This window comes from Microbacterium sp. M28, assembly GCF_025836995.1.
Classification (GTDB): Bacteria; Actinomycetota; Actinomycetes; order Actinomycetales; family Microbacteriaceae; genus Microbacterium.
Genome location: NZ_CP107546.1, coordinates 1,069,550 through 1,127,220, shown reverse-complemented (window position 1 = coordinate 1,127,220; position 57,671 = coordinate 1,069,550). Strand labels below are relative to the sequence as shown.

Here is a 57,671-nt window from a genome sequence, read left to right as displayed (position 1 = left end):
CAGGCGGGAATCCTTCTTGAACGCCCGGGTGAAATCCGACACCGCCGCGTTGAACCACACCCACGGCAGCAATGCGCTGATGAGGAAGATGATGTACGGCTCGTCCCCGACCGTGCGCTTCATGACCTGCGTGAAGACGAACCAGTAGATCAGGCTCATGATCAACGGATCCAGCACAGACCACAGGTAGCCGAGGAGGCTCGTCGAGTAGCGGACCTTGAGGTCTCTCGCGGACAGCAGCCACAACGAATGCAGGTATCGCCGGGGCGTCCCCGGCGCCCCGACAGCAGCGTGACTCACGGTATCGAGTCTACGAGAGCTGGTTGTTCCACATCGACAGCGCCGAGCCGATGGCCATGTGCATGTCGAGGTACTGGTAAGTGCCGAGGCGCCCTCCGAAATGGACATCCTTCTCGCCCTTGGCCAGGTCGCGGTACGCCAGCAGCCCTGCACGATCGTCGGCGGTGTTCACCGGGTAGTACGGTTCGTCGGCGCGCTCGGCGAACCGCGAGAACTCGCGCATGATCACGGTGCGGTCCTGGGCGAAGACGTCCTTGCGCTCAGGGTGGAAATGCTTGAACTCGTGGATACGCGTATACGGGACATCCATGTCCGGGTAATTCATGACGCTCGTACCCTGGAAGTCGCCGATATCGAGCACTTCCTGCTCGAAGTCCAGCGTGCGCCAGCTCAGTGCCCCCTCCGTGTAGTCGAAGTAGCGGTCCACCGGACCGGTGTAGACGACCGGAACCTGACCGACCATGGCCTTCTTGTTCAGCGGCTGCGACTCGTCGAAGAAGTCGACGTTCAGCTTCACCTCGATGTTGGGGTGATCGGCCATGCGCTCGAGCCACGCGGTGTAGCCGTCCGTGGGCAGGCCCTCCCACGTGTCGTTGAAGTACCGGTTGTCGTAGGTGTAGCGCACCGGGAGACGGCTGATGATGTCGCCGGACAGTTTGTGCGGGTCGGTCTGCCACTGCTTTGCGGTGTAGTCCCGGAAGAACGCCTCGAACAGCGGACGGCCGACGAGGGCGATGCCCTTCTCCTCGAAGTTCGTCGCCGTAGCGACGTCGAACTCGCCGGCCTGCTCCTTGACGAGGGCCCGCGCCTCGGCGGGCGAATACGCAGCCTGGAAGAACTGGTTGATCGTGCCCAGGTTCACCGGCATCGGGAACACGACGTTCTTGTGGTTCGTGTACACGCGGTGCACGTAGTTCGTGAACGTGGTGAACCGGTTGACGTACTCCCACACCGTCGCATTCGACGTGTGGAAGAGGTGGGCGCCGTAGCGGTGCACCTCGATGCCGGTCTCCGGCTCGGCTTCGCTGTACGCGTTGCCTCCGATGTGGTGGCGGCGGTCGATGACGGTGACCTTGCGGCCCGCATTCGCAGCGCGCTCAGCAATGGTGAGGCCGAAGAAACCCGACCCGACGACGAGGAGATCCATGATTCCATCGTATCCGTGCCCACCGTCCGAGCCTGAGCACGCGATCTGAGAGACTAGAGCCATGCCGATTCGACTCCGCGACGCCGCACATCGTCTCTGGAGTCGGAGTGCCGTCCGTTATCTGCTGGTCGGCGGATTCTGTTTCGTCGTCGATGTAGCGCTGCTGTGGATCGCGCACGAGTTGCTCGGCATCCCTCTGTCCATCGCGACGCCGGTGGCGTTCCTCGTGTCGTTCGCGGTCACGTACACGATGCAGCGTGTTGTCGCGTTCGCATCCGACTCGCACGTCGTCCCCAGCGTCGCCCGCTACACCGCACTGGTCGCTTTCAACACGGTGGCGACGACCGGTATCGTCTGGCTCGTCGATCAGAGTGGCGCCGGCTGGTTCGCAGGGAAAGTGCTCGCCGTCGTCGCGACGACGATCTGGAACTACTTCGCCTATCGTTACTGGGTGTTCGTCAGCCCTTCGACTCGGAGCACCGATGTATAAGAACGCCGTCATCGCGGCCGTCGTCCCTGCCTACAAGGAAGAGCGGATGATCGGGCGTGTCATCGAGACGATGCCCTCCTTCGTCGATCACATCGTGATCGTCGACGACTGCAGCCCGGACGAGACCAGTGCAGCCGTGAAAGCCGTCGACGATCCGCGGGTCACCTTGATCCGGCACGAGGTCAACCTGGGCGTCGGGGGCGCGATCATCACCGCACATCGTGCGGCGCTGGAGCTCGGTGCTGATGTGAACGTCGTGATGGCGGGCGACGCGCAGATGAATCCTGCATATCTGCCAGATCTGCTCGACAAAGTCACCGACGAGGGGTTCGGTTTCGCGAAGGCCAATCGGTTCTACGGTCCGGAGTCCTTCCGCGGCATGCCGGGCTATCGCGTCTTCGGCAATGTTGTGCTGTCATTCATGAACAAACTCGCGTCCGGCTACTGGAACCTGTTCGACCCTCAGAACGGCTACACCGCGGTGCGCACCGAAGAGCTGCGGCGCGTGGATCTGGACCGGATCGCCAAACGGTACAGCTTCGAGAATGATCTGCTCATCAAACTCAACATCCTTCAGGTTTCCGCCACCGATGTGCCCATCCCGGCTGTGTACGGCGACGAGGTCTCCAGCATCAAACTGCGGAAAGTGATCCCCGAGTTGCTGAACCGGCTCACGGTCGGGTACTGGAGTCGGATCTGGTATCGATACGTCCTGTGGTCGTTCTCGCCTATCGCGCTGTTGCTCTTCCTCGGGCTTTTCCTTTTCATCGTCGGCGTCGGGATAAGCATCTGGGTGATGATCCAGATCGCCGGATCCGTGGTCGCCACCGCCGCGACGGTGATGCTCGCCGCGCTACCTCTGATGATAGGTATCCAGATGCTGATCAGCGCGCTGCAGCTGGACATCCAGGCCACGCCGTCGACGCCGACGCACGGTCCTTTCGTCGCACCCGCCGAGCGACCGACCACCACCCGGTAGCGCGCCCCGCGCCACCCGCGAGGAAGCACCGGTCCTTCGACGCGCGGGCTCTTCGTAGGTCGTGCTGCGCCTCGCCCAGCCCGGCGCGCGAGGCGCTGCCGCGTATCAGACCTGTCCGGCGGTGCCGACGACGATGCGCGGTGTGCCTGCCCACAGCCCAGCATCAGTGGCCGCCCGGCCGTCGACGAGGAGCTTGACGCCAGGGATCTGGGACGGCGCGAGGGTCCGGTAGTCGGCGTGGTCGGTCTGCAGCACCGCGATGTCCGCCGGTTCTCCCAGCTCGTACGGCTCGAATCCGAGCGCGCGCAGTTCGTCGTCGGTGTACAGCGGATCGTGCACTCGCACCTCGGCCCCACGGGTCTTCAGCGCCTCAACGGTCGGGAAGACTCCCGAGAACGCGGTCTCCTTGACGCCGCCGCGGTACGCAGCGCCGAGCACCACCGCGGTGAGTCCGGCCAAGGATCCCAGCGTCGTCTCCGCGCGGGCCACCAGTCGCTCAGGCATCGACGCGTTCAGTTCGCGAGCAGTCCGCACGATATCCGCGTCGGGGTCGGTCGACAGGTACAGCCGCGGGTACACCGGGATGCAGTGCCCGCCCACCGCGATGCCCGGGCGGTGGATATGACTGTAAGGCTGCGAGTTGCAGGCCTCGATGACCTTGTAGACATCGATTCCGTGCGCTGCCGCGAACAGGCCGAACTGGTTCGCGAGGCCGATGTTCACATCGCGGTACGTCGTCTCTGCGAGCTTGGCCATTTCGGATGCCTCGGTGGTCCCGAGGTCCCACACGCCGTTCGGGCGTGGCAGGTCGGGGCGCTCGTCGAACTGCAGCACCGCCTCGTAGAACTCCCGCGCCCGCCGATTGCCCTCCTCCGAGAGCGCACCGATGAGTTTCGGGTACTTGCGAAGATCCGCGAACACCCGGCCTGTGAGCACGCGCTCGGGCGAGTACACGACATGGAAGTCGGCGCCCTGGGTGAGACCGGACCCTGCCTCCAGCATCGGGGTGAATCGCGTGCGGGTCGTGCCGACGGGCAGGGTGGTTTCGTAGGAGACCAGCGTGCCGGGCGTCAGATGCGCCGCGAGCGAGTTCGTGGCCGCGTCCATATAGCGGAAGTCGGGTTCACCCGTCTGCTCGTCGACGAACACCGGCGCGACCAGCACGACCGCGTCCGCGCCGGGAACCGCATCGGCATAATCGGTCGTCGCCCGCAGGCGCCCCGCGGGGATGAGTTCGGTCAGCTTCTCCTGCAGATGCGCCTCGCCGGGGAAGGGCTCCACACCCGCGTTGACGGCGTCGACCGTGCCCTGATTGACATCGACCCCGATGACGTCATGACCAGAATCGGCGAACTGGACGGCAAGGGGAAGCCCGATCTTTCCGAGGGCGACGACGACAATACGCATGCTGCAATCCTAACGTGGGCGCCGATGCTCGAGGGCGGCCGCGCCTGCCCTCAGCGCGACGTCTGCGTCAACTCGGAGATCACACGCGCCGCTGCGGCGCCGTCACCGTACGGCGCGTCATCGGTCTCCGCGGGCGCCGGGCGCCGTACCGCGTCAGCGATTTCCTCTGCAGTACGCGCGAGAACATTCCATCCGAGCTCAATCGTCTCGACCCACTCCGTCTCCGTGCGCACGGTCGTGCAGGGCACCCGGAGAAGGAAGGCTTCCTTCTGCAGTCCGCCGGAATCCGTGACGATGCCCGCACTCGTGAGCGCTGCGGCGATCAGATCCCTGTACGCCAAGGGTTCGTGCACGACCAGCGACCCCTGGTTCAATGCGATCCCGTGTTCCGCAGCCTTCGCGACCACCCGGGGGTGAGCAAGAAGCACGACTGGGCGGTCGAGTCCCGCAAGGCCCGCGACAACCGCTGCCAGCTGCTCGGGGTCGTCGGTGTTCTCCGCTCGATGAATCGTCGCAACGTAGTATTCGCCGGTCTGCAGCGAGAGCTCCGACACCAGCGCGGGAACCGTGCCGGTGAGAGTGTCCCGCACCTGGTAGAGCACGTCGGTCATCACATCGCCGACGAGCACGGTCCGTTCGGCAAGTCCCTCCGAGGCGAGGTGGTCGACCGCGACCTTCGTCGGCGCCAGCAGCAGATCAGCGGCGTGGTCGGTCATGACGCGGTTGTGCTCCTCCGGCATGCGACGGTTGAAGCTGCGCAGGCCGGCCTCCAGATGCGCCACGGGGATGTGCATCTTCACTGCGCTGAGCGCCGCGGCCACGGTCGAGTTGGTGTCGCCGTAGACGAGCACCCAGTCCGGCGTCGTTTCGGCGAAGACATCATCCAGCGCCGCCAGCATCGCACCGGTCTGCTTCCCGTGAGAACCGCTGCCCACGCCGAGGTGGAAGTCCGGCGCGCCGATTCCGAGTTCCTCGAAGAACACGTCCGACAGCAGAGGATCATAGTGCTGGCCCGTGTGTACGATGACGTGCTCGACGCCAGCGGCCAGCGCCGCGTGGTGAATCGGAGCGAGCTTGACGAACTGTGGGCGCGCGCCCACGACTGAGACAATCTTCACGAGTTCGGAGTCTATCGGGTGCGCCGTTCGATACCGCTGAGTGCGCTGGTGGGCGCCGCGGTATGGCGTGCTAACTTGTCACGAAATGGAAACCCGACTCACCAAAGCGCCTCGACTCAGCCGACTCGCCGCGCCGCTGCTCGGATGGGGGCTGGTGGCTCTGACATTCGTTGCCAGCTATGCCGCGTTCGTCCGCTACCAGGTCTTCTTCTCGCCCGATTCTCGGTACTACCTGGCGATGGCCTTCCGCTTCAGCGGCGATTCCGCCGAAGTGGCAAGGGAGCGGACAGTCGAGTTCGCAGCTCAGTACAACGTTCCCGTACCACCGTTGGATCTGCTTTTCGGTTGGGGACTCGTCCAGCCCAGGGTTGTTCTGCCCACCATCGCGGCGCCGTTCGTGAAGCTCTTCGGGCCGTTCGGACTCGCGCTGACCACCCTTCTGATCACGATCGCGTTGGTCGTGACCATGACCGTTCTGCTCACGCGCCGCTATGGCTGGCTCCCGGGCGTTGCCACGGTCGTACTCGTCAACGGGAGCTTCTACCTGATGAGCTTCTTCGGAAGCATGCTCACCGAGTCCCTCTCGGCGCTGTGGACGGCACTGGCGTTGATCGCGGCCTGGCGATGGGTCCGCAGTCGCAACGTCTGGTGGCTGGTGATGGCGGGGGGTGTGACCGTACTGAGTGCGTTCACGCGTCAGGCAACGCTGATCGTCGCGGGCGCGTTCATCGTCGCGTGGGTTCTCGGCTCGCTCGTGGAAAGACGCAACAGCGCGTGGATGTGGCCGGCGATCGTCGTCACGGTCGCTTCGCTCGGGTCGCAGTTCGCACAGATGCTGATCTTCCCCTCGTTCTCGCAGTTGGACCAGTTCTTGCGTCAAGCCGGGGCCGACAACCTGGGCGGGGCGTTGCTCGCTGTCCCCCGCATGGTCTGGAACATCCTGTACAACGATGTGCATTCGATGCTGCGCTATGACCGCATCCTGCTGTTCATCGTCGCGATCGCCGTGATCGGCATGGTGATCTGGTGGCGGCGTGTCGAGTCGCATCTGCTGCTCGGCGCGATTCTGGCCACCGGTCTCTACAACGTGACGAACGGTACGCCGACGCAGTTCCGCTATGCGACACCGGGCGTCATCTTCTTCATTGTCGTCGTGTGTCTCGCCTTCAACAGGCTCGCCGCGTATGCACGACAGCGCATGGCCACGACGGCCGCGGAGCTCGCCCTCTCGGATTCCGCTGCTGGTGCCGTGCCCGAACGCGAGCCGGTCCTCGCCGTCCTAGAAGAGACGCCGGAGATAAGGGATCCGGCGCGCGACGAGCGAGATCGCGAACGACGCGATTAGGAGCACCACGAGCATGAAGAAGGCGACGAGGAACGACGAGCTCTGAGCCTCGGCCAGCGCCGGCCAGAGGAGGCGCATCAGCAGCATCAGCACGAAGTGCACGAGGAAGACGCCGAACGACGCGTCACTCAGCGCGCGCACCACGGCGAGCACACGGTTGCTCGTACGCACACCAGAGAGCAACGACTGCACCGCCAGGAAGAGGCAGACGACGGCGATCGAGGTCAGCAACGTCGGGTACCCCAGCGGGATGAGAGCGCGGAGGAACGATCCAGGTGCCGCCAGTCCCGCCTCGAGAACGACCGCGGCGATCGCGGCGAGAGATCCGATCACCGCGATCGCGCGTCGTCCGCCACTCAGGACGACGCCGTGGAGCGCGATACCCGCGACGAAGAAGCCCACATACGGCACCCACTGAGTGAATGCGGTCAGAACCACACTGCGCGGGTGCCCGGCCCAGGTGAGCAGCGAGGCGCTGGTATAGGTGGCGATCGTGAGCGCCATGACAACCGCCGCCATCACCACCGCGCGTGAGCGTCCTCCCTGCGCGAGGAAGGGAGCCAGGACGGGCGCGACCGCGTACAACCCGACGATCAACCAGAGGAAATAAAGATGCGTGTAGGTCGTGCCATCGGCGAACAGCGCGATCACTCCCCCGACCGACAGCTGCTGTCCGGAGATCGCCATGCGCGCGACCAGGATGTAGAAGAGCTGCCAGAAGATGAATGCCGGGCCGAGCCGGAGAAGCCGTCGACGATAGAAGGCCGCTGGCCCTTCGGCATGAGCCCGCGGCGAGAGAAGGAGCGCCCCGCTCACCATCACGAACATCGGCACCACCCAGACGTTGCCCGCGTCGAAGATCAGCGCTCCCCACCAACCGAGCTCACCGCGCCGTGCCTCATTCGTCATCAAGCCGCCGAACACGTGGATCGACACCACACCGCACACGGCCACGACGCGTAGGACGTCCAGATAGAGATGGCGACCTGCGGCTGTCACCGTCGTCGACGGTGGCAAGGGGGAGGCATCAGGACGTCTCGAGGAGGCTGGCACCGCGCCAGTGTAGTTCAGCCTCGACGTCACTGCGCGCTTGATAGGCTGAGCCGATGCGCGTGCTTCTCGTCACCACGTGGTACCCGACCGCCCTGGCCCCCGGCTCCGGCGTGTTCGTGCGGAAGGACGCCGAGCTGCTCGCGACGCGGCATGATGTTCACGTCATCCACCTCGCGGCCCCGGACCTGCTCTCGGAAGCCGATGACCGCACTGAGCACGGCACGGTCCGCGTGACGCGGATCCCGATGCGGACGTCCAGACCTGGCGACTGGCTCAGAGCAGGGAGGCAGCTGAGCCTTCACCTGTCTCACGCCGACGTTCTGCATACTCAGGCGTTCAGCACCTTGCTGGCGCTCATCGGCAGACGGGTATCCCGACCGTGGGTGCACACGGAGCACTGGTCCGCATTGTCGAACCCCGAGACCGTCGCCGCCTCGGCGCGTCCACTGCTCGCGCTCTTCACCCGACTCCTGCGGCGCCCGGATGTCGTGACCGCAGTCTGCGAGTATCTCGCCGCGCCCGTGCGCCGTGTCCGGCGTGGCACGACGAGCATCGTGCCTTGCATTGTTCCGCCCGCGTCGACTGTCGTGCCGCCGCCCGGCGTTCCCGGCGCTCCCACGCTGGTCGCGGTCGGCGGCCTCCTCGACCGGAAGGACCCTCTCTGCGCGGTCGAAGCTCTCGCGCTCGTGCGCCGTAGTCACCCTGACGCGGTACTCCGCTGGGTCGGTGACGGTCCGCTGCGCGAACAGGTGCACGCGCGAGCCGCCGAGCTCGGCATGAGTGGCGCAGTGACGGTCACGGGGGTGCGCGACATGGCGGGCGTCATCGACGAACTGCAGCGCGGCGATGTGTTCCTTTTGCCGACCAAGGGGGAGAATTTCTGCGTGTCGGCTGCCGAGGCGATCGTGAACGGCCGGATCGCCGTGGTGGGCGCGAATGGCGGTCAGGCCGAGTACATCGACGACCGCAACGGTCGCCTCGTGCATGAGCAGGTCCCGCACGCTTACGCCCAGGCAGTGCTCGAGGTGCTCGGGCGCCCCCAGCTGCCTGCGGCTGACATCGCAGCGACGATCGGTGATCGGTTCGCGCCGGCGCAGGTGATGCGCGGATATGAAGCTGCCTACGCCGCGGCGTCGCGCGCGCGCGGCAGCATCATCCCCTGAGCCTCGCGAGAGTCGAGGCTGACAGGAAGCGCAGCGGCGCGTCAGTGCGCAGCAGATCCCGCGATCGCGATGGGATCAACGCCCCTGGCCGGAGGTACGAGCCTCGGCGCAGCGCCGCCATGCCGATTCTCTCCGGGTCGACCTCTGGCGCCAGCAGCGCGTCCAAGAAGGCGTCGTCGAGACGGGAGAGCGAACGACGCATCCCGGGAGCAGCCTCGGCCAGCCGCGCCGCGGCCTCTGCGACCGCGAGCGCGTCGGTGCCCTGCCATCCGGCCGCGGCTCCTCGACGTGCCGATCCCGAGAGGTGCACACGCAAGACCTTGGCTCCGATGCTGCTGCGCTCATCCTCGCCGATCCTCCGCCACACCGGTGCCTCCAGCAGCGGCCCGATGAACGCCAGTTCTTCCTCCAACGGCCGCGGCTTCGCCGTGGTCCGGTCGACGGCGTCCGATCCGACGTGATATGCCGCTCGCCAGGGAGCCCGAGCGACTCGCGCTCCGCTGAACCACAACGCGATGCTGGGTACGATGTCCTCGCCAACGGCGAGGCCGAGTGTGGGCGATGCGGCATCGGCCAAGCCGCTCGCGAGCAAACCCATCGTGGAGGTGCGATACGCGAGGCGGTCGCGTACCGGATCGAGCACCCAGCGCCATGCGCGACGCGGCGGAGTCGGATAGCCGCCGCGGACTGCATCCTCGGTCATCCGCGGAATGATGATGTCCGCCCGGTGGCGTCGCGCCGTCTCCAACCATGCATCGATCGCGCCAGGGGCGAGATGATCGTCAGAGTCGATCTTCGTGAAGTACGGTGCAGAGACTCTCCCGAGTCCCTCTCTCAGCGGGCCGGCGGGTGACCGCGTCCCGTCCCGGAACGCAATGACCTCGACGCGCTCATCCGCGATCCACTCCCCCAGCGCTTCGTGGATCCCCTCCACCGGCGTGTTGTGCGCGATGACGAGAATGCGCACCGGAGCCTTCGTATGCGGGAGCACCGACGCGACGAGCCGACGGACCGGACGCGTCGGGCTGTGCACGGGGACGAGGACGTCTACGAGCGGGGTCATTTCGCCGCGATCTTTCCGATCGCGTCGGACCAGGCTTGGGTCTGCGACTGCGCCGACAGCTCATGTGCTACCGCATGCGAGCGCTGCTTCCACTCCACGACTTCTTCGCGCGTCAGACCAGCCAGAACCGCGGCCAGCGCATCAGCGCCGAAGTCTTTCGCGATCGCGCCGAACCCGCGACTCTCGAGGAGGGCTACCATTTCCGGCGATGGTCCGATGACGACACCGAGGCGCGCTTGGACGTACTCGAAGAACTTGTTCGGAAGGGCCCAGGTGTTGTTGAAGTTCGTCGGTGCGAGCACGTGCAAGCCCACGTCGTACCTGTGCAAAGTCGGGATCAGCTCGGCGAACGGTACTGGCGCCAGCACTCGTACGCCTTCGACGTCTGCGGATCGATCCGTCAGTTCGGCGAGGTATCCGGCGTCATTCGGCGCAAGATACAGGTCGAGGGTCGGCCGTTGCGATTGCGGAAGTGCGGCGACCGCGTCGATGAGAACCTCGAGCCGCCGGTTGCGCAGCGCCGCACCGGCATGTACCAGGCGGATCGTATCTCCGACAGGCTGCGGCTCGAGCTCGACGAAGGGCGGCGCGTTCATGACGACGGCCGGCGTGAATCCGAAGTCCTTCGTGTATCGCCGCGCGATGGACGGACCGACGGTCGACGTCGATGCTGCCCTGCTCGCGAACGTGCGCAACTGCCAACGCATGAAAGGTGCCACGAACAAGCGGAACCTGAGCAGCTCGGTGTTCTGCAACGGAGCGAACTCGTGAAGGTCGGCGTGCAGACCACGCGTCGGTTGCAGCTCCAGTCCGATGCCGACGGCATCGAGGTCGTTCGCGAGGACGATATCGTACGCGCCGACCCGCACGTGATCACGCACCCAGGAGACGACGGGGTTGGTCCGGTATGCGCGGCGGAACTGACGCATGATCACCAGCGCGCGCGGATAGCGCCAATACACCCTGTCATCAGGGATCCTGTGATGTCCGACGACCCCGTCCGGCGCGGGGCCGTACCCGCAGGTCGTCACGTCGTAGTCCTCTCGCAGCAGATCGATCTGCTTCAGCACGCGTGGATCGGAGACGAGCGTCGAGAAGGACATCACCAGGATGGACTGCCTCGTCATCGTTTGCCCTCCGCCGCAGCCGCCAGGCGCCGGATGGCGTGCCCCCAGACAGGGAGCTGCGACTGCGCGGACAAGCTGACCGCATTCTCGTGGGCAGCCTGCTTCCACGCGAGCACCCTCTCTGGCGTGAGTGCGTCGACGACGGCTGAGAGGTGCTCCGCGGTGAACCCTTCGGTGACCGCTCCGAAACCGAGCTCTCGGACATAGCGCGCCATCTCCGGCGACGGACCGACGATCACGCCGAGTCGCGCCTGAGCGTACTCGAAGAGCTTGTTGGGCAACGCCGCGGCATTGTTGAAGTTCGTGGGCGGCAGCACATGGACTCCCACGTCGTACGCATTCAACGTACGGATCAGCTCAGCGTACGGAAGCGGGTCGTGCACCGTCACATTCGTCATCCGTGCTGCACGTTCGCGCAGTTCTGCGAGGAATGCCGGGTCGTTCGGTGTCAAGTAGAAATCGAGAGAAACGTCTGCGCTCGTCCGTTCCATGGCATCGAGGAGGATCTCGAGCCTACGATTGCGCAGACAGGCTCCACTGTGCACGATGCGAATGGGCTGATGCACAGGACCAGGTGTGAAGTCGGACAGCGGTGCAGCGTTCGTGACGAGCTCCGGACGAAAGCCGAACTTCTCTTCATAGGTGTCCACGATCGCGGGGCTCACGGTCGTCCACGACTGCGCCTTGGTCACGTAGCGACGCGCGACCCATTCCCAGAACGGCCGGATCCGGCGGTCCCACTCGGGAAACTCCTCTTTCAGCTTCGGGGTGTACTCGTGCAGATCCGCATGCACACCTCCGCGAGGTCGCAGCGACAGTGCCAGCGGCACAGCTTCCATCTCGTTCGCGAGGATGACATCGAAAGTGCCGATGGGCAACCGAGTGCGCGCCCACCGCACAGCCGAAAGGTTCCAGTAGGCGCGACGATAGAGGTGGAGGGTGATGAGGCGACCGTTGAGATCCTGGAAGTCCTCCGAGGCGGGAACCTCGATGTGTGCTGCCGCACCGTCCGGCGCCGCGCCATAGCCAAGGGTCGTCACTTCGTAGTCGTCTCGCAGCAATCCGATCTGCTTGAGGATTCGAGCATCCGAGCGCAGCGGGGAGAAGGAGATCAGCAGAAGTGAGGGACGTGTCGTCATGAGCGTTGTTCCGATCGTTCAGCGCGGTAGGCGATACCGGAGGTATCGGCGCAATGTCGATTCCCGGTGCAGCGTACCGGCGATAGTGGGAGCGAAAAGGCGATCGTCACGCGACCCCTGATCGACCAGTCGGCTCGCGTCCGCCAGATTGCCGTGACGAATCGCCTCGATGACGCGGGCATCGCTTCGGCTGAATGGCAGCTGCCAGCCGGTGGCCTTCTCGTCCAGCACGGCGATCAGCTGCGCGGCACTGCTCGCGTCCGCATCGTTGCGCACCGACGATTGCCTCACCGCCGCCAGCACGTGCACCCGGACGAGCTTGATCGCGATCGCACGACGCTCCGCACTCGAGCGTTCCTCGAACCATGCCGACTGCACGACCCTCAGGGAGGGCTCAAGCAGCTGAGCGATGGACCGTGCGATACCTGTCGTCCGGTCAGCCGCGTCGGCGTGCACGAGGTATGCGGGCGCGTCCGCTGCGAATTCGATCCGATCGGCTCCGAACCAGAGCCTCAGCCCGTAATCGAGATCCTCGCCAGAGCTCAGATCCTCGGTGTATCGCGCGCCGAGCGCGTCACCCAGATCCCGCCGGATCAGGCCGAACGGTGCCGTGCGATACGAGAGCCGATCGGACACCGGTGACAACCGCCCGCGCCGGAAGGGACGGGTCAGCGGCGCCTTCGTCACGGGTCCGCCTGCTGGACGCAGCGGCGCGATGACGATCTGCGCATCGCGGGCTCGGGCGACGGCCATCCATGCGTCCACAGCTCCGGGCTCGAACTCGTCGTCCGAGTCGAGACGGGACACGTAAGTGCCGGTCGCGGCCGAGATGCCCATGTTCACGGGAAGCGCCGGCGACGGGAACGGAGCGTCACAGGGCAGCAGACGAACTCGGTCTCCTCCGATACCGTCGAGCTCCGCCGCGATCGCCTCGACGGCGACACCGTGGCAGATGACGCTGGCCCGGACGTCCGTCCGTTCAAGCCCTCGGAACACGCTCGCGACTGCTCGGCGGACAGGACGTCCCACCGAATGCACCGGAATGATGACATCGACGTCCGGTACACCGGCCGTCACAGAAGTCCCGCCAACTGCGCCTGATGCGCGAACTCGGGCTCGGCAGCGATCACCTCGTCGAACCGCCCACGCGACTTGACCATTCCGTCACGCATGAACCAGACCTCGTCACTATCGCGAATCGTCGAGAGGCGATGCGCCACCGAAATCACGGTGATCTCTCCCTCGAGTTCGCGTATGGAGGCCGTCACGTCGGCCTCCGTGCGGGTATCCAGTGCACTCGTCGCCTCATCGAGCACGAGCACGAGCGGATCGGCATAGAGCGCTCTGGCGATACCGAGACGCTGACGCTGACCGCCGGACAACCGCATGCCACGGTCGCCGACCTTCTCGTAGATGCCTTCCGGTCGGCTCTCCACGACCTCCAGCAGATGCGCCCGACGCAATGCGTCGCGCACGCGCTGCTCGTCAGCATCCTCCCCCCACGACAGTGCGACGTTCTGTGCGATCGTGCCGTCGAACAACGCCACATCCTGAGGCACATAGCCGACTCGGGATCTCCAACTGGCGAGCACGTCCGTCAGAGCCTGATCACCGAGCGAGATCCTCCCGGTCGTCGGTTCCATGAGCCCGAGCAGCAGGTCGATCAAGGACGACTTGCCCGCTCCTGATGCGCCCACGATGCCGAGGGTAGATCCGATCGGAACGACGGCTGAGATTCCACGCAGCGCGGGCTCGGTGGCTCCCGGGTAGGTCAGGGAGACATTGTCCAGGATCAGTTCCCGTGGGTTGCCGACGATCGGCTCATGGCCGATGACCTCGGCACGGGCCACATAGCCCTCGGCGAGCTTGATGTCGTTTATCACCGACGTCACGTGCGGGATGTTCGCCGACATCTGGTTGACGAGCCCTTGGAAGCTGGTGAGCGAGGGGACCAGACGGAAGCCGGCCACCGCGAAGAGCGAGATCGCCGACACCGCATGCGCCGGTCCGCCGACGACGAGCGCCGCGCCCCCGACGAGAAGGAAGCCGCCGACCAGCGCCGCATCGAGCACGAACTTCGGCACCGCGGAGATGAAGCTCATGTTCGCGCGTGCGCGCGACGTCACCTTCCGGGTCTCGTGCACAACAGCGGCGACCTCACCGGCCTTGTTGCGCAACGTCACCTCTTTCAGAGCCGAGACCATGTCGGTCATGAGACTGGCGACGCGGAACGAGTAATCGCGATTGACCCGGCCAGCCGTCACCGTGCGCTGCGAGAGCACGAAGTAGAGCAGCACCGAGATCAGGCCCAGGTACGCGATGGTGACCAGAGCGGTGATCGGTTGAACGACGAGGATCACCGCGAGCACGGCGAGCGCGGTCGTCAGCAGTGCGGGAAGCGTCATGAAGGGCAGCAGGAATCCGGCCGTGACGTTCGCGATGCCGACATCGGCCAGGCGAACCAGTTGGGACGTGTTTCGTTTGAGACGCTCCGTCCACGGGGCCTGAATGTACGCGGCGAACAGCCGGTCGCCGATCTCCAACTCGAACGTCGCCATGCGCCTGGTCGACACCCATTGCAGCAGGATGTTCAACGTGGACTTGATGATGATCAGCAATGACACCGTCAAGATGATCCACAGGTACCCCGAGGGTGGGATCTGACCGATGACCGGCAGGTTGACGTCGTTTCCCGCGACCATCGCGGTCAGGGAGGCGGCGAGCAGCATCAGAGCAGCGACGTCGAGCACCGCGAGCGAAGACGAGAAGAAAATATAGGTCCAGATGAACTTCCGCGCACGTTCTGGCAAATAGGGCAGCACGTCGCGGAATGTACGGAAGATGCGTTTCACGCCTCGCCAATCACTTCGGGGTCGTCCAAGATTCTCCCATATCCCCGCCCGCGATTGCCGGGCGGGTGCTCAGGAACGGCGCCATCGCTGCAGCCGCCGCCGTGCCGTCGTGAAGCCGCCGGACGAACTCGGGGCCATCGACAAGTGCATCCGCAAGCGCGCTGCTCCGTTCCCGCGCGAACCCTGCGAGGACCCCACCCAATGTCTCCGGCGTCGCCTCGACGATCGGCAGCGGCATTCCGGCAGCCGCCTCGGCGCGAGCCCGGACGTCGGGGGCGACATGCGCCACGACGATGCGTCCTGCCGCCATCGCCTCACAGGCAGCGACTCCATAGGAGCCGAGCGCGAACTGATCGACGACGACGTCAGCAGATCCGACGCGCGCGGGCATTTCCTGGGGCAGCACCCCGGCGGGGAGGTCCAGATCGATCGTGCCTCGGGAGGCGAGTTCACGGAGGACAGGCAGGATGGACGAAGTTCCCTTTGCCGCCGCGCTGCTCGGCGCGTGCAGCACTCGGAGGCGGTCTCGTGCAGGCGCTGCGCCCACCGCCCAACGATCCATGTCGACCACAACCGGCAACCACGTGGCCTCGGGGAAGTCGCGCAGCAGATCCGGCGTCGACACGTAGTGCACGTGTGCGGCCCCATCAATCTGATCGAAGGCTCGCCGGTTGCGCTGATACGCGGGCATTGCGCTGCGCAGGAACTCGGCTTGCGCGTAGGGGCTGAGGGCTTCACGTTCGCGGTGCCTGGTCGGATCGCGCAGGTCGGTGCCGTGGGCGAGCGACGCGACGCGGATGCCCTTGCTCCGAAGCGCTTCGATCTCGGCCACGACATCGCCATCGAACTCGCGGCCGAACATCGGACGCATCGACTCGAAGATGACGTGGGTGAAAGAGCTCGATACGGCCGCGAACTGTGCTCTCCCCCAGCGTGCCGAGCGCGCGGCGACCGCGACCGGGACGACATCGTCGGCGCGGAAGTGCAACCCGGCAGGGCGCACCTCCATGTTCTTCGCTCCGACACCGGTGAGCCGCTCAGCCGCGCGCGCCCACATCCACCCCTGTCCTGCATAGTTCGCCGGACCGATCAGCAACCGAATCGGAGTCCGGGGCGCTCCCGTCGGCGCTGGCACATCATCGGCACCGTACCCCTGCATCCGGCTCATCCAACGCTCGCGCAGGCCGTCAGGCAAGGAGAGGAACGCGCGGACGAAGAATGCGCGGGAGAGACTCATTTCGTCGCGGGCTCGGTGAAGCGGCGCGCGCCGTCCGGGATGACGCGTGCGGGAACCCCGACCAGAAGGCTGTACGGCGGGGCGCTGGTCCCCTCGCGCACCACGGCGTTCGCGCCGACGACGCAGTGATCACCGATATCACAGCCCATCAGGACGACCGCATTCGCTCCGATGTGGACGTTGCGTCCGATACGGGTCGCCGAACGCTCGATTCCGAGCGCCCGGTCGGTGACGCATCGTCGCACAGTGGAGTGCGTGTAGATATGAGCACCGGCAGCGATATCGCAGCCGTGCCCGATCGTGAGACCGCCGCTGCCGTCGATGACAGTGAATGCGCCGATCCACACATCATCCTCGATCTGCGGCGTGCCGACGATCCACGCGAGAGGGTTGTACGGGTTCGCCGGCAGCCCAGCCTGCCCGCTCGAAGAAGCGTCTCCCATCCGTACCGCCTTGCCTTCCTTGTGAGGTCCGACTGTTAGTGTCGCATGGGAGCCTCGCTCTCGCCCGTCCGCATCGCATCGCATCGCATCACCACAGGAGCAGTCATGTCTCTGTCCGCCAAATCCGTTCTCGTCACCGGCGGGGCCGGATTCATCGGCAGCCATCTGGTTGACCGCATCATCGCTGAGAACCCCGCGCGGGTGACCGTCGTGGACAACTTCTTCCTCGGCAGCGACGCGAACCTCAGGGATGCGCGTGCGGCGTTCCCCGACCTCGAGGTCGTCCGCCTCGACGCTTCCGACCTCGCATCGATGCAGGACATCGTCAGGCAGCGATCCGTCGACACTCTGTTCGACCTCGCTGTCATCCCGCTGCCGACCTCGCTCACCTATCCCGCGTGGACCGTGCAGGTGAATGTCGGCATCGCCACCACGGTCTGCGAACTCGCCCGTCGCGAAGAGATCGGTCGCCTGCTCCACGTGTCGAGCTCCGAAGCTTATGGCTCGGCGCGCCATATTCCGATGGATGAGGATCACCCGCACGACGCGATCACTCCGTACGCCGCGAGCAAGAGTGCCGCAGACCGGATCATCGAATCGTATGTGCAGACCTTCAACATCGACGCCACGGTGGTGCGGCCGTTCAACAACATCGGACCGCGCCAGAACCCCGGTTCTTACGCCGGGATCGTGCCGATCGTGATCCAACGCGTGCTGGCCGGGGAGCCGATCACCATCTTCGGCGACGGCGAGCAGACTCGCGACTTCATCTTCGCTCCCGACACCGCGGACCTGATCGTCGCCGTGCACGACACTCCCGAATGCCGCGGTCAGCTTCTGAACGTGGCCACGGGACGTGAAACCTCCGTGAACGAGATGGTACGTCGACTGCTCGAGCATCTCGGCGCGCCCGATCATCCCATCGTGCACGGCGCTGATCGTCCCGGGGACGTCCGACGGCACCTTGCCGACGTCACCAAGATGCGGACTCTGCTGAATCGCGAATCGCCGCGCCTCACGGACGACGCGCTCGCCCAGACCGTCGACTGGTACCGGAGCGAACTGTCGTGAGACTCAATGTCCCCCTCCTCGACGAGGATGAGCTCGCCGAGATCGCAGCAGTTCTCTCCACCGGGATGCTGACGCAGGGTGACCGTGCGCGCGACCTCGAAGACCTCGTCCGCGGCGTCACCGGCACCGCGCACGCCGCGGCAGTGAGCTCGGCGACGACGGGCCTCCATCTGTCTCTCGTCGCGCTCGGTATCGGTCCCGGCGACGAGGTCGTCATGCCGGCCTACAGCTTCCCCGCCACAGCGAATGCTGTCGTCCAGCAGGGGGCCGTTCCGATATTCGTCGACATAGACCCGGAGACCTTCAACATCGCGCCGGACGCGATCGCGAACGCGATGACCGAGCGCACTCGCGCGATCATGCCCGTTCACGCCTTCGGGCTGGTCGCGGACATGGACCCGATCCTCGCTATCGCCGGCGCACACGACCTCCCGGTGATCGAGGATGCGGCGTGTGCGCTGGGCGGCACGTATCACGGCCGCGCAGCTGGCTCGCTGGGCACGACCGGAGTGTTCTCGTTCCATCCGCGGAAAGTGATCACGACGGCCGAAGGCGGCATGATCACAACGAACGACCCCGTGCTTGCCGAACGCATCGACGTGCTGCGGGCGCATGGCGCCGTGCGCGGCGAACTGTTCATGGAGTTCGTCGCCGCCGGTTTCAACTATCGACTGAGCGACGTGCACGCCGCTATCGGCGTCGCGCAGATGCGCAAGTTCGAGCGCATCGTGACCTCGCGCCATTCTCTCGCCGATCGTCTCGCCGAACGCGTCGCCCAGATCCCCGGCGTCACGGCGCCGTTCGAACCCGACGGGTTGCGCCACACGTATCAGTCATTCGTCGTGATGCTCGAAGATGGGATCGATCGCGACGCCGTCATCCGGGCAATGCGCGCCGCCGATGTGGAGACGACCCTCGGCACCTATGGCATGCATCTGCAACCGTACTTCGTGGAGCGGTTCGGCGATCTGACGGCGCAGCTGCCTCATGCGACCAGGGCGCATCGCCAGGCACTCACCCTCCCGTTGTATCCGCAGTTGCGTGACGAGGACCTCGACCTCATCGCGGAGACCCTGTCTTCCGCTGTCACCGCCAACGCACGATGAGCGTTTCGCCGCGCGTCGTGGCGCGCCAGCGGCGACTCTTCGCACTGGGCCTCGCGATCGGCAGGATCTTCAGGATCCTCGGACCGCGAGTCGACTGGATCATCGGCGTCGAGGAGATCGCCGGCGTCCTCGGGAACATCGCAGCGGCCACGCCGCGATCCTTCAGCGTGGTGCGCCGCCGCCACCCGTTCTACGACACACCGTATGACGTCGTGCTGCAGGATGACACGTCGCGTTTCGAAGCACTGCGGAGACTCTACGGCGGCGCGCTCGTGCTCGGGGTGATGCTGCCCCGCGCCAAAGGCGTGATCTACGTCGGGTCGGCAGGCTTCCTCGACGGCAACGACGAGCGGGATTGGGAGTTCCAGGCCGTCCGCCGTGCGGGCAAAGCGCTCGTCTGCTGGTTCACGGGCAATGACATCCGCTCGGCCCGCCTGTCTGCGCAGTGGGGACGCGAGCACGGCCTTCCGACCATCGGCGAGGTTCTGCTCTCCGAAGGCGCCCCCTATACCGACGACGCATATGAGGAGACGAGGGTCACGCGTTCACGACGTGCCGACGACTACGCGCACGCCGTCATCACCGCCAACGTGGACCAGATCTCCCATCTCACGACCGCGACCGATCCGTTCCTCTACTTCTACCCGGACGAGAACTTCGGCTCGGACCTCTCCCGGTTCGATGACCCGGCGCGCATCGTCGTACTGCACGCTCCTTCTCACCCACGGATCAAGGGGACGGAGGCCGTGCGCACGACGATGTCCGCCATCTGTGCGCGGCACCCCGACGTCGAGTACCGCGAACTGATGGGCGTTCCGAACCAAGAGGTCCTGGCGGCTCTCGACGAAACGCATATCGTCATCAACCAACTGAACGCGCAGATGCCCGGTGTGTTCGGGATCGAGTCCATGGCGCGCTCATGCGTGATGGTGTGCAGTGCCGATCCGACTCAGGATCCGGACCTGAGCTCTGCTGTCGGCGCATGGGTCGTCTCGACGGCGAACGACCTGGAGAGCACGCTGGAGGACTTGCTGTCACGCCGGGAGACTTTGGCGGAGCAGGCGCGCCGTGGGCACGACTGGGCGCTCGCCTCCGCATCGGCATCGGCATGCACCGCCACGCTCGCACGAATCCTCGATCGAGCGCTGGACCGGGCGCGGACCGGTGGCCGATCCACGCCCGACGCCATCGATTAGGAGAGGCGCGCGACTGCACCCGTGCGCGCTGATTCCAAGGCGGATTCGACGACGGCGAGGGTGCGCTGACCCTGCTCCATCGTCACGACATCGGTCTTGTGTCCGAGGACGGCATCACGGAACGCCTCGTGCTCGACGCGAAGAGGCTCGCGCTTCGCGAAGGCGAAACGAGTGACGTCGCCTTCGGACACGCCTCGGAAGCTCGAGACGGATTCCCACTCGAGCGGGATCGTTCCGTTCGCGTAGAAGGTCAGGTCTCCGGTCGAGGTGTCGGCGACGAACGCGCCCTTCTCACCGGTGACCACCGTGACGCGCTCCTTCATCGGCGACAGCCAGTTGACGATGTTGTTCACGATGACTCCCGACTCCGTGCGTCCGGTGATCGTGATCATGTCCTCGTGCTCGCGACCGCTCTTGAAAGCAGTCTGCGCGAAGACGCGCTCATAGTCGCTCTGCACGACCCATGCCGTCAGGTCGACGTCGTGGGAGGCCAGATCCTTTGCGACGCCGACGTCAGCGATACGCGACGGAAAGGGTCCCTGGCGGCGCGTGGTGACCTGGTAGAGCGCGCCCAGTTCTCCACCTTCGATGCGGCGACGGAGCTCCTGAAGGGCGGGGTTGAAGCGTTCGATGTGTCCCACCGCGCCGACCAGCCCAGCCGAGGCGAAGGCATCGACCATGCGCTGACCTGCCTCAATGCTGTGGGCGATCGGCTTCTCGACGAGCGTGTGCACGCCGGCCGCCGCGAGCTTGAGCGCTGCTTCCTCATGGAAGCGCGTCGGCACCGCGACCACCGCGATGTCCAGCCCAGCGGTGATGAGCGCATCGATGTCCGGCAGGACGGTCAGATCACCGGCGACACCATGCGGGTCACCGCCGGGATCTGCGATCGCCACGAGATCCACACCGTCGAGCTCACGCAAGACACGTGCGTGGTGACGGCCCATCATCCCGACTCCGAGGAGTCCTGCACGAAGCGCCATCAGGCGCCCGCTCCTGCCAGTTCGTTGACCGCTGCGACGATACGCTCCAGGTCGTTCTGGGTCAGAGACGGATGCACCGGAAGCGATACCACCTCTCGCGCAGCGCGCTCGGTTTCGGGGAGATCGAGTCCAGGCGCGTACGGGGAAAGCGAGGGCAGGCGGTGGTTGGGAATGGGATAGTACACACCTGCACCGACGTTGTATTCGTCCTTGAGCGCCTTGACGAAACCATCGCGGTCTTCGGAGACGCGAACGGTGTACTGGTGGTACACGTGCACCGCGCCCTCGGCGACAGGCGGGACGATCACTCCACGCAGATTGGCATCCAGGAACCTGGCGTTCTCCTGACGCTTCGCGGTCCACGCATTCACCTTGGTGAGCTGCACTCGGCCAATGGCAGCGTGGATGTCGGTCATGCGAGCGTTGAAGCCGACGATCTCGTTCTCGTACTGGCGCTCCATACCCTGATTGCGCAACAGCTTCACCCGCCGGGCGATCTCGTCCGTTGCTGTCGAGACCATTCCGCCTTCGCCGCTGGTCATGTTCTTGGTCGGGTACAGGCTGAACATCGCGAACTCGCCGAACGTACCCACCGGCCGACCGTCGAGCGCTGCACCGTGTGCCTGTGCCGCGTCCTCGTACAGAGCGACGCCTCGTGCAGCCGCCAGGACCTCGAGTTCTCGCATGCGTGCCGGGTGCCCGTAGAGGTGCACCGGGAGGATGCCCTTCGTCTTGGGCGTGATCGCCGCTGCCACAGCCTCAGGGTCGAGTGAGAACGTCTCCGGTTCGATATCGACGAAAACCGGGGTGGCGCCGGTGAGCGCCACCGAGTTCCCGGTCGCCGCGAAGGTGAATGAGGGCACGATCACCTCGTCGCCGGCGCCGACGCCTGCGGCCAGCAGACCGAGGTGCAAACCGGCGGTACCGGAGTTCACGGCGACCGAGGGACGCCCCTGCACGAAATGATTCGAGAACTCGCTCTCGAAGGCGGCAACCTCCGGGCCCTGGGCGACCATTCCGCTGCGCAGCACACGGTCTACAGCTTCGCGCTCGTCGTCGCCGATGATCGGCTTGGCCGGGGGAATGAACTCGCTCACACGATCTCCTTGCTCAGAGTGCCATCGTTCTCGATGTACTGGTCACCCGTGGATGGGCACACCCAGACGCCTTCGGCGTCGGTCCGGGTCAGCGGGACTCCCGCCTCCCCCACCCAGCCGATGCGACGTGCAGGAACACCTGCAACCAGCGCGTAGGCGGGGACGTCTTTGACCACGACCGCGCCAGCAGCCACGGTGGCCCACGCGCCGATCGTGACCGGGGCGACGCAGGTCGCGCGTGCGCCGATGGACGCGCCGCGCTCAATCGTCACACCGACCGGCTCCCAGTCGTGGGCGCTCTTGAGCGAACCATCGGCATTGATAGCGCGCGGGTAGGTGTCATTGGTGAGCACGACTGCTGGACCGATGAAGACGCCGTCGCCGAGCTTGGCGGGCTCGTAGACCAGCGCGTAGTTCTGCACCTTGCAGTTGTCGCCCATCACGACGCCGGTTCCGATGTACGCGCCGCGGCCGACGATGCAGTTCTCGCCCATCCGCACGTCCTCGCGAACCTGGGCGAGATGCCAGATCGACGAGCCGTCGCCGATGGAGGCGTTCGGCGACACATCAGCGGATTCGACGATACGGACGGATGCAGGTTTGTTCACGAGAGAGGCCTTTCACGTCCGTCGGGGGTGGCGCCGGGAGCGCCTCTCAGCTTACCCGCCTCGCGCGCAACGACCTGGGAGACGGCTTCAGCGACCTGGTCGGCGACCGCGTTCAAAGACACGTGCTCGCGCGCCCACGCCGCCCTCTCACGGCGCCGTTCCTCTCGTACACCGTCCTCCGCTTCGTCGAGCAACTCGCGCATTCCTGCCGCGACCGCTTCTGAGGTGAATTCGACAGCGTGTCCCAGGCCTGCTGTGCGAACGAGATCGGCCCCCGTGTCCGGTCCGGCGAACAGCACGGGGGTACCCACGGCCGCCGCCGCATATGTCTTCGTCGGTTTGGCGAAATCGTAGCCGATGCCCGGCACGATGCTCACCAGTGAGGCCACCGCCCCACGGATCCAGCGGGCGGACTCGGCGGGGCTCACGACGCCGCCGAATTCCACCCGCCCGGGAACGAGTTCGTCCGCGATGCGGCGAAGCTGGTCTTCGACGGCGCCCTGTCCGAAGAACCGCAGGCGCAGGTCGGGCTGCTCGTCGGCGATCTCAGCGAAGGCGCGGACGAAGACCTCCGGCTGCTGCCATTCCGACATCGTTCCCGTATAGACGAAGTAACGATCCGAGGCGGCAGGCTCCGCATCAGGAGTGAAGACGTCCGTGTCGATACCGTTGCCGACGGTCGTGATCCTCGCCGGAACCGCCCCGAGCACCTTCAGTCGTTCCGTGACTTCGTCGGAGACCGAGATGATTCGGGCCGAACGGGACAGCACCGTGCGCTCGAGCATCCGCATGATCGACACGACGAGACGGGGGGCGCCCATCGATTTGACGCCGTCTGTCCATACATCCGCGGCGTAGTACACGACGGGCCGACGCCGCAGCCCTGCGGCCATCGCCGCGATGAGTCCGGTGGTCGGCGGCGACTCGGCGACCACCACATCGAAGCGCTGGGCGATGAGACGGAACAGCAGCGGCACATCGAAGCTCATGTACTGCACGTACCCGCGAACGTTGCCGCCCTTGTCGCGCAGAACCGGCCAGCGACGGATCCGGATGCCAGACGGGTCAACGGCTTCCGGTGCGTGTGCTGGAGGCCGCGAGGTCAGAACGGTGACCTCTGCGCCACTGCGTCGCAGGGCGCGTGCGAGCGCACCGAGGCGGAATGCCCCTGCGCTCACCTCGGGTGGGAAGAGTCTCGAGGCGATGAGGGCTCGGGTCGGGTGGGTCACTGAGCCTCGTCCTCTTCCCCGGCATCGGGGCGGCCCGAATCGGCGCCGCTGAAGCGTCGTTCCAGCTGGGCGATGCGGTACTCCTGGAAAGCCGAGTGTTCGGCGAGTGTGCGCAGCTTCTCCTCGATCCGGGTCAACTCCGCGCCGTACTGCAGGCTGACGAGGAACAGGAGCCCGATCGCGATGAAGAAGACCAGGTTCGTCGGAATGCTGATCCCGAGGGTCTTGGCCGCCCAGGTGAGCGTCTGCGGAAAGACCGCGATGATCAATGCCAGAACGCCGCCGACGAACCACCATACGGCGTGGCGCTCCCGCAGGGTGCCACGTCGCATGAGCTCGATGATGGCGGCGAGCGCCAACACGGCTGCGACGATCCCGAACGCATAGGTGACAGGATTCACGACTGCACCTCCACACGTGCTCGCGGGCGCATCATCGCCAAGCCGAACGCTGCGCATGCGCGAGTCAGGTAGACGGCAGCCTTGACGGGATGATGCGAAGGCACGCCGGCCTGACGTTCCCGCATCTCCACGGGGAACTGGCGGATGACCAACCCGGCACGCGCCGCGATGACGAGTGCTTCGATGGTGTCACCGAGGTACTCGGCGGGGAAATCGTCGGCGAAAAGGCGAACGGCACGAGGGCCGGCCGCCTTGAACCCACTGGTCACATCCGTCAACGGCGTTCGCGCGACGCGACTCATCACCGCGGCGAGCACGCGCATCGCCCAGCGACGCGGGCCGCGGACTCCGTATGCTCCGACGCCGGCGAACCGCGCACCGATCATGAGATCGGTACTGCCCAGCCCGGCGACCAGTTCACGGATGACCATGGGATCGTGCTGCCCGTCCGCGTCGACCTGCACGACGATGTCGAACCCGTTGTCGCGCGCGAAGCGATACCCGGCGCGCATGGCGCCGCCGACACCGAGGTTGTAGGGCAGGGTGAGCACGTCAGCGCCGGCCGCTTGGGCCCGCTCGCCCGTGCGGTCGGTGGAGCCGTCGTCGATCACGAGGACTCGTCCGCCGGAGATCGCCTTTCGTACGTCGCGCACGACGTGCGCGACGGACTCTTCTTCGTTCAGCGCCGGAATGACGACGAGAATGGGAGGATCGGTTGGACTCATCGGATCAAATCCTATCGATCGCGCGCGATGGTCACGGCGTGCATCCGGACAGTTCGTACAGTGCAGCGTCGCCGACACGTGCGACCTCGGTGAAGTCCGAGGAGTCGGAGAACCCATGGAGACCATCGAAAGGATCGCGGTACTCCTCGAAGATCAGCCGGTCGCCGAAGTCGAAGACGTACTCCACCCCAAGACGCTCCGCTGCTTCACAGACCTCGGGCCCGCCCTCGACCATTTCCTGAGAGAGCAGTCTCGCGTCTGCACCATACTGTCCGCCGACATGCGGGAACACCACGTCGCGGCCGGTATACGCGAGGAAGAGCCCTGCGCCGGTCAGAGGATCCCCGATGATGACGCTGTCTTCACCGACGATCGCGTCGGCCTTCGCGAAAAGCGCGGCCTCGTCGGGTGTGAGCCCCTGTGACGCGACATCGAAACGGAACGCCACACCACGCGCGAACGACAGGTCGTTCTTCAGCGCGACGAGATGCGTCGCCGCCAAGGCGATCAGGCCGACGAGCGCGAAAGCCAGCAGAGCTCGCCGTTTCGCTCGATAGAGCGCACCGAGCCATTCGGTGACGACGGAGGCACCGAGCGCTGCGAGCGGCAGACCGGTCACCGCGAGCAGCGCGGCAACCCGTGTCGTGTCGTCATACCAGATCCCGACGACCGCGCTGCGAACAGAAAGAACAGGCATCCACGCGGCGAAGAGGAAGAACATCGCCGCGATCGCGTGCATCCAAAGAACCCACCACAGTCGGTCCTTGACGACCCGATAGATTCCGATCGCTGCAAGAACGCCGACGAGGAGACCCGTCGCACGACCGACCGGGCTCAGGAATGCCACCTCCCCGGCCGCCTGGGCGAACGACATGCTCGGGAGCCATTCGTGTGTCGTCACGTTCGCCTCGCGCCAGATGAGTACCAGCACGATGATGGCCACGCCCGCTGCGGCGATCAGGATCGCGCGGACACGGGCGCTGCCCTGTCTGCCGGCTCGCCACATCGTCGTGAACGCGAAAGGGACGAGCAAGACGATCCCCGCGAGCAACGCCGAGGGGTGCCCCATCGCGGTCGCGCCAGCGGCAGCGATGGAGATCAGGATCAGCAATCCCCGCGAGAAGACGTCGATCCCCCGCCGACACGCGAGAAGAACGAACGCCAGGAAGAGCGGAAGGAGGAGGTCGCCGAGAAGATTCGGGTAGAGCACGCCCCAATTCAAGAACCCCAACGGAAACGCGCTGAATCCGAATGCGACCAGCGGTGCCCACACGCCTGCATATGCGTATCGGGGAAAGAGCACACTGGCGAACGTGGCCAGGGCGACCGGCCAGATCAAGGCGATCGATATCACCGAGACGACGTTGGTCGCGACGACCGCGGACTCCGTCAGGGGAAGGACAAGACTGACCAGAGCATGCCAGGCTGTGGGATAGAAGCTCGCCTCACGTCCGGGATACGCCATCGTCATGTGGAAAGGCGACGCATCGCCCGTCTGCACGATGAACTCCGCGGCATTGATGTGGAAGATCCCGTCGTACAACTGCGAAGGATGCGAAGGATCGGAGATCGCGTAGGCGACCACGACCGTCCAGCCCACGAAGGCGAGCGCCACGGACCCCCAGGTCCAGCCGGACTTCTGCGACGCTTCCCCGACTCGTCGATGCCGCCCCAGGAACCAGAACGCACCCGCGATCAGGCTCACGACGATGGCTACGATGACGACGGGAACCACCGACCACGTGATCCCGACGAGCGGTGCGACGATGCTCGCCGCAACGATGATGGCTACAGACGTCGCGACGGCGACGCCCAGACGGAGCACGCCGCGCACAGGCGCGAAGAATGCCGTCGGAAGTCCCGGCACCACCAGCAGCGCCATCGTCGCGAGCAGCGCCGGCGATTGTTCGATCCAGCTCACGATCATGCGTCCACCAGTGCGATCGCGCCTTCGACCGCACCGTCGTAGATGACTTCGCCCTTGTTGATCACGACACCGCGGACGCAGAGTTCGCGCACCATCTCCATGTCATGGCTGACCACGACGAGGGTCTTGCCGCGCGCGATGAGCTCCTCGAACTTCAGGCGGCACTTCTCGCGGAACGGTGCGTCACCGACCGAGAGGATCTCGTCGACGAGCAGGACGTCCAGCTCGACATGAATCGCCACCGAGAATGCGAGCCGCATGAACATTCCGGACGAGTAGTGCTTGACCTCCTGGTCGATGAACTCCTCGATCTCGCTGAAAGCCACGATCTCGTCGAAGCGCGCCTCGATCTCGTGCTTCTTCATCCCGAGGATCGCCGCGTTGAGGAAGACATTCTCGCGGCCGGAGAGCTCGGGGTGGAAACCGGCGCCGACCTCGATGAGGCCCGCGACTCGGCCGCGGGTGAGCACTTGTCCTTCGTCCGGCTCCATGACGCCGGAAACGAGCTTGAGCAGCGTCGACTTACCCGATCCGTTCAGCCCGAGAATCGCAACGGACTCCCCCTCACCGATCACGAGGTCGATGCCCTTGAGCGCCTCGAACTGGCTGGTGAGCTTGCGCCTCTTGATCCAGGCGACCACGGTGTCCTTCAGGGAGAAGGCGTGGTTCAGTGTGAAGCGCTTGCGCACCCGTTCGATGATGATGCTGGGCTTGATCGCCGTCTGCTCGCTCATAGGTCCTGCGCGAACCTTCCTTCAAGGCGTCGGAATACGAGCTGACCGATCAGCAGCGTCGCGACGGCGATGAGCAGTGTCCAGAGTGTGTTCCAGGCGAGGCCGGGTGGAAGAGCCATCATCTGCGCGCCGTCGTAGCCCGAGGCCGAGATCATGCCCTCGGTCGCCGGTCGCCAGAATGCGTAGTGGAAGAGTTCGACGCCCTGCGTGATCGGATTGAGCATGTAGACCTCGACGAGCCACTGCGGCCACCCCAGGGTCTCGACGAGTGCTTGCTGCACCTGAGTCCAGGAGTAAAGGACGGGCGAGGCCCAGGTCGCCAGCAGCAGCAGCAGCTCCACGATGTTCTCGGCATCACGGAACCGGACGTTGATCGCGCCGAAGAGGAGCCCGAGTCCGAGCGAGAAGATCATGACGATAGCCATGCCCGCGAGTATCGCCAGCGCCGAGATGATCGTGACGTGCGTGATCCAGCCGAGCAGCAGGCAGACCACGAGCAGCAAACCCACCTGCGGGAGGAAATGCACGAATGCCACGATCACGGCCGAGACCGCGAACAACTGCCGCGGGAGGAACACCTTTCGCACGAGCGGCGCGTTGCCCACGATCGAGGTGGTGGCGTTCTTGAAGCCCTCCGAGAAGAGATTGATGACGACGATGCCCGAGAACAGGTACACCGCGTAGTTCGGGATGCCCCGGTCGAGGTTCATGAACAAGCCGAGGACGACCCAGAACACCAGGAACTGCGCAGCGGGGCGAACGTACGACCAGGTCCAACCCAGAACCGAATTGCGATAGCGGGTCGTCACGCCGGTGCGCACCAGCAGGTTCAGCAGATACCGCCAGCGCACCACATCGATCAACCCACGACTCTTACCGGGAGTCTCGAACTCGGAACGCGGGACGGTGGCGAAAAGATCTCGGGTATCAGTCACTGGCCCACTCATTCGGAGGCGACGACGGTCGTCATCGCGAACCTCAGTATCCTACGGCACGCACGCTGAGAGCCGCCGCCACACGCGAGATCAGCGGACTGTGATCGTCTTCGTCGCACTGTCGTACGACACGGTCGCACGCTGGAATCGCTGTGTCGTGACCGTTCCGTCGGTGCGCGCCGGCTCGATCGGGTAGCCCAGCGCGGTCACACCGCGCCTGTTCCATTCAACCGCCAACGGAGGAGGAATCAGTTGCAGGCCTGTGGCCGCCGAGAACGCGAGCGTTCCGTTCGTCGACGCAAGGAGACATCCTCCGCTGATAAGTCCGCAACGCAGCCTCCCCGTCGGCTCGCCGGCGGCACCGGCTGCTCCTCCGGTACGGATGTAGGCATCCAGGAAACCACCGTTCGGAATGGCGAAAGCACCGAGTCGTCCGGAGGTCACCGCACCCTTGGAGAACATCTGGGCGATGCCAGGCTTCGTGGTTGAAACCGGATATCCGAGCATGGATATCCCGACCCGGTTCCATTCGGCCGCGACAGGCGCCGACATCAGCACCGCCCCCGTGCTGGCGGAGTAGCCGACCGTACCGTTCTGGAAAACCATGAGACACCCGCTGTCGGGGAGACCGCATCGCGGCTCACTCACGGGCCAGCCCCAGCTACCCGTTGGACCACCGGCCGCGACATACCGATCCAGGAGAACTCCCGGCATCATGGCGACAACACCCGCGTCGGAAGCGAACAGCGTGGCACGTGTGAACGCCTGACGCTCTCCCCCACCATTCGCAGCGAACGTCTGCGCGGCTGCTGCCGGGTACCCGAGCCGCGCGATCCCCTTCCGGTTCCACTCGGCGGCGACAGGCGGTGACATCAGCACCGATCCGGTACTCGGCGAGTACCCGACGGTGCCATGCTGAAAGACCATCAGGCAGCCGCCGTCAGCGAGACCGCACCGCGGCTGGCCGGCTGGCCAGCCCCATGAGCCGGCAGGCCCACCCGCCGCCAGGTAGTTGTTCCGGAAGGCGCCGTCGCCCATCGCGAAGGCACCCGACTTCGATGCCCACAACGTCGCACGAGTGAACTGCTGCTGGTCTCCGCCCCCGTTGGCGCTGATCGTCTCGCCGGCACGGTTCGGGTACCCGATCGCGACGGCGCCGAGTTTGTTCCAGCCGGCTGCGATCGCCGGGGTCATCGAGAATGCTCCGGTTGCCGGTGAATACCCGACGGTGGCGCGCTGGAATGCCTGCAGGCACCCCCCTTCGACGAGGCCGCAGCGCGCTGCCGCCGTGGGATATCCCATGGCCACCGCACCGACACGATTCCATTCCGCTGCGATCTCCGAAGGAATGAACACAGCACCCGTCGCGGCGGAGTATCCCACCGTTCCCTTCTGGAAAGCCTGCAGGCAACCGTCGTCGACGAGGCCGCAACGCGCTGCCGCCGTCGGATATCCCATGGCCACCGCACCGACACGATTCCATTCCGCTGCGATCTCCGAAGGAATGAACACAGCACCCGTCGCGGCGGAGTATCCCACCGTTCCCTTCAAGAAGGCCTGCAAGCATCCGCTGTCGATCAGGCCGCAACGCGCTGCCGCTGCCGGGTAGCCCATGACGGCGGCACCGACCCGATTCCACTCCGCTGCGATGGTCGCGGGAACCAGCACGGCCCCCGTCGTCGGCGAGTATCCCACCGTGCCTTTCTGGAACACCGTGAGACATCCGCCGTCCACCATCCCGCATCGCGGAATACTGGCCGGCCATCCCCAACTCCCTGCCGGTCCCCCGCTTGACAGGTAACTGGAACGCAGCGGTCCGTTCCCGATGGCAAACGCGGTTGTGGATGCGGCCTGCAACCAGATCGAGCCCCGCTGGAACTCCTGTACGTAACCGCCACCGTTGGCCGACACGCTCTTCTCCGCGCCCACCGGCACGCCCAACGTGCCGTTGACCCCGCCAAGCGCCTCCCACGCCTTCAGGATCGGCGCGCGAAGGTTGTACTGCGTCGGGCCGAACCAATCGGTGAAGTAGTTGTAGAAGTTCCGGTTGCCATATGCGCCGCATGGCTCGGCAGCGCCGTATCCGGCGCGCAATGCCGCAGCGTTCGGCTGGTAGGGCGTGTAGTAGTAGAGCGCAGAGGTCGCCTTGTTGGCGACGTAGACGGGTGAGCTGCCGCAGGACACCTCGACGTCATAACGGATGTTCCACGTCTTGCCCGGCGCGTACCACGTGAAGTAGCGCCCCTCCATGTACAGCTGCATCTGCCTGGCCCCACCGTAGAGCTGGGTGAAGAAGCCGGAGGATCCGGGGTCGCAGGGCGCTGTATCCGGGCAGTTGAATCCCATGGCGATCGCGTAGCGTTCCGGACTCGGGTAAGTGTGCGTGATGAGGCCCTGCTCTTTCTGCAGCATGACGATCAGCACCTGCGGATTGATGCCGCATGCCTGGGCAACCTTCAGAATGATGCGTGCAGCAGGCTCACTCGCCGCTCCGCCATACGCGGCGCAGTACTTGTCCGCAGCCTTCGACTTGGTGGTGATCCTCAAGTCCTTGAGGCAGACGATCGGCCGACCCTTGGAATCCAGCCCCGTGCGGCACTTCGGCACCTTGCTGTTCAGGAACGCCTGGATCTGCGCTTCCGTCATCGTGCGATTGTTCGTGAAGACCGCATCGCTGATGATGTTGCCTGGTTTGAAACCGACCAGGGTCGTCTTCACGATCCCCGTCGCTGCCGGATCAGCAGCCGCACGGCTGATCGACGCCGCGCCGACTCCCGCCTGAGCGGTCGCGGCGGAAACAGGGATGACCGTGCCGACCGTGACCGCGAGAGCGGCGACGAAGACTGTGAGGATTCGGGCGATCCTCGGCACGTTTCGAGAGCGTGGGGCACGTCGAGACATGTGACCAGTGTGACCTATGTGGCGGGATGATGCCACTGTGATCCCGAAATGGAGGCATTGACTCCGGGCGTGTCGCGCGATCTCAGCGACCTTTCAGGCAACGCGTGAGCGCTACAACTCCGCGTGCAGCGCCCACACACGCTCAGCCGAACTCGCCCACGAGAACGCCCTCGACCGGTCGCCCGCGATCACCCGATAGCGCGCGTTCCCTCCCGCGACCGCATCCGCGACGGCATCCGGGATGTCCGAGTCTGCGACGAGCGCCCCGCCGTCGGCGATGACGTCGCGGTGCACCTCGTCGTCGACCGCGACGACGGGAACGCCGAGCGTCATGGCCTCCACCGCGCGCCACGGCCACGCGGACAGCGCACTCGTCGCCGCGTACGCGCTCGCACCCGCGAGCACCGCCGCGCGGTCGGCCTCGTCCAGCCTCCCGCGCACATGCACGCGCCGCTCTGGAAGCCCTGCGGCTGAGGCTGCTTCGACCACCGCAGGCTCCGCGCCTTCCGGGGAATCGAGCACGACCGCATCCGTACCGGCCGCCACGGCCCCGCGGAAACCGGACTCGTACGACACCCGGTCGCCGGTGATGACGACGTACTCCGACGGCACTCCGACCGCCGTACGCCGGGCGTCGGCATCCGTCGGCGCGGCGAAGCCCGTGGGCGCCGCCCCCGCGATCACCCGCACGCGATCCCCGAACCGCGCATACGCCTCCAATCGGTCGACGAACGCATGGGACGGAACCACGATCGCATCGGCGTGCTTGGCCGCCCGTCGCAGCATGCTCCGATACCACGTGACCGCCGGCTTGGCCATCGTCTCCGGCGCCTCCCACGCGTTCAGATCCCACAGTGTGACGACCGTCTGGTCCATGTCGTGCACGCGGTCGTGCTTGACCAGAGGCGCCATCAGGCTCGGCGCGTGGATCATCCCGCCACCGACGCCAGGGGCCATGCCCAACTGCCAGGATGCCGCGAGCTCCCGCCGCTGCAGGCCCAGTGCACGCACGTCGCCGAGGCCGCGGATCCGCGGCTTCGCGCCGGCCGGCACGATCGCGCCGACCGTGCAGTCGCGGGGCGCCGTCGCGATGAGTCCGCCGGTCAGATCCAGGGACGCCCAGGCGATGTCGGGCGACACGACCTGCGCGAGCTGGTCGAGGACGACACGCAGCTGAGCACTCATAACAGAAGGGTAGACGGGGCCGACCGCTTCGTCGGGATGCGCGCCAGAGATCGCCCGGACGGCACCGGCGTGCTTGAATGCTCACGTGAGCGACGGACGACTCCCCCGGCATCGCCGTGGATGGCTTGGGTGGACCATCGGCACGCTCGTCGTGCTCCTGCTGCTGGCCCTCGGTTGGGTGGGTGTACGCGGTATCGGCGCCGTTCAGGAGCTGCAGGCCGTGTCGGACGAGACCTCGGACCTGAAAGAGGCGATCGCGGCCCAGGATCTCGAGCGCGCCCAGCACATCGCCGACCGGATCACCCGCGATGCCTCGGAGGCCGCGGCGCTGGTCTCGGATCCGGTCTGGCGAGCCTTCGAGTTCGTCCCCTGGCTGGGAGCCAACTTCACGGCGGTGCGCGAGGTCGCCGAGATCGCCGCCAGCGTCGGCTCCGATGCGCTGGCCCCGGTCCTGGATGCCGCGGATGAGCTGCAGCTCGCCAACCTCGGCTTCGTGGGCTCATCGATCGATCTCACCCCGTTCGCCGCCGTCCAGGAACCCCTCGGCGCCGCGTCCGAGACGCTCTCGGCCGCTCTCGTCCGGGCCCGCGGCATCGATGCAGGCGCGACCCTCCCGCCGCTGCAGGACGCGGTCCGCCAGATGCGCGACGGCGTGGAGGAAGCCGCGACGGTGGTGGGATCCCTGCACGGGGCATCCGTCCTCCTGCCCACGATGCTCGGCGCCGAGGGCCCGCGCTCGTATGTCGTGGCGATGCAGAACAACGCCGAGATCCGCTCATCGGGCGGCATCGTGGGTGCTGCCGCGCTGATCGCCGCGGACGCCGGACAGATCCGGATCGTGCGCAACGCCTCCAGCGCCGACTTCCCGACCCTGGATACGCCGTTGGAGGTGAGCGAGTCCACGCTCGCGCTGTTCGAGGAGCAGCCGGGGCGCTACATCCAGAACACGACGAGCGTCCCCGATTTCCCCGAGGCGGCCCAGCTCATCGCGAACAGGTGGATCCAGCAGTTCGGCGGCGCCGTGGACGGCGTGATCGCGGTCGACACGGTCCTCGCGCAGCATCTGCTCTCCGCCACCGGACCCGTGACGGTCGGTCCGTTCACGATCGACGAGGACAACGTCCTCGCCTTCCTCCTCTCGGAGATCTACAGCGCGGTCCCCGATCCCGCCGCACAGGACGTCGTGTTCGCCCAGGCATCCGCCGCCCTGCTCGCCGCCGCCCTCTCGTCCGGGCAGACACCGGCGCTGCTGGGGGCTCTGGCCGAGTCGGCCGACGAAGGACGCATCCGGATCTGGAGCGCGCATGAAACCGAGCAGGCCATCCTGGCCGAGACGGCGCTGGCCGGCACCCTCCCGACGGATGCCGAGGATGCGGTCTGGGTCGGCGCACTGTTCAACGACACCACCGGCGGCAAGATGGACTACTACGCGGACGCGGCGTTCACGATCGCGACCGGCGTCTGCTCCGGCGCACCGACCACGCGCGTCCAGGTCACCTGGACCAACGACGCGCCGCTGGATGCCGCCACCGCCCTGCCCCCCTACGTGACCGCCGCGGGCTGGTACGGCGTCCCGGCGGGAGAGACCCGCACCCTCGTCGCGGTGTACGGGCCCCAGGGCGCCACACCGGTCAGGGTGGACCGCGACGGCGCCGATGAGCAGGTGCAGACGGCCGTGCTCGACGGGCGCACGGTGCTGCAGCATTCCGTGCAGCTCGCGCCGGGAGAATCGACCACGATCACCGTCGACTTCACCGGAACCGGTGCTGGCGAGCGGCTCACGGAGCTCGCGCACACCCCGCTTCTGAGCGACCCTGAGGTGACACGCGAATCCATCGACTGCGGGTCGTGACATTCGGGCTCGCATGCGCTAGTGTCAAGCCCACTGGGGAATATCGGGCTCTACCATCCTGCCGTGGGGGCAGGAAGGGTCCGCGCAGTCGAACGCAGGGGTGTGTTCGGGTGTGAATTCCGCGTGTCTCTCTGGGGGAGAATCATGCTGAAGAAGATGGCCGTCATCGGCCTTACCGCGGGTGCGCTGCTGATGATCGCGCCCACCACCGCAACCGCCGCGTCCTTCGAGACGCCCGCGCCGACTCCATCGCCGCGCACGTACGCGGAGACTCCGCGTGTGTCGGTCGGCGATCCGATCATCGACACCTGCGAAGCGTCGACGATCACGTTCGGGGCGGGGTACTTCCTGCCCGGCGAACGCGTCGGCGTGTCGGTTTCGGGCCTGAACGCGGCCACGGCCGCCGTCTCCGGCACGATCGCCGACGGCGCCGGCGGACTCGTCGTCTCGTTCCGTCCGCCCGCGGACGGTGCGGGGACGTACTCGCTCGCCTTCGCAGGGAGCGCGGGGAGTGCGCGCAGCGGCGGCTCGGCAGTGTCCGGGACGTCGGCGGACACCGCTGCCCTGGCCACAGCCGTCACGGGTCCGGATTACACCGCGACGATCACCGTCGTCGGCTCGGGCGGCATCGCAGGCGACTGCGAGATGGATCCGGCGCCCGCCGGGACCGAGCTGCCCCTGACCGGGTCGGCCGAATCGACCGGATCCTCCGGGTCCGGTATGGAGCTCGCGCTCACCGGCGGCTCTGTCTCACCGTGGATCATCGGCGGAGGCGCACTGGCGCTCACCGCCGGCGGCGTCCTGATCGCGGCCGGCGCCGCGCGTCGACGCCGCATCTGAGTCCGGCCGCTGCGCGCGGCGACCGGACTGGCCGGGCGACGGCGGCCCCTCCCCCTCCGTCCGTCGTCGCCCTGTGCCGGAGAGATGGACCCGTGGAGCGTGGGGCTCCACGGGTCCATCGACATGCCCGCGGAGAGCGCGGAGCCGTCTCCTGGTCAGGAGGACGGCTCGGGCGTCGGGGTCGGCGGGTGCAGCGTCTCCTGGATCATCTGACGGATGTACTCGTAATCCGGATCCCGATCGTCGATTCCGCTCTCGGGCGTGAGCTCGATCGACGTGACCGGCTGCTCCTTCGCCTTGACGACCAGGTCGAAGAACTCGGGCAGCTTATCCTGCGGCAGATCGGTCTTCACGAGCGCGGTGCCGGCCGCTGCGATCTCGTTGAACCTGGTGAGCACGGTCTGCGGCGTGAACTGCGCGAGGATCGCCTCCTGCAACTGGCGCTGGCGCTTCATGCGGTCCCAGTCGTTCGTGGTGTACCGCGACCGGGCGTACCACTGCGCGGTGTCGCCGTTCATCGTCTGCTCGCCCGGTTCGATCCAGCCGATCGCCCAATCCTCGGCCGGCTCACCGGTGTACGAGGGACCGCCGCCCTTCGGCAGCCGCTGATCCACGGTGACCTTGACGCCACCGAGCGCGTCGATCAGGTTGGCGAAGCCGTTCATGTCGATGAACACGTAGTACGGGATCTCGATGCCGAGGATCCCCTCGGCTGCGTCCTTGGTGGCTTCGATTCCCGGCTCGGAGCCGTTCGCCTCGGCATCCGGATACAGCTGGGCCCCGTCGCCGCAGACCTCGACCTCGGTGCGCAACTGGTTGATACCGCTGCCCCACCCGCACGTCTCATCGTCGTGGCTCTCGTGCCCGTCCGGGTACTTGTCGCGCATCGGCCCCTCGGCGAACGGGAAGCCGGGCATGTCGCGCGGGATGCCGGTGATCGTCACCGCACCGGAGTCCGCATTGACCGAGACGACCGAGATGCTGTCGTAGCGCATCGAGTCGCGGCCCTCTCCGCTGTCGGCACCGAGCAGCAGGATGTTGTAGTAGCCGTCGCTCGGCGGCAGGCTCGGTCCGCTCATCGTGAAGATCGATCCGAGTGTGTCGCGGCTGGATCCGACGACGGTCGCCGCGTACGCGGTACCAGAGCTGACGAGGCCGAGGATGACGAGCATCGCGATGGGGATGCCGAAGCGCGAGACGGTCGACACCTTCACCAGCCGGACCAGGCGCAGCGTGTCGATCGTCAGGACGATCCACAGCACCAGATAGCCCACCAGTGCCGCCTGCACGAGGGTGAGCAGGATGGTGGACACCCACCCCGCACCGACCGTGAGCCACAGGAACGTCGGCCTGGCGAACAGCGCGAGACCGACCGCGATGATCACCAGGAGCCAGCCGATCAGCGTGGCACCGAGGGCGAACCGACCGAGTCGCCGGTTTCCCGCGAGCACCTGCGCCGATCCGGGGACGAGCACGTTCAGGACGACCAGCCACCACCCTCGGCGCGCCATGAAGCCGGAATCGCTCAGATCGGGATTCCGCATCGGCCGCGTCTCGATGATCGGACGTGCGGCGAAGCCGGCCCGAGGGGCGGCGATGGTCACAGCGAGTCCTTCAGCCGCTGATTCTTCTCCGCTACCTGCCCCTCGAGCGTGCGGGCGTACTCCTCGATGCGATCGGCGACCTCGGCATCCGCTGCTCCGATGATCCGGGCCGCCAGGATGCCGGCGTTGCGCGCCCCGCCGATCGAGACCGTCGCGACAGGGATGCCCGCCGGCATCTGCACGATCGAGAGCAGCGAGTCCATGCCGTCCAGGTAGGCCAGCGGAACCGGGACGCCGACGACGGGCAGCGGCGTCATCGACGCGAGCATGCCGGGCAGATGCGCTGCACCGCCTGCGCCGGCGATGATCACCTTGATGCCGCGCCCCCTGGCGTCGCGGGCGTACTGGACCAGCTTGTCCGGTGTGCGGTGAGCCGAGACGACCTCGACCTCGTGCGCGATCCCGAAGTCGGTCAGCGCCTGCGAGGCGTCGCTCATGATGCGCCAGTCGGAGTCGGAACCCATCACGACGCCGACGAGGGGCATGGCAGAGGAATGCAGCAGCTCAGTCACTCCCCCAGGGTACGGTCTGACGCCTCCCGATCCGCTGAACGGCGCGCGCCGTCAGGACATCAACGGAAGTGATCCGCCGCCGCCCTGGCGATGAACACGACATCGTCGAGATCATCCCCCGTCGCGTTGACGTGACCCACCTTGCGTCCGGGTCGAGGCGCCTTGCCGTAGGTGTGGATCTTCGCCGCCGGCTGATCGGCCATGGCGTCCGCGAACCGGGCATCCAGCGAGCCCTCCTGCGGCCCGCCGAGGATGTTGATCATCACCGACCACGGCGCCCGCGGCGTCGTCTCCCCCAGCGGCAGGTCGGCCACCGCGCGGAGGTGCTGCTCGAACTGCGACGTGACCGAACCGTCCTGGCTCCAGTGGCCGCTGTTGTGCGGACGCATCGCGAGCTCGTTCACGAGAATGCGCTCGTCATCCGTCTCGAACAGCTCGACCGCGAGCATGCCCGTGACGCCGAGCCCCTCGGCGATGCTGCGGCCGATGCCCTCGGCCACCTGGACCAGGCGCGGGGTCGTGCCGGGCGCGGGGGCGAAGACCTCCGCGCAGACGCCGTCGCGCTGCACCGTCTCCACGACCGGATACGCGACCGTCTCCCCGCTGGGTCGCCGCGCGACCTGCTGCGCGAGCTCGCGGACGAAGGACACCAGCTCCTCGACCAGCAGCGCGCCGCCGTCGAGCGCATCGAACCAGTCGGCGGCCTCTGCGGCATCCGACACGACGCGCACGCCTTTGCCGTCGTACCCGCCGCGCGGTGTCTTCACGACAGCCCGACCACCGTGGTCGTCGATGAAGGCCTGCAACTCCGCCGGTGTGGAGACCGACGCCCAGTCGGGCTGCGGCACACCGAGCTCGGCGAGCCGGGCGCGCATATCCAGCTTGTCCTGCGCGTACCGCAGCGCATCCGGCCCCGGGTGGACGGCCACGCCGTCGTCGACCAGCGCGCGCAGTACCTCCTGCGGGACGTGCTCGTGATCGAAGGTGATGACGTCGACGTCCGCCGCGAAGCTGCGGACCGTGTCGAGATCGCGGTAGTCACCGACCGCGGTGGCCGCCAGCTGCGCCGACATCCCCTCATCCTCCGCCAGCACCCGCAGTTCGAGCCCCAGCTCGACCGCGGGGGCGATCATCATCCGGGCCAGCTGGCCGCCGCCGATCACACCCACACGCAACGCCATTCGCGCTCTCCGTTCGTCGAGGACCATTCTTCCGCATCCGGAGCCCCGGCGCGGGATGCCTCAGACCGACGGGCCGGTGTCGGATGCGGACTGCGCGTCACGATGCGCGAGGATCTGGTTCACCTCGATCTGATCGACCAGTGTCTCGTGCACCAGCGTGACGGTCGGCACATCCGCCAGGCGCAGCGAGGTATCGACGCCGTTGGACAGTGTGATCGTCCCCGCTCCCCACATCCGCTGCAGGATGCCGCGGCGCACCGCGATCGTATAACCCCGCACATGCGTCATCTCCCGGCGGTGGCGCGACCCGAGCCCGGACTTCACGATCACGCGGCGGGTGGTGATCACGTACGTCCGGGAGAGCCAGACGACATACGGGATCACGACACCGAGCAGGAGCACGCCGCCGGCGGCCGACAGCAGCATCCAGTTCTCGAAACCTGCCGGCAGGTTGTCGTAGAAGTACGCCGTCGCCCCGAAGACCGCGATCAGCAGCACCGCCGACCAGGCGAGCCGCCTGGCATGACCCCGGAAGCGCGCGATGAGCAGCTCCTCGCTGAGCGCCCCTGGCGGCGGCATCATGGGCCGACCGCCGAGCGTCACTGGCTGCGTCATGCCTCCATTGTGACCGAGGCGGGCGACATCACGGGACTCTCGACGGCGTGTCAGTGCGAGGGGCGATCTCCCGAGAGACGCGCGTGCACGACGTCACCGGCGGCGACGGCTCGCCGTTCGCCGTCGGAGTCGACGATGAGCCGGCCATCGGCGGCGAGACCGACGGCGGTGCCGCGCAGGACGCTCCCGTCCGGCAGCGACACCTCGACAGGACGGCCGAGGCTCAGGCAGCGCGCCTCCATCGCGACGCGCAGCCCCGCGGAGTCGGCATCCCCTGCGGCGACCAGGTTCACCAGAGCCTGATCGAGACCGACGACGAAATCGGCAGCGATCCGGTCGAAGTCGGCGACCGCGCCGAGCGCGGCGAAGGACGTCGCCGTCTCGACCGGCAGCTGCTCGGACGTCATGGCGGTGTTCACTCCGGCGCCGACGATGACCGCGCCGTCCGCGCCCTCCGCGAGGATGCCGCAGATCTTGCGGCCGTCGACGAGCACGTCGTTGGGCCACTTCACCCCGACCTCGTGATCCGGGAGCTGGGCGGCCACGGCATCCGCCATCGCCATACCAGCCGCCAGCGGGATCCAGCCGTACGAGTCGGCGGCGGGAAGGTCGCGCAGGAGCACCGAGATCGCGAGCGCCGAGCCGGCAGGCGTGGTCCAGGTGCGATCCAAGCGGCCGCGACCGGCCGTCTGGTGGGTCGTGAGAAGGACCGTCAGGTGCGCGGCATCCGCCATCTGCCCGCGCAGCTGAGCGTTCGTCGAGGGCGACTGCGCCACGACGACCAGCCGTGCGGCGACCGCGGCGGTTCGCGGGTAGTCGTCGGTCGCCCCGGAGCGCTCACCCTCGGTCGCCATGTCAGTCCTCGCCGTCCTTGGCTTCCTCGTCGTCGTCGTCCTCGTCCCCGGGCACCGCCCCGACCTCCGCGGCGCGCCAGTGGTCCCACTGCCCCATCAGGCGTTCGATCGCCGCGTGGAACTTCGCGGTCGCGACGCCGGGCGTCGTGTCGCCGAAGTAGTGCTGGACCCACATGTGCAGCTTCGTGGTCGCCGCCTCATCGACGCGGACGCGCTCGACCTCGGCGACGATGTCGTACGATCCGTCGACGGTGAGCCACTCGCAGTCGGAGAGGTAGCCTCGCGTGTCGACGGACGCGCGCTCGTCGGCCGGACGTGTGATCAGCAGCGGCTTGCCCGCCGCGAGCCTGTCGTAGACCATGGCGGAGATGTCGACGATCGCGACGTCGGCGGAGGCGAGCTGCCAGCCCAGCTCCGGCCCGTCGTCGTAGATGTGGTGCGCGCCGGAGTCGGCGGCGTTCGCGGTCTCGATCGCGGACAGGATGCGGCGGTGCGCCGCCCCGTACTCGTCGTCGACCACGCCGCTGCGGGGATGCGGGCGGTAGATCACGCGGTGGGCGCGGGTGGCGAGGAGCTTCTTCACGAGCGTCTCGCCGTGGGTCGCGATCGACCCGTAGTGCGCGCTCGGGCGGTCGCCCTCCCACGTCGGCGCGTACAGCACGACCGTGCGATCATCCGGCGTGTACGGCAGCGTCCCGGAGTAGTGATCGGCCTGCGGACGACCGATCTCGATGGTGCGGCGGTCGATGTCGTAGTCCCACAGCGTGCGCGAGAGCCGATCCCTGGCCGCCTGACCCGCCACCAGGGCGTAGTCGTACGCCTTGTACTGGTTCGTGGTCATGTACATCTTGTCGGACTCGCCGTGGTTGATGAACACGTGCCAGCGCCGCCCGTAGCGGAACATCTGGAAGTTGCGGGTGTTCTGGTTCACGTACAGCACGACGCGGATGTCCTGCTCGGCGATGAAGCGCTCGAGGTCGCGCACCTTCGGGACGAACGCGACCGGCGGAGCGTCCTCGTCGAGGAGCTTCTCCGCACCGGTGGCGCTGCGCGAGAGCACGACCACGGGCCACAGCTTCGACAGCTCGGCGAGCGGGCGGTACCACTGCCGCATCTGGTACATGTTGACCGCGCCGTCGGCGAAGTACACGGCGATCCGGTAGTGATCGCGCGGGTGCGGCGGCAACGCGGACAGCCGGCGACGCACCCGCTGCACAGCGGATCGCGAGGCCAGCGCGCGCCGGAGCAGCCGGTACGCCTTCTTTCCATCGGACACGAGTCTCACCTGTCAAGAGTACCCAGGCACCCCACCCTGGCCCGTGACATGATCGGGGGGTGCCCGACAACGAAACGACAACACCTGCGTCCGGTGTCACGTTCGTCATGCCCGTGCTGAACGAGCGCAACTACCTTCAGCACGCGGTGGAGTCCGTCCTGTCGCAGCAGGTCGCCGGCGAGGCGGAGCTCGTCCTCGCCCTCGGCCCTTCGACCGACGGGACGACCGAACTCGCCAGGGAGCTGGCCGCCGCCGACGATCGCATCCGTCTCGTGGACAACCCGGATGCCGACATCCCCGTCGGGCTCAACGCGGCGATCCGGGCCGGCCGCTACGACACGATCGTCCGGGTGGACGCGCACTCCGAGCTCTCGCCGGGCTACGCCGCCCGCGCGCTGGAGACGCTCGAGCGCACCGGAGCCGCCAACGTCGGCGGCGTCATGCACGCCGACGGACGCACCCCCTTCCAGAAGGCCGCCGCCTGGGCGTACAACTCCCCGATCGGCCTGGGCGGTGGCGCCTATCACGGCGGCGCCCGCGAGGGAGAGGCCGAATCGGCGTACCTCGGCGTGATGCGGCGCAGCGTGCTCGACGAGGTCGGTCTGTTCGACGAGACCATCCGGCGCGGCGAGGACTGGGAGCTCAACCTGCGGATCCGCCAGGCCGGCCACCTGGTCTGGTTCGATCCAGCACTGTCCGTCACGTACTGGCCGCGTGAGAGCTGGCTGCGACTGGCCAGGCAGTTCCGGGCGACCGGCGCCTGGCGCGGCGAGCTCGTTCGGCGGTACGGCCGGCGAAACGGGCTGCGCTACTTCGCACCCCCTGCACTGCTGGCGAACCTCATCGCCGCCGTGCTCGTCGGCGTGCTCCAGCTCACCGGCGTGATCTCCGGCATCCCGTCCCTGATCGCCTCTCTCGTCTACCTGCCGCTGGTCGCCTACGCGATCCTGGTGATCGCGATGGCGCTGACGCCGGGGCGCACCTTCCGCGAACGCCTGTGGACGCTGGCGGTGCTGCCGACGATGCACCTGGCCTGGGGCTGGGGGTTCCTGGGTGGAGTGCTGCGCGGCGCCAGGGACACCGTGGATGCCTCCCGGCTGGGCACGCGCAACACCCCGCTGCCGTAACGGTCGTCAGGCGTCCACGAGGCCGAGGTCGAGGATGCGCGACACCACGCGCTCGGCCGCATGCCCGTCATCGCGGGCATTGAACTGGCGGCGCCACGCGGCGTAGCGCTCGGCGAACCGCTCGGTTCGGGAAGGATCGGCGAGCGAGGAGACGAGCTCGTCCTGCGTACGCAGCAGCGGACCAGGTGCCCGAGCGGCGAGATCGAAGTAGAAGCCGCGAAGGCGACCCCGGTAATGATCCAGGTCGGGCACCAGGAAGTGCATGGGCTTTCCCGTCACGCTGAAATCGAACATCACGGACGAGTAGTCGGTGATCAGCTCGTCCGCGATCAGCAGCAGTTCGGCGGTCTGCGGATAGCCGGTGACGTCGATCACCCGTGCGCCGTCCTGGTCTCGACCGGGCTTGAGCGTACGGGAGTGCCCGCGGACGAGCACGACCGCGTCCGCGTCGCGCGCCAGCTGCTCCGGGTCGACGAAATCGACGATCTCGGTGCGGTCGTCGCGCCAGGTCGGGGCGTACAGCAGCACCCGTTCGTCCGGTCGGATGCCGAGGGCGGCGCGCCGCGCGGCGGCATCGCCGGTCACGAGCACGTCGTTGCGCGGATACCCCTCGACCCAGATCGGTTTGCCGAAGAACGCGTACGCCTTGGCGAGGATGCGCTCCGCGTACCGGTTCTGCGCGAGCAGGATGTCCCAGCGTCTGGACTCCTTGACGACGGCGGCCATCCGGCGAGGATCAAAACCCGGCCGGTGCAGCGCGAGCCGCTTGAGCGGCGTGCCGTGCCACGTCTGCAGCACGCGCTGACCGCTCTTGCGGACGAAGCGCCGCCGCAGCCAGTCGTTGACCACGAGCAGGCGTGCCGATGCCCGCGCCCGCCACCACTCCGGACTCCCCTCGACGACCGCGATCGCCCCGTCCGGGACCGCGACGGACAGATCGGTCACGCTCCAATAGCGGGTGATGCCCGGTGCCCGAGCGGCCAGTTCGCGATCGATCGCCCGCGGGTTGCAGCCGGCGCTCTGTCCGTAGAAGCTCTCGAAGAACACGGCGTTCTCGGTGCCGCCCGGCTGCGCCGCATAGCGCTCCTCGAGCGTCCGCTGCCCCTCGGGCGAGAGGTGCACGGCGTCCAGAGGCGGGTCGATCGTGACCATCGCGCCTGCCACGGCGATGCCGAGGCCGGCCAGCACACGGCGCTCCACCGACGCGCCGGTCAGGTCGATGCCGTCGATCCGCAGCGCATACACGCCGGACGGCAGCGGGAGCTCGGGGCCGCCGAAACGGGCGAGGTGCAGCGGGAAGACCGCGCTCCAGCGCCCCGCCTCGTCGGTCGGCTCGGCAGTGACGCGCGCGCGGGCGCCCTCCAGGACAGCGGAGACGGGTCGTGCGCCGTCGCCCGTGACGATGAGCGCGCAGCGCACCTCATCGATCTCGGCGGTGGTCATGGATGCTCTCCCTCTGTCGCGGCCCGTCCTGGTGCCCGCACTCCCCTGGCGCGGATCGCCCGGTAGACCCGGTCGGTGTTGTGCCCGTCGCGGTGGGCGTGCATGCGGGCGCTGAGCGCCGCCGATCGGCTCGCGCGGGCGGCGTAGGCGTCCTCGTCGGCGAGCAGAGCATCCAGCTGGGCGAGCACATCGTCCCAGTCCGTGGCCTCGTCGCCGCCGGTGACCTCGTCCAGACGGCCGTAGAACCCGCGGCTGCGCGCATACTCGGCGGTATCCGGTGCCAGATGGACGACAGGCATGGCCAGCAGGCCCACGTCGTACGCCAGGGATGAGTAATCGGTCACGAGCACGTCGATCGCAGGCAGCGCGCCCGTTGCGTCGGCGAGCGTCGCCGCCCCCAGCATCCGGACGCGCTCGGTCGGCAACGGGGGCGCGTAGGCGCCCTCGCCCATCGGATGCGAGCGCACCAGCAGCACGGCGCCGCGACGTTCGAGCAGGGCGATGATGCGCACCCACTCCGCGGCGGTCGGAACGGCGGGATCCGGCGCGCCGTCGCGCCAGGTCGGCGCGTAGAGGATCGCTCTGGCACCGACGGGGATGTCGACGCCGGCGGAGCCGAGGATTGCGGATGCCGCGGCGCGGCGCTCGGCGACCGTTCCGGTCGAGAGCACGTCGACCCTGGGCTCGCCGGTGACGACGACGCGGTCGTCGCCGAGTCCGAACGCCGACTCGAGGCGGCCCCTGGCGCGATCCGATGCCGCGGGGAGGACGTCGATCCGCTGCGCGGACGAACGGTAGAGGTACCGGATGAGTCTGCGCAGCACCGCGGCTCCGGGGACGGGCGGCACCTGCGTGGTGGCCGGCGAGTCGAGCCCGATGCGCTTGAGCGGGATGCCGTGCCACAGCTGCACCGTGAACGCGCCGGCTCCGCCGTAGCGGTTGACGTCGCCGAAGCCGTGGGTGATCACGACGACGCCGGCTCTGGCCGTGGCCCACCATCCGGCGAGGCTCTGCTTGCGAACGGTGCGGATGCCGAGGGCTGCTGCGTCGCGGTCCTCGCGGGCGGATGAGGTGAGCCAGACCGTGTCGTGGCCGGCATCCGACGCCACCCGCCAGAGGGCGAGCGCTCCGTCGCCGATTCCGGCACCGCAGCCGAAGACCCAGCGCGATCCGCGAGGAATCAGAAGGGAGGCGATGCGTCCCGCGGCATACAGCGGGATGCGCAGGAGCTTCGCCGCATTGCCGGTGCCGAAAGAGAAGGACGCCACCCCGCGAGCCTATCGCGCGGGGTGGCGTCCTTCGTGTGAGCCGGGGCCGGCCGGCGCTGCGGTCAGAGCGAGAGCTCGCCGAGTTCGGCCTCGATCTCGAAGGTCTCCCCGTCCCTGACGTACGTCAGCTTCGCGGTGCTGCCCGCGGCGGCCGCGCGGACCTGAGCGGTCAGATCGCTGGCGCCCGAGATCGGCGCGCCGTTGAACTCGGTGACGATGTCGCCCTCGCGCAGACCGGCCTTCTCGGCGGCGCCGCCGTCGGTGACGCCGGCGATGTAGGCGCCGGCGATCTCGGCATCCTCGGAGCCTGCGGCATCGCTGACCGAAGCCCCGAGCAGACCGTGCGTGGCCGCACCGTCCTCGATGAGTTCATCCGCGATGCGCTCTGCGACGTTCGACGGGATCGCGAAGCCCACACCGATCGAGCCGGACTCCTGCGAGCTGGATGCGGTGGCGATCGCGACGTTGATCCCGATGAGCTTGCCTTCGCCGTCCACGAGCGCCCCGCCCGAATTGCCCGGGTTGATGGCGGCGTCGGTCTGGAGGACCGCGATCGAGATCGTGCCGTTGGACGCGGGTTGCTGCTGCTCGAGTCCGGGGATGTCGAACTGGAACGGTCCGCCCTCTTCGCCTTCGCCCTCGCCCTCGGGGCTGTCCTGCTCCGCGCTGTCGGGCAGCGCCGAGGAGGCGATCTCGATGCTGCGGTTGAGCGACGAGATGATGCCGGTGGTGACCGAGTTGGCAAGTCCCAGCGGGGCGCCGACCGCCACGGCGGTGGCGCCGACGTTCACCTCGGAGGAATCGGCGAACTCGATCGGGGTGAGCCCTTCCGCGTCGGTGAGTTTGATCACCGCGAGGTCGTAGATGGGGTCGGTGCCGACGATCGTCGCCGCATAGATGTGGCCGTCCGAGGTGGTCACGCGGATCGTCGGATCGGCGACCGCACCACCCAGCGTGGCGACGTGGGCGTTGGTCAGCACGTAGCCGTCCTCGCTGAGGATGACGCCGGAGCCGCTGCCCGCCTCGTTCGTCCCCTGCACCGAGATCGTGACGACCGACGGCAGCACCTTGCTGGCGACGGCCGTGGCCTCGTTGACGTCATCCGGGTTGTTCACCGTGACGGTGCCCGGCCCCTGGGCCGTGCCGCTGACGGGCTGCTGCCACATCGTCGAACCGAGGTAGCTGGATCCGAGGCCGGCTGCGCCGCCGACGAGGGCTGCGGCGACGATGATCGCCGCGACTTTGCCCGCGCCCAGGCTCTTGCGCTCCTTCGCCGCGTCCGCGGTCACCGGGGCGGTGGCGCCCAGCGGGACCGTGGGCTGGTCGGCCGGGTACGCGCCGGGTTTGGTGGGGTCGGACGGAACTGCGCCGTGGCCGAACGCGGCGCCGTGCGGTGCCACGGGCGGGACGACGCCGTTCGCCTGGCCGGTGGCCTGCGGCTGCGAGGAGGTCCAGGCGGGCGACGCGAACGTCCGCGGGACCTCGTGCCCGGTCGGAGCCGCGGGGCTCGACGCGGCCGCGCTGCTCGCGGCATCGGGCGCGGACCCGGCGGTAGGGGCGTTCTCTTCGTTCATGGTCTCTGCTCCTTCAACAAGGTTCCTTCAGACTGCCCGCCGAGTCTGTGTGTTCCTTATGCCTGAGATGAGTGTCGCTTATGGCCTTAGCCTGTTCTCCATGAGAGACGTTTCCGGCGCATGGCGCCGCACGGCCGCCGGCGCCGGCCTGCTCTCGCCGTCCGGCGAGGTGGCCCCGACCATCTTCGCAGAGATGTCGGCGGCCGCGGCGAGAACAGGGGCCATCAATCTCGGCCAGGGCTTCCCCGACGAGGACGGCCCCGCCGAGGTCCTCAAGGCAGCCCGCGAGGCGATCGCGACCGGCGCGAACCAGTACCCGCCCGGCCGCGGCATCCCGGATCTGCTGGCGGCGATCGCGGAACATCAGCAGCGGTTCTACGGGCTCGATGTCGACCCGCAGCGCGAGGTCATCGTGACCGCCGGCGCCACCGAGGCGCTCACGGCGACGCTGCTCGCACTGATCGGATCCCCCGACGACGAGGTCGTGGTCTTCGAGCCCTATTACGACTCGTACGCCGCGGCGGTCGCGCTGGCCGGTGCGCGGCTGCGGACGGTTCGGCTGCGCCTCCCGGACTTCCAGCCCGATCTGGATGCGCTCGCGGACGCCGTGACCGACCGGACCCGCATCATCCTGGTCAACGATCCGCACAACCCGACCGGTGCGGTGTTCGGTTCCGAGGTGCAGGCCGAGATCGTCCGGCTCGCCCAGAAGCACGATGCGGTGATCGTCACGGACGAGGTGTACGAGCACCTGGTGTTCGATGACGTGCACCGCCCGATCGCGACGCTCCCCGGTGCTGCGGAGCGGACGCTCACCATCTCGTCCGCAGGTAAGACCTTCTCCGTGACGGGGTGGAAGATCGGCTGGGTGCACGGTCCGGCCGACCTCATCACAGCGGTGCTGACCGTGAAGCAGTTCCTCACCTACGTGAACGGCGCGCCGTTCCAGCCGGCTGTGGCGGTCGGACTCCGCCTGTCCGATGCGTTCTTCACCGGCGCCGCACGGATCATGCAGGAAAAGCAGGCGCTGCTCGCACGCGGCCTGGAGCGGGCCGGGTTCGAAGTGATCTCGCCGCGGGGCGGGTACTTCACGGTCGCGGATGCGGCGGCCCTCGGCGGCACGGACAGTGCGGCGTTCTGCCGCGCCCTGCCGGAGCGGGCCGGTGTCGTCGCCATCCCGCTCAGCGCATTCGTGTCGCGGGACCACGCCGGCGACTACACAGGGTTGGTGCGCTTCGCGGCATGCAAGCGCGTCGACGTGCTCGACGAGGCGCTGCGACGCCTCGAAGCCGCGTTCTGACCCATGCGACGCGCGCGTGTCCGCGGGCAGAGAGGTCACGAATTGCCGCCTCACGACGCGCGACGCGGCGATTCGCGAGTTCTCCGTGCCCGGCGTTCCACACGAGGGGCCGGAGACGGCCGTCTCAGCAAGCGCGCGGCGACCGGACGCGACCCCTCCGCCCTGCGTCAGCGCGGGACGACGGCGTAGCGCCGCAGCCGCAGCACCGGATTGACGGCGCGGACGCGCTCGATCTCCGAGCTGTCGAGCCCGGCGAGCGCGATCCCCTCGCCGCTCGCGAGCCCTGCGAGCACCACGCCCTGCGGATCGATGATCTGGGAACGGCCGATGCCGATCGGCGCCGGGTGGTCGGCGGCGACGACGAAGGTGGTGTTCTCGATGGCACGCGCCGCGAGCAGCGTCGTCCAGTGGTGCTCCTTGAGCGGCCCGCGCACCCACTCGGCCGGGACGACGAGCACATCGGCGCCGGCATCCACGAGGGTGCGCGCGACCTCGGGGAACCGCAGGTCGTAACAGGTCATGAGACCGAAGCGCAGGCCCTCGATCGCGAACGTCTCGGCGCGGCCGAGCTCACCGGGGGCGATCCAGTCTGATTCGGTCTGCCCGAACGCGTCGTAGAGATGCTGCTTCCGGTACGTCGCCTGCAGGCCCTCGGCGTCCACGGCAACGAGGGTGTTGGCGACCTTGTCCCCCGCGGCCTCCACGAGACCTGCGACGATCGTGACGCCGTGTGCGGATGCCGTGCCCTGCAGCTCCTGCACGAACTCGCCGTCCAGGGCTTCGGCGTTCTCGGCGAGGGTTGCGTCCAGGGGGTGGACGAAGTAGCTCGCGTACTCCGGGAAGACCACGAGTGCCGCGCCGCGTGCTGCGGCGCCAGCGCTCAGCTCAGCGATGCGCGCGCGGTTGTCGGCTCGGTCGGCGGACGGGGCGAACTGGCAGACGGCGACGAGAACCTGGGGCATGCTCCCATCCTCGCCCACTCCGCCCTCGATGTGACGGAAGGGACGATCCGTGCTAGAGTAAATTCTTGTGCCGCGGGGTGGAGCAGTTCGGTAGCTCGCCGGGCTCATAACCCGGAGGTCGCAGGTTCAAATCCTGTCCCCGCAACGAGAATGCGACACAAGAAAGGCCCCTGATCAGGAGAAATCCGGATCAGGGGCCTTTTGCTTCGCCCACCAGGATCCGACACGCCCGCTTCCCGTTCGCTTTCGCGGCCGCAGACGCACGACGGTAGGCTGACAGATGTGACGCGGGGTGGAGCAGTTCGGTAGCTCGCCGGGCTCATAACCCGGAGGTCGCAGGTTCAAATCCTGTCCCCGCAACCAAAACGACGAAGTCCCGGCCCCCTAGGGCCGGGACGTCGTCGTTTTGGTTGCGGGACGTGGTGAGAGCAACTCGGTCCCGCGGCGCCCGAGGCTCCGCGCGACGCGCCAGCGGCGCGTGGAGTGGCGCCGTGGCCAAATCCTGGTGACCTTTCAGGCGGCCGGCGGAGCCGGTAGCCCTCCCAACGCTTCCCGACGCCCTTAACGCCTCGCGCGCAGCGCGGGCCCCTTTCCCAACGCCTCGCGCGCAGCGCGGGCCCCCTTCCCAACGCCTCGCGCGCAGCGCGGGCCCCCTTCCCAACGCCTCGCGCGCAGCGCGGGCCCCCTTCCCAACGCCTCGCGCGCAGCGCGGGCCCCCTTCCCCACGTCTCCCCACGCCTCCCGCGCCAGCGCTCTTCACCGCTGCCCCGCCCCCGTCCTCACCCAACGAACGAAGGGAACACAGAGAGGGCGCCCCCGAAGGGACGCCCTCTCTCGTTCCGACCTCGCGCGGCTGCTCGCCGCCGGTCGCGGCTACTCGCCGCCGGTCTCCTGCGCTTCCAGTTCGAGAAGCGTGTTGACCGCTGCGGTCAGCCGGTCATCCGCTTCGGCGAATGCGGTGAGGTCACCGGCCTTCAGGGCGGCATCCCGGTCGAGCATGGCCTGCTGGGCGTCCGCGAGAGCGGCGGCCCGTGCATCCGCATCCGTGCCGGTGCCGGGGGTTTCGCCGGTGTCCGGATCGGTCGGCTCTGCCGGTTCGGTGGGTTCACCGGTCTCCGGGTCGACCGGGTCGACCTCCTCATCGCCGCCGTCCGCGCCGGCGTCTCCGCCGAACAGGGCGTCGAGCGCTTCCGTGAGCGTGTCCTCGAACGCCACCTCGTCGCCGAAGGCGACCAGGACCTTGCGCAGCAGCGGAAGCTGGGTGCCGCTGGAGGACTGCACGTACACCGGCTGGACGTACAGGAATCCGCCGCCGACCGGAAGGGTCAGCAGGTTGCCGTATTTGACCTCGGATTCACCCTGCTGCAGCAGGTTGAGCTCGCGGACGACGTCGGCATCCGAGTTGAACGTGTTCTGCACCTGGCCGGGGCCGGGCACCGTCGTGTCGGTGTCGATCTCGAGCATGCGGAGCTTTCCGTAGCCCTCGCTCTTCTCCCCCGCCGTCGCCCCGGCATCCGAGTCCACCGCCAGGTAGCCCATCAGCACGTTGCGTTCCGCCGTCCCCTGGGAGGACGGGATGAACGTGGAGAACATCGAGAACGCGGCCTCGTCCTGCCCCGGCATCTTCATCGTCAGGTAGTACGGCGGCTGCAGTTCGCTCGAGTTGCGCGGGTCGTTCGGCGTCTGCCAGCGGTTGTCCTGCTGCGCGAACGAGTTCGCGTCGTCGACGTGGTAGACGCCGAGGATGTTGCGCTGCACCTTGAACAGGTCGGTCGGGTAGCGGACGTGGCTCATCAGCTCGCCGGACATCTCGCTGATCGGCTCGACCGTCGACGGGTAGATCTTCTGCCACGCCTTGAGGATCGGATCCTCGGCATCCCACGCGTACAGGGTGACGGAGCCGTCGTACGCGTCGACCGTCGCCTTGACCGAGTTGCGGATGTAGTTGATGTCGTCGAACGCGAGGCTCGGCGCGGGGTTGTTCGAGTCGGCGATCGCCTCGGTCAGGCTCACACCGGTCGAGTACGGGTAGCTCGCGCTGGTGGTGTATCCGTCCACGATCCACACGATGCGGCCGTCCACGACGCTCGGGTACGGGTCGGAGTCGACCGTCAGGTAGGGAGCCACCTTCTGCACGCGGGTGGCGGGGTCGCGGTCGTAGAGGATCTGCGACTCCGAGTTGACCAGGTCGGAGAACAGGATCTCCGCCTCCTGGAACTTCAGCGCGTACAGCAGCTTGTTGAACGTGTTGCCGACGCGGGGACCGCCGTCGCCCGAGAACGTCGTCTTCGTCTCGTTGGCGCCGTCCTCACCACGCGGGTAGTCGATCTCGACGGGGTCCGTGCCCTCGGGCGCCCCGACGATCGAGTAGTCCGGCGAGTACTCGCCGAAGTAGACACGCGGCTGGAAGTTCTCGCGGTCCGTGAGGAAGCCGGAGGACGGGATGCCGCTCTCGAGGAACACCGGTTCGCCGTCCGCGGTGCGCTGGTTTCCCGCGGCGGCGACGAGTCCGTATCCGTGCGTGTACACCGCGGTGCGGTTGTTCCAGTTGTTGCCGTCGCCGAGCTGGTTCATGTTCAGCTCGCGCACGGCGGCGACCGTGTCCTGGGACGCACCGTCGATCTCGTAGCGGTCGACGTCGAGCGTGTCCGTGAACTGGTAGTAGCCGCGGTACTGCTGCAGCTGCTGCACGGTCGGGCTGATGATGCCGGGGTCGACGATGCGGATGGATGCCGTCGTCGCGGCGTCCTCTCGCAGCTGACCGGCCTCGACGTCCGTGACGGCCTCGAAGGAGGTCGTCTCGAGATCGGCGATGCCGTACGCGGCCTTCGTGCCGTCGATGTTGCGCTGGTAGAACTCCGCCTGCAGGCTGTTCTGGTTCGGGCGCACCTGGAACGTGTCCACGACCCACGGGTAGCCGACGCCGACCACCAGCGATGCGACGATGAGCAGCGCGGTCGCCGCCAGCGGGAACCGCCAGCGTCCGATCACGGCGGTGACGAAGAAGAGCAGCGCCACGATGACCGCGAGGATCGACAGGATCGCCAGGCCGGGGATGGTCGCGTTCACGCTGGTGTACGCGGCACCGGTGATTCGATCCTCTTCGGAGATCAGCGTCTTGTAGCGGTCCAGCCACAGGCTCACCGCCTGCACGAGCAGGTACAGACCCGCCAGTACCGCCAGCTGGATCCGTGCGGGCTTGGAGATCCGCAGCTCGCGCTGACCGATCTGCACGGAACCGTAGAGGTATGACACCAGCGCCGTCACGAGCAGGCACAGCAGCAGCACGGCAGAGACGAAGGCGAGCAGGATCGAGTAGAACGGCATCGCGAACAGGTAGAACCCGGTGTCGAGACCGAACTCCTTGTCGACCGTCTTGGTGGCGACGCCGTTCAGCCACAGCATGACCGTCTGCCAGTTGCCCGCCGCGGCGAACCCGGCGAACAGACCGAAGAAGATCGGCATGCCCCACATGGCGAGCCGGCGCAGGGGTTCGATGACCTCCTGGTAGCGATCCAGCTGCGAGCTGAGCCGCACGTAGACCGGTCGCAGCCGATACGCGAGCTGGATGACCAGGAACAGCGGAACCGCCATTCCGAGGAACCCGACCACGAACATCGTCGCGGCCGCCAACCACTGCGTCGTCAGCACGTTCGCGAAGCTCAGCTGGTCGTACCAGAGGAACTCGGTGTAGAGCGAGGCGAAGACGAAGAAGGCCGCGACCAGCGCGGCGATGATCGCCAACGTGATGGCGACGATGCGTCGAGATGTGCGGGGCGTGGCCGGTGTCGGCGCTGAGGTCGTGGTCACCGTTCCATCCTAGGCATGATGCCGCGGGCCGGCGCTCCTGTCCGCTCAGCGCGGACACCGCATCAGCGGGAGGCGGCCGCCTCGGTGGTGCAGGTCGGCAGGGCGTCCAGATCGCCGCCAGCCGCGACGGCGTCCAGGATCTCGATCGACTCGTCCAACGTCGAGGTCGAGAACACCTGCAGGCCGGACGGCACATGGCCGACGACCTCGTCGCAGTTCGCAGCCGGAGCGAGGAAGAACTCGGCGCCGGCATCGCGCGCGCCGTACAGCTTCTGACGGATGCCGCCGATCGGACCGACCTCGCCGTCGGCGGTGATCGTGCCGGTGCCCGCGATGTCCTCGCCGCCGTTGAGCTCACCCTCCGTGAGCATGTCGACGATGCCGAGGGCGAACATCATTCCGGCACTCGGCCCGCCGACGTCGTCCAGTTGGATGGTCACGTCGATCGGGAAGTCGTACTGCGTGGTCAGGGTGATGCCGATCAGCCACGTGTCCACGCCGTCGGTCGTCGTCTTCTGCGGGGTCAGCTCGACCTCCGACTGCTCCCCCGAGCGCTGGATCGTGAGCGAGATCGTCTCGCCGGCGGCATCCTGGATCGCTTCGCGCAGCCGCGCACCGGATTCCACCGCGACGCCGTCGATCGCGAGGATCGCATCGCCCGGCTGCAGGATGCCGTCGGCTGCGCTGCCCTCGATGACCTCGACGACCTCGACCTGCGCCCCGGTGTCGTAACCGAGCTGGCCCAGCGCGGCGGCCGTGGCCTCGTGCTGCGAGTCGACCATCAGCACCGCGTTGCGCTCGTCGCGCTGCTCGGTCGTGACGCCCTCGGGGAACACGCTCTCGATCGGCACCACGGCCTTCGACGAATCCGTCCAGGCGAGGGCGAGCTCGAACCAGCTCGGCGTGCGCTGGCGGTTGCCGACGACCTGGACGGTCGTGAGATCGAGCGTCCCCGCCGTCTCGAACGTCTCCGCGCCGGAGATCTCGATCAGCGGCACGTCGATCCCGTCGGCGTTCTCCGCCGTGCCGAGGGTGTCGTACACCGGACCAGGCCGCTGGATCACGTACGGCGTCGGGAGGAAGGTGAGCACGATCAGGGCGACGAGGGCGACGATCAGTGCCCAGACACCCAGCCCGAGCCGGCGAGACCGGGTCTGACTCACAGAAGTACCTCCGTCGTTCGCGAGTGGCGTACAGCGATCTGCGAACAGTCGGGTCCTGCGCAGGATGCTGCAACTAGCGTAGATGCCACAGGCTACAGGCGCGCTGAGAGGGCGATCGAGATGGCAGACAACGACCCGAACCCCGAGGACTTCCAGGAGTTCCTCCGCCGGATGATGTCGAACGGCGGAGCCGATTTCGACCTCGAAGCGCTGCAGAACGCCCTCGGCGGTGCCGAGGGCATCCCGATGGATCCCGCGATGATGTCGCAGCTCATGGCGCAGCTGCAGGGCGCCTTCGGCGGCGACCCGTGGCAGAACACGCTGCGACAGGCGCTGCACATCGCCAACCGCGACGGGCTGGGCATCACCGACGGCTCCCGCTCGTCGCTGGCCGACGCGTTCGGCCTGGCGAACCTGTGGCTCGGCGAGGCCACGACCATCTCGGAGCTCGCGGACTCGCCGCGCGTGCTCACGCGCGGCGAGTGGGTCGAGCAGACTCTGCCGGTGTGGAAGGAGATCGCCGACCCGGTGTCGACGAGCATCGCCGACGCGCTGACCTCGGCGCTGGACGCCCAGGTCCCCGATGACATGCGCCAGGTCGTGCAGGGCGCCGGACGTCTGATGCGGGGCCTCGGGAGCTCGGTCTTCGCCGCACAGTTCGGTCAGGTGCTCGGCAACCTCTCGCTCGAGGTCGTCTCCGGCGGTGATGTCGGCATCCCCGTGCTGCCGGCCGGCACGGCGGCGATCATCCCGCAGAACCTGACCGCGTTCGGCGAGGGGCTGGAGATCCCCGAGGATCAGATCGCGCTGTACCTCGCGACCCGCGAACTGGCGCATGCGCGCCTCTACCGGCACGCCAAGTGGCTGCACCTGCACGTGATGAGCCAGATCACCGATTTCGCGCGCGGCGTCGAGGTCGATGTCGAAGCGCTCGAGGACGTCGCGAGCCGGCTCGACCCGTCGAACCCCGAAGAGCTGCGCGCGGCCATCGAAGGCGGCGCTCTGCTGCCGGCCCAGACGGAGGCGCAGCGCGAGTCGCTGGCGCGTCTGGAGAACGTCATCGCGATGATCGACGGCTGGGTGGACGTGGTCACGGCCGAGGCCACCTCCCGCCTGCCGGACGGCGTGCGCATCGCGGAGGCCGCTCGTCGGCGCCGTGCCGTCGGTGGCCCTGCGGAGGACGCGCTCGGCGCGCTGGTCGGCCTGAAGCTGCGTCCGCGTCGGCTGCGCGAGGCGGCCGCCATGTGGCGGGCCGTCACGGATGCCGTCGGCATCGCCGCGCGCGACAGCCTCTGGGACTACCCCGATCTCATGCCGGATGCGTCCGACATCGACGATCCGACCGCGCTGATCGCTCGGCTGCAGGCGACCGCACGCGGCGAGGAGCCGCCGGCCGACGAGTTCGATGAGGCGCTCGCACGCCTGCTGGACGGCGAGGATTTCGGTGACGGTGCGACCGATGCCGACACGACCGACGCGGACGAGGGCGAGGAGAAGGGCGACGGCGAGACGCCGGTCTGAGCACCCGCCCTGCACACCAGCGGGTGGTCGCCGACTTGTCCACTGATCCGATCCGCACGCCCATGAGCGCGGACCGGTCGAGCAGAATCGGGGCATGCCGCGTTCGTCCCCCCTCCTGACGAGGATCGCCCCCGAGTTCGCGCCGCTGTGGCGCGATGGCGACACGCTGCAATTCGGGCTCTCCGGCCGCGTGCGGATCCGTGCGGACGAGCCGTGGGTCGAGCGGCTCGTCTCGCGCCTGTGCGACGGGATCGCTCTGGCGTCGTTCGATGTGGTCGCCCACTCTCTCGGAGCGCCCCGCCGGCAGGCGCGGGCGCTGCTGGACGCACTGGCTCCCGTGCTGCACACCGACGAACCGCCCGCGCCGCCGGTGTGGGCCGAGAGCGTGAACGTCGCCGATTCGCGCGTCGGCGGTTGGATGCTGGATGCCCTCGCCGGCCTGGGTGTCGCCGAGAGCGCACGAGAGGATCCTCGTGCCGTGGGCATCGTACTGGTGCACGGCGCCGTCGCGGCCGGGCACACGAGCGGTTATCTCCGTGCTGACGCAGCCCATCTGCCGGTGTCGTTCGAGGTCGGCGGCATCAGCATCGGACCGCTCGTGATCCCCGGGGAGACGCCGTGTCTCGCCTGCCGCGACAGCCACGACCGCGACCGGGATCCGGCGTGGCCGATGCTGCACTGCCAACTGGTCGGCCGAACCGATGCACGCATCCCGCACGCGCTGGTCGCCGAGGCCGCCGGCGGCGTCGAGCGTCTGCTGCGCGCCGAGGGCGGCGAGCGCTCCGTCGTGGTGCGGCTCAACGCCGACGGGAGCCGGCAGCGGAGCGCGGTGACGTTTCACGCAGAATGCCGGTGCCGAGAGCAGTCGTTCCGATCTCCGCGAGAAAGCGTGAAGCCGAGCGCTGTCCGCGACCCGCTGCCCGCGACCAGGACAGCGTGAGAGACCGCCCGGCACGCGTGATGCCGACGTAGGCGAGTCGACGCTCCTCGTCGATGGCCTCGAAGTCGGTCGCATACGAGATCGGCAGGGCGCCCTCCGCCCACCCGGCGACGTGCACGTGCGGCCACTCCAGTCCCTTGGCGGCGTGCAGCGTCGACAGCGTGACGGTGTGCAGCATCGGCTCGTGCTGGTCCTTCGCCCTCGCCATCAACGCATCGCTGAACGTGCGAAGCGTCGTCCCCGGCGGCGCCTCCTCCGCGAGTCGCAGGAGCGCCCGTCTGGCCTCCCAGCCGTCGCGCTGCGCTCCGCCTGCGGCGGGGGGCTCGTCGGAGAGGCCGAGTTCGCGCAGCACCTTCTGGACGTTGGACAGGAAGTCCCGCTCGGTGGGGGCGACGGCCGCGCCCCGCAGCGCGAGCACGGCCTGACGCACTTCGGGCATGTCGAAGAAGCGCGTCCCGCCGAGCACCGTCGTCGGGATGCCCTCCGCGGCGAGCGCCTGCTGGATGGCCGCCGACTGCGCATGGGCCCGGTACAGCACGGCGATGTCGGACGCCGGGATGCCGGATGCGATGCGTGCGCCGATCTGCGCGGCGATGCCTGCCGCCTCCTCGGTCTCCGAGTCGTACGCGGTCACGGTCGGCGACTCCGCGGTCAGCGCCTCCCGCGCCGGGATCAGCTCGAGCGCTCCCGGCCGTCCGCGCATGAGCGCATTGGCCGCGTCGAGGATCGGCGCCTGGGACCGGTAGTTCGTCTCGAGCCGCACGACCGTGGCGTCCGGGAAGCGCCGCTCGAACTCGAGCAGGTAACGCTGGTCGGCACCGGCGAACGAGTAGATGGTCTGGCTCGCGTCGCCGACGACGCAGAGATC

48 protein-coding genes and 2 tRNA genes (2 of these 50 running past the window's edge) are annotated in these 57,671 nt (G+C 67.6%); 14 read left to right on the top strand and 36 right to left on the bottom strand.

All coding sequences use genetic code 11. The annotated features are described in order from the left end of the window. Together OED01_RS05570 and glf are read right to left on the bottom strand one after the other, a co-directional pair. Positions 1 to 300, bottom strand: the start of a protein-coding gene (locus OED01_RS05570; protein WP_264157383.1) for an ABC transporter permease. The gene continues 519 nt to the left of window position 1, outside the view; only the first 300 of its 819 coding nucleotides appear in the window; its start codon is at positions 298 to 300; its stop codon lies beyond the left edge, outside the window. A 10-nt stretch (positions 301 to 310) separates the two neighbouring features. Continuing rightward, positions 311 to 1,447: a UDP-galactopyranose mutase gene (glf, locus tag OED01_RS05565; protein WP_264157382.1), complete on the bottom strand. Its 1,137-nt coding sequence runs from the start codon at positions 1,445 to 1,447 to the stop codon at positions 311 to 313. Between the two features lie 61 nt (positions 1,448 to 1,508). Here glf and OED01_RS05560 point away from each other — a divergent pair, with 61 nt between their 5' ends. Then, a complete protein-coding gene (locus OED01_RS05560; RefSeq protein WP_264157381.1) occupies positions 1,509 to 1,937 on the top strand; it encodes a GtrA family protein in 429 nt (142 codons plus the stop codon). Further along, on the top strand, positions 1,930 to 2,916 hold the full coding sequence (locus OED01_RS05555; protein ID WP_264157922.1) for a glycosyltransferase family 2 protein: 987 nt from the start codon (positions 1,930 to 1,932) through the stop codon (positions 2,914 to 2,916). The genes OED01_RS05560 and OED01_RS05555 overlap by 8 nt, the downstream gene beginning before the upstream one ends. 105 nt (positions 2,917 to 3,021) lie before the next feature. Here the strand turns inward: OED01_RS05555 and OED01_RS05550 are convergent, their stop codons facing one another. Together OED01_RS05550 and wecB are read right to left on the bottom strand one after the other, a co-directional pair. Then, on the bottom strand, positions 3,022 to 4,323 hold the full coding sequence (locus tag OED01_RS05550) for a nucleotide sugar dehydrogenase (protein ID WP_264157380.1): 1,302 nt from the start codon (positions 4,321 to 4,323) through the stop codon (positions 3,022 to 3,024). A gap of 50 nt (positions 4,324 to 4,373) precedes the next feature. Beyond that, positions 4,374 to 5,441 carry a non-hydrolyzing UDP-N-acetylglucosamine 2-epimerase gene (gene wecB, locus OED01_RS05545; protein WP_264157379.1) on the bottom strand — a complete coding sequence of 356 codons (1,068 nt, stop codon included), beginning with the start codon at positions 5,439 to 5,441 and terminating at the stop codon, positions 4,374 to 4,376. A gap of 85 nt (positions 5,442 to 5,526) precedes the next feature. On the opposite strand from wecB, the gene OED01_RS05540 reads away from it, so the two are divergent. Beyond that, positions 5,527 to 6,786: an ArnT family glycosyltransferase gene (locus OED01_RS05540; RefSeq protein ID WP_264157378.1), complete on the top strand. Its 1,260-nt coding sequence runs from the start codon at positions 5,527 to 5,529 to the stop codon at positions 6,784 to 6,786. Here OED01_RS05540 and OED01_RS05535 read toward each other — a convergent pair. Then, positions 6,721 to 7,785, bottom strand: coding sequence for an acyltransferase (locus OED01_RS05535; RefSeq protein WP_264157377.1), 1,065 nt, complete (start codon positions 7,783 to 7,785; stop codon positions 6,721 to 6,723). The genes OED01_RS05540 and OED01_RS05535 overlap by 66 nt on opposite strands. 107 nt (positions 7,786 to 7,892) lie before the next feature. Here OED01_RS05535 and OED01_RS05530 point away from each other — a divergent pair, with 107 nt between their 5' ends. After that, positions 7,893 to 9,002, top strand: coding sequence for a glycosyltransferase (locus OED01_RS05530; RefSeq protein ID WP_264157376.1), 1,110 nt, complete (start codon positions 7,893 to 7,895; stop codon positions 9,000 to 9,002). Here OED01_RS05530 and OED01_RS05525 read toward each other — a convergent pair. The 7 genes from OED01_RS05525 to OED01_RS05495 form a co-directional block, all read right to left on the bottom strand. Next, positions 8,992 to 10,065, bottom strand: coding sequence for a glycosyltransferase family A protein (locus tag OED01_RS05525; RefSeq protein WP_264157375.1), 1,074 nt, complete (start codon positions 10,063 to 10,065; stop codon positions 8,992 to 8,994). The genes OED01_RS05530 and OED01_RS05525 overlap by 11 nt on opposite strands. Beyond that, positions 10,062 to 11,192 carry a glycosyltransferase family protein gene (locus OED01_RS05520; RefSeq protein ID WP_264157374.1) on the bottom strand — a complete coding sequence of 377 codons (1,131 nt, stop codon included), beginning with the start codon at positions 11,190 to 11,192 and terminating at the stop codon, positions 10,062 to 10,064. Before OED01_RS05520 ends, OED01_RS05525 begins: the two co-directional genes overlap by 4 nt. Next, positions 11,189 to 12,331, bottom strand: coding sequence for a glycosyltransferase family protein (locus OED01_RS05515; protein WP_264157373.1), 1,143 nt, complete (start codon positions 12,329 to 12,331; stop codon positions 11,189 to 11,191). Before OED01_RS05515 ends, OED01_RS05520 begins: the two co-directional genes overlap by 4 nt. A gap of 18 nt (positions 12,332 to 12,349) precedes the next feature. Further along, a complete protein-coding gene (locus OED01_RS05510; RefSeq protein WP_413231608.1) occupies positions 12,350 to 13,369 on the bottom strand; it encodes a glycosyltransferase family A protein in 1,020 nt (339 codons plus the stop codon). A gap of 35 nt (positions 13,370 to 13,404) precedes the next feature. Further along, positions 13,405 to 15,183, bottom strand: coding sequence for an ABC transporter ATP-binding protein (locus OED01_RS05505; protein WP_264157371.1), 1,779 nt, complete (start codon positions 15,181 to 15,183; stop codon positions 13,405 to 13,407). 10 nt (positions 15,184 to 15,193) lie between these two features. Then, entirely contained in the window at positions 15,194 to 16,054 is an 861-nt protein-coding gene (locus OED01_RS05500) for a glycosyltransferase family protein (RefSeq protein ID WP_264157370.1), read from the bottom strand. A 362-nt stretch (positions 16,055 to 16,416) separates the two neighbouring features. Next, positions 16,417 to 16,863, bottom strand: a complete 447-nt coding sequence (locus OED01_RS05495) for an acyltransferase (protein WP_264157369.1) — start codon at positions 16,861 to 16,863, stop codon at positions 16,417 to 16,419. Positions 16,864 to 16,968: 105 nt separating this feature from the next. On the opposite strand from OED01_RS05495, the gene OED01_RS05490 reads away from it, so the two are divergent. The 3 genes from OED01_RS05490 to OED01_RS05480 are packed head-to-tail and all read left to right on the top strand — an operon-like array spanning position 16,969 to position 20,236. Further along, the gene (locus tag OED01_RS05490) at positions 16,969 to 17,934 is read left to right on the top strand and encodes a dTDP-glucose 4,6-dehydratase (RefSeq protein ID WP_264157368.1); all 966 of its coding nucleotides are present in this window, start codon (positions 16,969 to 16,971) and stop codon (positions 17,932 to 17,934) included. Next, positions 17,931 to 19,040: a DegT/DnrJ/EryC1/StrS family aminotransferase gene (locus OED01_RS05485; protein ID WP_264157367.1), complete on the top strand. Its 1,110-nt coding sequence runs from the start codon at positions 17,931 to 17,933 to the stop codon at positions 19,038 to 19,040. Before OED01_RS05490 ends, OED01_RS05485 begins: the two co-directional genes overlap by 4 nt. Further along, positions 19,037 to 20,236 carry a hypothetical protein gene (locus OED01_RS05480; protein ID WP_264157366.1) on the top strand — a complete coding sequence of 400 codons (1,200 nt, stop codon included), beginning with the start codon at positions 19,037 to 19,039 and terminating at the stop codon, positions 20,234 to 20,236. The genes OED01_RS05485 and OED01_RS05480 overlap by 4 nt, the downstream gene beginning before the upstream one ends. Here the strand turns inward: OED01_RS05480 and OED01_RS05475 are convergent. The 11 genes from OED01_RS05475 to OED01_RS05425 form a co-directional block, all read right to left on the bottom strand. Beyond that, complete coding sequence (locus OED01_RS05475) at positions 20,233 to 21,222, bottom strand: Gfo/Idh/MocA family protein (protein WP_264157921.1); 990 nt, start codon at positions 21,220 to 21,222, stop codon at positions 20,233 to 20,235. The genes OED01_RS05480 and OED01_RS05475 overlap by 4 nt on opposite strands. Then, positions 21,219 to 22,316 (bottom strand): DegT/DnrJ/EryC1/StrS family aminotransferase, encoded by a 1,098-nt coding sequence (locus tag OED01_RS05470; RefSeq protein WP_264157365.1) that lies wholly within the window; start codon positions 22,314 to 22,316, stop codon positions 21,219 to 21,221. Before OED01_RS05470 ends, OED01_RS05475 begins: the two co-directional genes overlap by 4 nt. Further along, the gene (locus tag OED01_RS05465; RefSeq protein ID WP_264157364.1) at positions 22,313 to 22,924 is read right to left on the bottom strand and encodes an N-acetyltransferase; all 612 of its coding nucleotides are present in this window, start codon (positions 22,922 to 22,924) and stop codon (positions 22,313 to 22,315) included. Before OED01_RS05465 ends, OED01_RS05470 begins: the two co-directional genes overlap by 4 nt. After that, positions 22,921 to 24,102, bottom strand: coding sequence for a glycosyltransferase family 4 protein (locus OED01_RS05460; protein WP_264157363.1), 1,182 nt, complete (start codon positions 24,100 to 24,102; stop codon positions 22,921 to 22,923). Before OED01_RS05460 ends, OED01_RS05465 begins: the two co-directional genes overlap by 4 nt. A gap of 47 nt (positions 24,103 to 24,149) precedes the next feature. Further along, positions 24,150 to 24,554, bottom strand: coding sequence for a DUF2304 domain-containing protein (locus tag OED01_RS05455; RefSeq protein ID WP_264157362.1), 405 nt, complete (start codon positions 24,552 to 24,554; stop codon positions 24,150 to 24,152). Then, entirely contained in the window at positions 24,551 to 25,279 is a 729-nt protein-coding gene (locus OED01_RS05450; RefSeq protein WP_264157920.1) for a glycosyltransferase family 2 protein, read from the bottom strand. The genes OED01_RS05455 and OED01_RS05450 overlap by 4 nt, the downstream gene beginning before the upstream one ends. Positions 25,280 to 25,310: 31 nt before the next feature. Further along, positions 25,311 to 27,161, bottom strand: a complete 1,851-nt coding sequence (locus OED01_RS05445; protein ID WP_318841136.1) for a DUF6541 family protein — start codon at positions 27,159 to 27,161, stop codon at positions 25,311 to 25,313. A 41-nt stretch (positions 27,162 to 27,202) separates the two neighbouring features. Continuing rightward, complete coding sequence (locus OED01_RS05440) at positions 27,203 to 27,940, bottom strand: ABC transporter ATP-binding protein (protein WP_264157360.1); 738 nt, start codon at positions 27,938 to 27,940, stop codon at positions 27,203 to 27,205. Next, the gene (locus tag OED01_RS05435) at positions 27,937 to 28,887 is read right to left on the bottom strand and encodes an ABC transporter permease (protein WP_264157359.1); all 951 of its coding nucleotides are present in this window, start codon (positions 28,885 to 28,887) and stop codon (positions 27,937 to 27,939) included. Before OED01_RS05435 ends, OED01_RS05440 begins: the two co-directional genes overlap by 4 nt. Before the next feature lie 78 nt (positions 28,888 to 28,965). Beyond that, positions 28,966 to 31,746 (bottom strand): LGFP repeat-containing protein, encoded by a 2,781-nt coding sequence (locus OED01_RS05430; protein WP_264157358.1) that lies wholly within the window; start codon positions 31,744 to 31,746, stop codon positions 28,966 to 28,968. Between the two features lie 141 nt (positions 31,747 to 31,887). Further along, positions 31,888 to 32,961 carry a glycosyltransferase gene (locus OED01_RS05425; RefSeq protein WP_264157357.1) on the bottom strand — a complete coding sequence of 358 codons (1,074 nt, stop codon included), beginning with the start codon at positions 32,959 to 32,961 and terminating at the stop codon, positions 31,888 to 31,890. Between the two features lie 85 nt (positions 32,962 to 33,046). On the opposite strand from OED01_RS05425, the gene OED01_RS05420 reads away from it, so the two are divergent. Both OED01_RS05420 and OED01_RS05415 read left to right on the top strand, forming a co-directional pair. Further along, positions 33,047 to 34,813, top strand: coding sequence for a DUF4012 domain-containing protein (locus OED01_RS05420; protein ID WP_264157356.1), 1,767 nt, complete (start codon positions 33,047 to 33,049; stop codon positions 34,811 to 34,813). Positions 34,814 to 34,957: 144 nt separating this feature from the next. Next, complete coding sequence (locus OED01_RS05415; RefSeq protein WP_264157355.1) at positions 34,958 to 35,653, top strand: hypothetical protein; 696 nt, start codon at positions 34,958 to 34,960, stop codon at positions 35,651 to 35,653. A gap of 155 nt (positions 35,654 to 35,808) precedes the next feature. Here OED01_RS05415 and OED01_RS05410 read toward each other — a convergent pair whose 3' ends face one another. From OED01_RS05410 to OED01_RS05385, 6 genes are all read right to left on the bottom strand, one after another. After that, positions 35,809 to 37,257, bottom strand: a complete 1,449-nt coding sequence (locus tag OED01_RS05410) for an LCP family glycopolymer transferase (RefSeq protein ID WP_264157354.1) — start codon at positions 37,255 to 37,257, stop codon at positions 35,809 to 35,811. Then, complete coding sequence (purE, locus tag OED01_RS05405) at positions 37,254 to 37,721, bottom strand: 5-(carboxyamino)imidazole ribonucleotide mutase (protein ID WP_264157919.1); 468 nt, start codon at positions 37,719 to 37,721, stop codon at positions 37,254 to 37,256. The genes OED01_RS05410 and purE overlap by 4 nt, the downstream gene beginning before the upstream one ends. A 107-nt stretch (positions 37,722 to 37,828) precedes the next feature. Continuing rightward, positions 37,829 to 38,950: a 5-(carboxyamino)imidazole ribonucleotide synthase gene (locus OED01_RS05400; protein ID WP_264157353.1), complete on the bottom strand. Its 1,122-nt coding sequence runs from the start codon at positions 38,948 to 38,950 to the stop codon at positions 37,829 to 37,831. 60 nt (positions 38,951 to 39,010) lie between these two features. Then, complete coding sequence (locus OED01_RS05395; RefSeq protein WP_264157352.1) at positions 39,011 to 39,565, bottom strand: PH domain-containing protein; 555 nt, start codon at positions 39,563 to 39,565, stop codon at positions 39,011 to 39,013. Positions 39,566 to 39,615: 50 nt separating this feature from the next. Then, on the bottom strand, positions 39,616 to 40,419 hold the full coding sequence (locus OED01_RS05390) for a biotin--[acetyl-CoA-carboxylase] ligase (protein WP_264157351.1): 804 nt from the start codon (positions 40,417 to 40,419) through the stop codon (positions 39,616 to 39,618). 1 nt (position 40,420) lies between these two features. Then, a complete protein-coding gene (locus tag OED01_RS05385) occupies positions 40,421 to 41,704 on the bottom strand; it encodes a CDP-glycerol glycerophosphotransferase family protein (protein WP_264157350.1) in 1,284 nt (427 codons plus the stop codon). Between the two features lie 98 nt (positions 41,705 to 41,802). On the opposite strand from OED01_RS05385, the gene OED01_RS05380 reads away from it, so the two are divergent. Further along, a complete protein-coding gene (locus OED01_RS05380; protein ID WP_264157918.1) occupies positions 41,803 to 42,822 on the top strand; it encodes a glycosyltransferase family 2 protein in 1,020 nt (339 codons plus the stop codon). 6 nt (positions 42,823 to 42,828) lie between these two features. Here the strand turns inward: OED01_RS05380 and OED01_RS05375 are convergent, their stop codons facing one another. From OED01_RS05375 to OED01_RS05365, 3 genes are all read right to left on the bottom strand, one after another. After that, positions 42,829 to 44,265 (bottom strand): CDP-glycerol glycerophosphotransferase family protein, encoded by a 1,437-nt coding sequence (locus OED01_RS05375; protein ID WP_264157349.1) that lies wholly within the window; start codon positions 44,263 to 44,265, stop codon positions 42,829 to 42,831. Then, positions 44,262 to 45,533: a CDP-glycerol glycerophosphotransferase family protein gene (locus tag OED01_RS05370; RefSeq protein WP_264157348.1), complete on the bottom strand. Its 1,272-nt coding sequence runs from the start codon at positions 45,531 to 45,533 to the stop codon at positions 44,262 to 44,264. Before OED01_RS05370 ends, OED01_RS05375 begins: the two co-directional genes overlap by 4 nt. Positions 45,534 to 45,595: 62 nt before the next feature. Continuing rightward, positions 45,596 to 47,107, bottom strand: coding sequence for a S1C family serine protease (locus OED01_RS05365; protein WP_264157347.1), 1,512 nt, complete (start codon positions 47,105 to 47,107; stop codon positions 45,596 to 45,598). A gap of 100 nt (positions 47,108 to 47,207) precedes the next feature. Between OED01_RS05365 and OED01_RS05360 the strand changes: the two genes are divergently transcribed. Beyond that, positions 47,208 to 48,407: an aminotransferase class I/II-fold pyridoxal phosphate-dependent enzyme gene (locus OED01_RS05360; protein ID WP_264157346.1), complete on the top strand. Its 1,200-nt coding sequence runs from the start codon at positions 47,208 to 47,210 to the stop codon at positions 48,405 to 48,407. A 167-nt stretch (positions 48,408 to 48,574) separates the two neighbouring features. Here the strand turns inward: OED01_RS05360 and OED01_RS05355 are convergent, their stop codons facing one another. Then, positions 48,575 to 49,369 (bottom strand): carbon-nitrogen hydrolase family protein, encoded by a 795-nt coding sequence (locus OED01_RS05355; protein ID WP_264157345.1) that lies wholly within the window; start codon positions 49,367 to 49,369, stop codon positions 48,575 to 48,577. A 71-nt stretch (positions 49,370 to 49,440) separates the two neighbouring features. Here OED01_RS05355 and OED01_RS05350 point away from each other — a divergent pair. Together OED01_RS05350 and OED01_RS05345 are read left to right on the top strand one after the other, a co-directional pair. Then, positions 49,441 to 49,514: transfer RNA gene (locus OED01_RS05350), tRNA-Met, on the top strand. 141 nt (positions 49,515 to 49,655) lie between these two features. After that, positions 49,656 to 49,732, top strand: a tRNA-Met gene (locus tag OED01_RS05345). A gap of 510 nt (positions 49,733 to 50,242) precedes the next feature. Here the strand turns inward: OED01_RS05345 and OED01_RS05340 are convergent. Together OED01_RS05340 and OED01_RS05335 are read right to left on the bottom strand one after the other, a co-directional pair. Next, the gene (locus OED01_RS05340) at positions 50,243 to 53,179 is read right to left on the bottom strand and encodes a UPF0182 family membrane protein (protein WP_264157344.1); all 2,937 of its coding nucleotides are present in this window, start codon (positions 53,177 to 53,179) and stop codon (positions 50,243 to 50,245) included. Positions 53,180 to 53,241: 62 nt separating this feature from the next. Continuing rightward, positions 53,242 to 54,342 carry a YlbL family protein gene (locus OED01_RS05335; RefSeq protein WP_264157343.1) on the bottom strand — a complete coding sequence of 367 codons (1,101 nt, stop codon included), beginning with the start codon at positions 54,340 to 54,342 and terminating at the stop codon, positions 53,242 to 53,244. 120 nt (positions 54,343 to 54,462) lie between these two features. On the opposite strand from OED01_RS05335, the gene OED01_RS05330 reads away from it, so the two are divergent. After that, a complete protein-coding gene (locus OED01_RS05330; protein ID WP_264157342.1) occupies positions 54,463 to 55,863 on the top strand; it encodes a zinc-dependent metalloprotease in 1,401 nt (466 codons plus the stop codon). Positions 55,864 to 56,660: 797 nt separating this feature from the next. Here the strand turns inward: OED01_RS05330 and OED01_RS05325 are convergent. After that, a protein-coding gene (locus OED01_RS05325; RefSeq protein ID WP_264157341.1) for an ATP-dependent helicase crosses the window boundary here: on the bottom strand, positions 56,661 to 57,671 show its 3' portion. The gene runs 711 nt beyond the window's last position; only the last 1,011 of its 1,722 coding nucleotides appear in the window; the start codon falls outside the window, past its right edge; it ends in the stop codon at positions 56,661 to 56,663.

Excerpts from the sequence above, each read along its gene's own strand:
- glf (WP_264157382.1), bottom strand. The coding sequence starts at position 1,447 with ATGGATCTCCTCGTCGTCGGGTCGGGTTTCTTCGGCCTCACCATTGCT.
- OED01_RS05560 (WP_264157381.1), top strand. The coding sequence starts at position 1,509 with ATGCCGATTCGACTCCGCGACGCCGCACATCGTCTCTGGAGTCGGAGT.
- OED01_RS05555 (WP_264157922.1), top strand. The coding sequence starts at position 1,930 with ATGTATAAGAACGCCGTCATCGCGGCCGTCGTCCCTGCCTACAAGGAA.
- OED01_RS05550 (WP_264157380.1), bottom strand. The coding sequence starts at position 4,323 with ATGCGTATTGTCGTCGTCGCCCTCGGAAAGATCGGGCTTCCCCTTGCC.
- OED01_RS05540 (WP_264157378.1), top strand. The coding sequence starts at position 5,527 with ATGGAAACCCGACTCACCAAAGCGCCTCGACTCAGCCGACTCGCCGCG.
- OED01_RS05530 (WP_264157376.1), top strand. The coding sequence starts at position 7,893 with ATGCGCGTGCTTCTCGTCACCACGTGGTACCCGACCGCCCTGGCCCCC.
- OED01_RS05525 (WP_264157375.1), bottom strand. The coding sequence starts at position 10,065 with ATGACCCCGCTCGTAGACGTCCTCGTCCCCGTGCACAGCCCGACGCGT.
- OED01_RS05520 (WP_264157374.1), bottom strand. The coding sequence starts at position 11,192 with ATGACGAGGCAGTCCATCCTGGTGATGTCCTTCTCGACGCTCGTCTCC.
- OED01_RS05515 (WP_264157373.1), bottom strand. The coding sequence starts at position 12,331 with ATGACGACACGTCCCTCACTTCTGCTGATCTCCTTCTCCCCGCTGCGC.
- OED01_RS05500 (WP_264157370.1), bottom strand. The coding sequence starts at position 16,054 with ATGCGTCCGATGTTCGGCCGCGAGTTCGATGGCGATGTCGTGGCCGAG.
- OED01_RS05495 (WP_264157369.1), bottom strand. The coding sequence starts at position 16,863 with ATGGGAGACGCTTCTTCGAGCGGGCAGGCTGGGCTGCCGGCGAACCCG.
- OED01_RS05490 (WP_264157368.1), top strand. The coding sequence starts at position 16,969 with ATGTCTCTGTCCGCCAAATCCGTTCTCGTCACCGGCGGGGCCGGATTC.
- OED01_RS05480 (WP_264157366.1), top strand. The coding sequence starts at position 19,037 with ATGAGCGTTTCGCCGCGCGTCGTGGCGCGCCAGCGGCGACTCTTCGCA.
- OED01_RS05450 (WP_264157920.1), bottom strand. The coding sequence starts at position 25,279 with ATGAGTCCAACCGATCCTCCCATTCTCGTCGTCATTCCGGCGCTGAAC.
- OED01_RS05445 (WP_318841136.1), bottom strand. The coding sequence starts at position 27,161 with ATGGCGCTGCTGGTGGTGCCGGGACTTCCGACGGCATTCTTCGCGCCT.
- OED01_RS05440 (WP_264157360.1), bottom strand. The coding sequence starts at position 27,940 with ATGAGCGAGCAGACGGCGATCAAGCCCAGCATCATCATCGAACGGGTG.
- OED01_RS05435 (WP_264157359.1), bottom strand. The coding sequence starts at position 28,887 with ATGAGTGGGCCAGTGACTGATACCCGAGATCTTTTCGCCACCGTCCCG.
- OED01_RS05425 (WP_264157357.1), bottom strand. The coding sequence starts at position 32,961 with ATGAGTGCTCAGCTGCGTGTCGTCCTCGACCAGCTCGCGCAGGTCGTG.
- OED01_RS05415 (WP_264157355.1), top strand. The coding sequence starts at position 34,958 with ATGCTGAAGAAGATGGCCGTCATCGGCCTTACCGCGGGTGCGCTGCTG.
- purE (WP_264157919.1), bottom strand. The coding sequence starts at position 37,721 with ATGGGTTCCGACTCCGACTGGCGCATCATGAGCGACGCCTCGCAGGCG.
- OED01_RS05400 (WP_264157353.1), bottom strand. The coding sequence starts at position 38,950 with ATGGCGTTGCGTGTGGGTGTGATCGGCGGCGGCCAGCTGGCCCGGATG.
- OED01_RS05395 (WP_264157352.1), bottom strand. The coding sequence starts at position 39,565 with ATGACGCAGCCAGTGACGCTCGGCGGTCGGCCCATGATGCCGCCGCCA.
- OED01_RS05390 (WP_264157351.1), bottom strand. The coding sequence starts at position 40,419 with ATGGCGACCGAGGGTGAGCGCTCCGGGGCGACCGACGACTACCCGCGA.
- OED01_RS05380 (WP_264157918.1), top strand. The coding sequence starts at position 41,803 with ATGCCCGTGCTGAACGAGCGCAACTACCTTCAGCACGCGGTGGAGTCC.
- OED01_RS05375 (WP_264157349.1), bottom strand. The coding sequence starts at position 44,265 with ATGACCACCGCCGAGATCGATGAGGTGCGCTGCGCGCTCATCGTCACG.
- OED01_RS05365 (WP_264157347.1), bottom strand. The coding sequence starts at position 47,107 with ATGAACGAAGAGAACGCCCCTACCGCCGGGTCCGCGCCCGATGCCGCG.
- OED01_RS05360 (WP_264157346.1), top strand. The coding sequence starts at position 47,208 with ATGAGAGACGTTTCCGGCGCATGGCGCCGCACGGCCGCCGGCGCCGGC.
- OED01_RS05355 (WP_264157345.1), bottom strand. The coding sequence starts at position 49,369 with ATGCCCCAGGTTCTCGTCGCCGTCTGCCAGTTCGCCCCGTCCGCCGAC.
- OED01_RS05330 (WP_264157342.1), top strand. The coding sequence starts at position 54,463 with ATGGCAGACAACGACCCGAACCCCGAGGACTTCCAGGAGTTCCTCCGC.